This is a genomic window from Pseudoalteromonas sp. BSi20429, assembly GCF_000238895.1.
Classification (GTDB): Bacteria; Pseudomonadota; Gammaproteobacteria; order Enterobacterales; family Alteromonadaceae; genus Pseudoalteromonas; species Pseudoalteromonas arctica.
Genome location: NZ_BADV01000084.1, coordinates 1 through 49,391 on the forward strand (window position 1 = coordinate 1; position 49,391 = coordinate 49,391).

The 49,391-nt window shown below is 37.1% G+C and carries 26 protein-coding genes; 4 read left to right on the forward strand and 22 right to left on the reverse strand.

Annotated elements, in window-relative coordinates; genetic code table 11:
- Positions 1-377: 377 nt before the first annotated feature.
- Entirely contained in the window at positions 378-3,314 is a 2,937-nt protein-coding gene (locus P20429_RS03715) for a TonB-dependent receptor (RefSeq protein ID WP_007585870.1), read from the reverse strand.
- A 492-nt stretch (positions 3,315-3,806) separates the two neighbouring features.
- Here P20429_RS03715 and P20429_RS03710 point away from each other — a divergent pair, with 492 nt between their 5' ends.
- Positions 3,807-6,104 (forward strand): hypothetical protein, encoded by a 2,298-nt coding sequence (locus tag P20429_RS03710; protein ID WP_007585872.1) that lies wholly within the window; start codon positions 3,807-3,809, stop codon positions 6,102-6,104.
- A gap of 350 nt (positions 6,105-6,454) precedes the next feature.
- Here the strand turns inward: P20429_RS03710 and P20429_RS03705 are convergent, their stop codons facing one another.
- Both P20429_RS03705 and P20429_RS19845 read right to left on the reverse strand, forming a co-directional pair.
- The gene (locus tag P20429_RS03705) at positions 6,455-7,156 is read right to left on the reverse strand and encodes a metallophosphoesterase (protein ID WP_007585874.1); all 702 of its coding nucleotides are present in this window, start codon (positions 7,154-7,156) and stop codon (positions 6,455-6,457) included.
- Positions 7,157-7,370: 214 nt separating this feature from the next.
- Complete coding sequence (locus P20429_RS19845; RefSeq protein ID WP_033027073.1) at positions 7,371-7,619, reverse strand: YfhL family 4Fe-4S dicluster ferredoxin; 249 nt, start codon at positions 7,617-7,619, stop codon at positions 7,371-7,373.
- Positions 7,620-7,878: 259 nt separating this feature from the next.
- On the opposite strand from P20429_RS19845, the gene P20429_RS03700 reads away from it, so the two are divergent.
- Both P20429_RS03700 and P20429_RS03695 read left to right on the forward strand, forming a co-directional pair.
- A complete protein-coding gene (locus P20429_RS03700) occupies positions 7,879-9,552 on the forward strand; it encodes a hypothetical protein (RefSeq protein ID WP_007585881.1) in 1,674 nt (557 codons plus the stop codon).
- A 122-nt stretch (positions 9,553-9,674) separates the two neighbouring features.
- Entirely contained in the window at positions 9,675-11,237 is a 1,563-nt protein-coding gene (locus tag P20429_RS03695) for a tyrosine-type recombinase/integrase (protein ID WP_007585887.1), read from the forward strand.
- A gap of 41 nt (positions 11,238-11,278) precedes the next feature.
- Here P20429_RS03695 and P20429_RS03690 read toward each other — a convergent pair whose 3' ends face one another.
- From P20429_RS03690 to P20429_RS03615, 19 genes are all read right to left on the reverse strand, one after another.
- The gene (locus P20429_RS03690; protein ID WP_007585888.1) at positions 11,279-12,367 is read right to left on the reverse strand and encodes a cell division protein FtsZ; all 1,089 of its coding nucleotides are present in this window, start codon (positions 12,365-12,367) and stop codon (positions 11,279-11,281) included.
- A 73-nt stretch (positions 12,368-12,440) separates the two neighbouring features.
- Positions 12,441-13,352, reverse strand: a complete 912-nt coding sequence (locus P20429_RS03685) for a WYL domain-containing protein (protein WP_237715163.1) — start codon at positions 13,350-13,352, stop codon at positions 12,441-12,443.
- Between the two features lie 216 nt (positions 13,353-13,568).
- The gene (locus P20429_RS03680; protein WP_007585890.1) at positions 13,569-15,383 is read right to left on the reverse strand and encodes an EH signature domain-containing protein; all 1,815 of its coding nucleotides are present in this window, start codon (positions 15,381-15,383) and stop codon (positions 13,569-13,571) included.
- Entirely contained in the window at positions 15,373-16,035 is a 663-nt protein-coding gene (locus P20429_RS03675) for an OmpA family protein (RefSeq protein WP_007585891.1), read from the reverse strand. Before P20429_RS03675 ends, P20429_RS03680 begins: the two co-directional genes overlap by 11 nt.
- Position 16,036: 1 nt before the next feature.
- A complete protein-coding gene (locus P20429_RS19850; protein ID WP_033027075.1) occupies positions 16,037-18,313 on the reverse strand; it encodes a hypothetical protein in 2,277 nt (758 codons plus the stop codon).
- A 3-nt stretch (positions 18,314-18,316) separates the two neighbouring features.
- The gene (locus P20429_RS03670) at positions 18,317-18,655 is read right to left on the reverse strand and encodes a hypothetical protein (protein WP_007585896.1); all 339 of its coding nucleotides are present in this window, start codon (positions 18,653-18,655) and stop codon (positions 18,317-18,319) included.
- 67 nt (positions 18,656-18,722) lie between these two features.
- Complete coding sequence (locus P20429_RS20165; protein ID WP_202799307.1) at positions 18,723-22,874, reverse strand: helicase-related protein; 4,152 nt, start codon at positions 22,872-22,874, stop codon at positions 18,723-18,725.
- A 10-nt stretch (positions 22,875-22,884) separates the two neighbouring features.
- Positions 22,885-24,993: a DEAD/DEAH box helicase gene (locus tag P20429_RS20775; RefSeq protein WP_007585900.1), complete on the reverse strand. Its 2,109-nt coding sequence runs from the start codon at positions 24,991-24,993 to the stop codon at positions 22,885-22,887.
- Positions 24,994-24,995: 2 nt separating this feature from the next.
- Positions 24,996-28,244 carry an STY4851/ECs_5259 family protein gene (locus tag P20429_RS03655; RefSeq protein ID WP_007585901.1) on the reverse strand — a complete coding sequence of 1,083 codons (3,249 nt, stop codon included), beginning with the start codon at positions 28,242-28,244 and terminating at the stop codon, positions 24,996-24,998.
- Positions 28,245-28,539: 295 nt separating this feature from the next.
- A complete protein-coding gene (locus P20429_RS03650; RefSeq protein WP_007585903.1) occupies positions 28,540-29,802 on the reverse strand; it encodes a DUF2130 domain-containing protein in 1,263 nt (420 codons plus the stop codon).
- A 176-nt stretch (positions 29,803-29,978) separates the two neighbouring features.
- Positions 29,979-30,995: a hypothetical protein gene (locus P20429_RS03645; RefSeq protein WP_007585904.1), complete on the reverse strand. Its 1,017-nt coding sequence runs from the start codon at positions 30,993-30,995 to the stop codon at positions 29,979-29,981.
- 26 nt (positions 30,996-31,021) lie between these two features.
- Complete coding sequence (locus P20429_RS03640; protein ID WP_007585906.1) at positions 31,022-32,338, reverse strand: McrC family protein; 1,317 nt, start codon at positions 32,336-32,338, stop codon at positions 31,022-31,024.
- Entirely contained in the window at positions 32,338-34,482 is a 2,145-nt protein-coding gene (locus tag P20429_RS20905; protein WP_007585912.1) for an AAA family ATPase, read from the reverse strand. The genes P20429_RS03640 and P20429_RS20905 overlap by 1 nt, the downstream gene beginning before the upstream one ends.
- A 151-nt stretch (positions 34,483-34,633) precedes the next feature.
- The gene (locus P20429_RS03635) at positions 34,634-36,586 is read right to left on the reverse strand and encodes a hypothetical protein (RefSeq protein WP_007585914.1); all 1,953 of its coding nucleotides are present in this window, start codon (positions 36,584-36,586) and stop codon (positions 34,634-34,636) included.
- A 1-nt stretch (position 36,587) separates the two neighbouring features.
- Complete coding sequence (locus P20429_RS03630) at positions 36,588-39,410, reverse strand: ATP-dependent RecD-like DNA helicase (protein ID WP_007585915.1); 2,823 nt, start codon at positions 39,408-39,410, stop codon at positions 36,588-36,590.
- 173 nt (positions 39,411-39,583) lie between these two features.
- Positions 39,584-41,155: a restriction endonuclease subunit S gene (locus P20429_RS20605; RefSeq protein WP_007585918.1), complete on the reverse strand. Its 1,572-nt coding sequence runs from the start codon at positions 41,153-41,155 to the stop codon at positions 39,584-39,586.
- Positions 41,148-42,770, reverse strand: coding sequence for an N-6 DNA methylase (locus tag P20429_RS03625; protein ID WP_007585920.1), 1,623 nt, complete (start codon positions 42,768-42,770; stop codon positions 41,148-41,150). Before P20429_RS03625 ends, P20429_RS20605 begins: the two co-directional genes overlap by 8 nt.
- Before the next feature lie 89 nt (positions 42,771-42,859).
- Positions 42,860-46,396 carry a type I restriction-modification system endonuclease gene (hsdR, locus tag P20429_RS03620; protein WP_007585922.1) on the reverse strand — a complete coding sequence of 1,179 codons (3,537 nt, stop codon included), beginning with the start codon at positions 46,394-46,396 and terminating at the stop codon, positions 42,860-42,862.
- A gap of 62 nt (positions 46,397-46,458) precedes the next feature.
- Positions 46,459-47,979 carry a sigma-54-dependent Fis family transcriptional regulator gene (locus P20429_RS03615; RefSeq protein ID WP_033027078.1) on the reverse strand — a complete coding sequence of 507 codons (1,521 nt, stop codon included), beginning with the start codon at positions 47,977-47,979 and terminating at the stop codon, positions 46,459-46,461.
- A 346-nt stretch (positions 47,980-48,325) separates the two neighbouring features.
- On the opposite strand from P20429_RS03615, the gene P20429_RS03610 reads away from it, so the two are divergent.
- Positions 48,326-48,913: a hypothetical protein gene (locus P20429_RS03610; RefSeq protein ID WP_007585933.1), complete on the forward strand. Its 588-nt coding sequence runs from the start codon at positions 48,326-48,328 to the stop codon at positions 48,911-48,913.
- Positions 48,914-49,391 lie beyond the last annotated feature (478 nt).

Consider the following 49,391-nt stretch of genomic DNA (forward strand, 5'->3'; position numbering starts at 1 on the left):
AGAATAATACACCCTTTATTTTTCGAGTCAACACTTAATTTTAAACTTTCTTTTGGAAGATTTAAAACCGAAGTTTTATTTTACTCTCTGAGTAGTTCGTGCCTCGCTATGCGTTGGCGTTTCCCGTCTCAGTGGGGTCGCATTATAGGGAGATTCGAGCGGGGGTCAATGTTTTATTTCAGCTTTTTGACAATTAAATGAATTTAGTATGAAAGCTATACAAATAAAGGGCTGCAGAGCTTTTTTTGCCTATTAAACAACCAACATATGAGCAGTTAAACTATCTGCATAGATAAAACTACAATATTAGGTGCTGTTAGGCTAAGCCAACTACATTTTTTAGTTGGCGTTTAATAAAGTATTACGTATGCAGTTAATTAAAAACTATAATTAAAGCCTGCGTAATAGCGTCGCCCTGAATAGCTTGAGTTAAGTAATCGTGCATCTGTATCATCACCTAAACGCGTTACCGATTCCGACTTAGTTAAATTAATAACAGCAGCTGTTAAGCTTAGCCCTTCATACAAATTAACCGATGCATTAACATCAACCTGTTCGTATGGATCTTGATATACATTTAAACCACTATTAAGGCCTAATACTGTCTCTCCTCGTTTGTTATATGAAGCGCGCACATTAAAAGCGTCACCTTCATAATAAACAGAGGTGTTGTACTGATACTTTGCACTGCCTATTAATGCCGACTGACCAAACTCTTCACCATTTACTGTTACATCTGCTTTATTGGTTTTGTTATAGGTGTAGTTTGCATAAAAACCAAAGCCATTATCAAACGCATGCTGGACAAATACTTCCGCGCCTTTAGATACGGCATCGGTACCATTACCTACAGTACTGTACGGAGCTATATTAATGGTTCCTGCATCTACTATATTATTTTTACCGGCAAAGTTTTGCTCTACATCAATTACCAGTGGCACAACAAAGTTATCTACTTTCTTATGAAAAAGTGCCAATCCAACCGCAGAACCCTTTGCATAATAATACTCAATAGATAAGTCAGCCTGTACCGATTCAAATGGCTTTAAGTTTTTATTACCACCACTGCCGCTAAAACCTGGCTGTTCATTAAATGCAGCTCTATCATTTGCCCATTCATCCGATACAAACGTAATACGCTGCTGCGCACCTAAATCGCTATAGTCAGGACGAGATATTACTTTTGCTATTGCCCCACGAATAACTAAATCGTCAGTTGCATCCCACGCTATATTAAAGCTTGGTAGTATTTGAGTGTCTTCGTTTTGCTGAGTGACTAATTGATAGTCTTCTACAAAGCGTGCGTCACCAGTTACTGGCTCGCCTGTTTCGTCATTTGTGTGATCTAATTGATAGGTATATAAGTCAGTAGATGAAGTAAGTGTTTTTGTTTGCACAACACGCACGCCCAAATTACCTCTTACTTCACTAAATTCAAAATCGCCTTGTATATAAAAAGCAGATATCTTCTCTTCAATGTCGTAAACAAAGTTATCTTCAATGCGTGTATAAGGTACATAGTTAGCAGTGACCATATCGCGGTATTTGTCCCAGTCGATACTTGGCATTTGGTTTATATCAAAACCCCCTACTATATTATTCTCACTTGTAAATACATTTTGAGCTAATGGCATTCCACCATTCCACTGGTAGCTATCAAAACGCGTAATACCTTGCTCGCTTGCTTCGCCTGCAGCTATATCAAAATTAGGATCTAAAAAGAAGGTATTGCCAGTTTCACGATGAAGCGTGGAGTTACGATATTTGACACCGGTTCTAATTGTTTTTAAAAAGCCCCAATCAACATAAAGATCCACATCAGCTTGGTAATAATCTTCTTCTAACTCACTGCGTACAAAACTTGAGTTTGAAGAGCCCGCATCACGACCGCCTCCAATTCCACTTTGCAAGTTAGCTAGTGTATTAGGGTCAATATTAAGTGATACATTATTTTGGTTGAGTGACCAGCCTGCCGTTTGAGCAGCATTTTGAATAGCAGTGGCGTTTTCGCCCGCGTTTGAACTTTTATATGCAGCTTCCCAGCTTTCTTCCGGCCCCCCTTCTGATTTTGTATTACCCACAACAAAACGCGCTTTAAAATTATCGCCTTCATAAGTTAAATTAAAATCAAAGGTATCGGAGGTGGATTCTTCACGTACATAACTGCCGCGCATCCACGGAAACTGCATATCACTTTCAATACCGCTTGCCATCGCATCGTATTGCATACCTGTAACAATACTTCCCGACTCATCAAGATTTACATCAGTTAAAAAATCAGAATTTAAAGACCACTCAGGTATATCAATCACAGATTCAGTTCTGTCTTGGCCGAGTGTAAAGCCAAAGTAATTAAATCCAAGCTCTAAACGATTTGTTGGTCGCCACTGTGTACTAACTTGAATTCCTTCGCGCTCACGTTTTTCGTTAAGAACTGAGCCTCGCACAACTTGTGGAAACCAAACGCCATCGTAACTGTTGCCGTTTGCATCATTAATAGTATCCCAACCATTATTGTTATTAACTGCGTTACCGTTTATATCTGTAGGTTGTCCACCGCCAGTGTAGCGCCATACATTTGCATCAGTTCCTCCCGAAAGTGTCCTGTTTGTGCGTTCCTGATACGTATAGCCAACTAATACACCAAAGTCTTCGTCGTCGTTTTTCCATGAATATAAACCCGTAAACTGTGGTTCGTACTCTTTTGTAACATCAGCGTAAGTACTCTCTACATTAAATACACCCGAGTTTGCATCCATACTCAAAGGCTTTCGGCTATGCATTAATACAGTACCACCAACCCCTCCTTCATCTAAGCGTGCCTCTGGCGATTTATAAACCTCTACACTTTCAATCATCGAAGACGGTAACAAAGCATAATCAAATGAACGGGAAGGTTCACCCGGGGAAGACGCAATAAAATTACCATTAAGCTGTGTAAAAGTAAGTTCTGACGATAAACCACGAATACTGACTGATGAACCTTCCCCGCCGTCACGCTCAATTACCACACCAGGTACACGTTGAAGAGAGTCCGCAACGTTTTTATCAGGGAATTTTCCAATGTCTTCCGCGGTAATTGCATCAACCACAGAGCCAGACATACGTTTTACATCTAAGTTTTCGGCCATGCTTGAACGGATACCACGTACTTCTATTACTTCTATATCTTTTTTTATTTTTGCTTCCTCGGTTATTTCTGCACTAAATGCATTGGCGCAACCTATCGCCGATAAAATAGAAAGACACAATGTTGATTTTGAAAGTTTAGACGAAGCGTGTACTGAGTTATTATTATAGCTAAGTGCTGTCATAGGAAGTGCTATTCCGTTTAAAGCTGCTTATGTTGATTCAAGCAAGTTAGTTAATCATTCTGCAGCAATCAAATTGACGCAAAGAAAAAAATTTTGCTAATTTTATACAACCAAACTTAATCTTTTATTAACGAGAGCTTAAAATTAGATGAGCTGCTTTCAGGCAACAGTGAATAAAAAGCTCATGTAGACAGCACCTTTAATACCTAAGCTAATATTTATTTTTAAGGTGTATTAGGTAGATTTTCAAAGAATATAGACTAAAGTTATTTAAAGAACTTTATAACTATAAAAAACACTTAACGCAACCCTAAAGAATTAGCTGGTGACAGAGGGAGATATTTACTTTTAATTATCGTATAAATCTAGTCATATGCTAAAACACCACTAAATATAACTGGTTTATATATCGTTGTTTATTCAATATTTTGTATTTTAATACTCGCTTGGATGAATATTCCTAATAAATTAACCTTGAATAGGAGCTTATTTATGAAAAGTAATATTAAATTAATCATTGCTGTATGTTTTATTATTTGGTTTATCAATGACAGCAACGCCCACAGTGCAAAATCTAACTTTGATCTAGATGACAATGGCTTATATGATGACTACGAACGTAAATTGTTACTTGATTTTCTTGGGGGAAAATATCCAGAAATCAACGCTAATTACGACACTAATGATGATGGTAAGGTAACAGTACTAGAGCAAACCACTGGTCGACTTCCATTATCGCTGCGTATTCCCAAACGCGCAATTGATAGCACAACCAAAGTTCCTTGGGCTTTAAACCTTTTTCCTGAGTGGCTTATGTCTGCTTATTTTCAAGAAGACACTGTAATAGGTAATGTAATAAATCATTCTTCTCGCGGAACTATTATAGCTAATGCAACACAAGCAAATCTCTCCCTTCAACCAGCCAAAACAAGAAAAAATAATGGTATTGAATTTACGGAGAATTCTGGGCAATATTTAATAATGCCTGGTCAGCGCGATGCTAGATGGAATTACAGATGGATGCTTTTTACTTTTAGGATCGATGCTAATACAGGTAATAATTCTGAAACGGTTTTATTAGATATTAACCATGGTAAAGGTTCAAATAAGTCATCTCCTAAAATCTGGTATAACAAAACAAACGGTCTAAGTATTCAGTATGTCGGTCTAAATAATAATGGTCTTGATAAACGAATTATGACCACTAAAAATGGCGTGGTCGCAGATGGTAAAACATGGAATGTTATTGTTGCCGGGATCCGCTATGGTCAGATGTTCGCCTCCGTAAATGGTACATTAATATCTAGTGAAACAGTCCAACCAGATCGCTTTTCAGGCGAGTGGATTAGTAATACTTCCTCATACATTGGCGATAAAGATATTGGTAATATGGCTTGGGCATATGATTCATTAGTATTTGGTTTAACTGAACCAACAGAAGCTATGGTTCAAAAAATGACTGGCTGGGCTGCTTATCGTCTTAGTACTAATAAAGCGTTATTTAGTAATGGAATATCTTCAATTGATCTGCCAAACAAGCATCCATATAAAAATATTAGACCTGTAATGGATGCTGAAGACTTCCCTTATCGTTATATTCATAATGAAAAAGAATGGACGGCTTGGGGGAGCTCTATTAATAGCTCTGAAGTACGCATTAATGGTGGTGGGGAACGTGTATCTACAGACGACTTTGAAAGAGTATTTTATGATGACTTTCGTAATAATCGAGTAAAAGCGAGTTTTAGTGGTGAATCTGACCTTTGGTCTGCACCTGGGTTTAATCCGGCAGTTGGCGCGAGTGCTCAGCTGATGCCTCCTAGTGAAACATTTAATGTTTATCCCCATGATGAAGATGAAAAAAAACAATCTCTTTTGCTACGAAAACAAAACGAAAGATGGAAAGCGAGTGCTTTTTATAGCGTGAATGATCTTGGACATGGATATACTTGGACTGGGCCAAAAATTTTTCGAATTCGTAGTATGCTTCCTAAAATAAACAAAAATGATTTGCCTGGGGGGTTATTTCCAGCATTTTGGTCTTATAATCCTGATTTTTTGTTTTGGCGAACAGCAAACCGCATCGAAGTAGATTGGTTTGAATTCGATGGAAAAAATGGAGCTTGGTTGAACGGGCTTTCTTCTCATTACCACTATGCTCATGTACCAAACATATTTGCAAAAGATGACTCTAGTTATAAAAGTTACAAAGCATATTGGGGAGAACTGACGGAGCAAAAAAGTAAAATTGAAGGTGGTCTTGAATTTTGGGATGGGCAATACCACACCTGGGAATTTGTTATTGATAATGACATGACTTATATAAATGTGACTATTAAAGATGAAGCTGGGAATGAAAAGTGGGTTGAAGTTGGTCGTGTACCAACCGCACCAACTTATCTTGAAAGGCTTGATTTGCAACTTGACTATGCGCTCAGATCTTACGATGGCAATCCGACGAGCGATCAAGAAAGCTTCACCATAGACTCTATTGAAGTACTACAAAAAACATCAAACATAATAAAAATCCCAAAATCCTTTATCAGTAAACCAATTATTACAGGAGAAAAAGTAGTTGGTGGCACCATAATCTGCCAAGCTAATTTACAAGATATTACAGATATTCGTTATTATTGGTTTGCTGATGGTTATCCGTTAACATACACCGCAACTAATACCTACGATATTACGAGTGAAGAATCTGGGAAAGAAATTCGCTGTATGGTAAAAGCGGTTGGCGCACTTAACATGCCAGAAGCTTGGACTGAGAAAGTAGCTATAGCAGAATAATGTAGATGGTGTATGGGTTATAACGGAGCTTGTATATTTACTTACACAAAATAAACAGCTATTAACTGCGTAATTTAAAATCTACATAGCTCCTTCAGTAAAATTTAACCATTAAAGAACTGCTATTCTTTAATGGTTAAATTTTTCAAACTGGGGATAATTTAATCTCTGTAAAAAGTAGAAATCGCCCCAAAAAAGTTTATACCGCAGCTATTCAGTATTTATATAGTTATAATTTTCTGATCATTTGTTTAAAGCACATATCCACGCTTAGCATCCTTAGTATTGTGCAAAAAAAGTACTTTACTGGAAATTAACTTATATGAGGTCAACAACCAACGAACTTTATACTACTTCTCTAATTTATTAATAACATCAGAGAGTTCTAAGAGTGTAGGCTTTCCACCATAATAATTGGTATCTATATGATAGCTATTACCCACCCAGAAAGGTGCTTTAGTTGAGTTATGTCCATGTATTGAAAAGTCGACTCCATGACTTTTAACTACCTTATTTTGTTTAACCACTTCGCGATCCCACAATAAAGATTGCACAATCACCGATTTATCATCAGGGTAATTTTCCCAATCCCACGATTGTGCAAATGTATGAGACAACCCAACTTTATAACCGCGATATTCAAGTACTATTGAAAGAGGTTTAGTTAGTAACTCATCGCACATAACATTGAGCTTTTCACTCGATACCGACTTGTGCCAATTGCCACCATTGTCAGTCCATAATTTAAAAGCCGCTTTATCATTACTTAATAATGATTCCAACATTAAATGCTCATGATTACCTAATATCATACATGCCCTAATGGCTTGTAAGTGTGTAAATAAGTCATATGTTTTATCCCCGCGATCAACAAAGTCGCCTAGGCAAAACAAAGTATCTCTTTCAGGGTTAAAATTTACGTTATTAAGTGCGTTTTTTAAGGCAGGTAAATCACCATCAAGATCGCCAATTACAAATACTCGGCACTCATCATTAATAAATATTGCTTGTTTTGAAGATACAGCCTGAATAGCGTTAATACCTATATGCAAAATAGACTCCTATAGAATGCAATCTAAAACTTAGATTAATACTTGAGTTTATAAAGCCTTAAGGTAACACAATATAATTGATAATTAATGAAGGTAATAAAATTTGATTGAAACTAAAAATGCATGACGGCGGACTTTAGCTACAAGCTAAATAAGTAATGTAGATAGTTTTTAGCCGATAGTAAAAAGCGGCTTAGCAAAATACCTGAACAAGTTATAAGTTCGTTAGCAGCACAAACTTATCAGCCAGCTCACCTAAACTTTCACGCTTATTAGGATCGGGCTTTATACAGTCAATAGGGCATACACTTACACAAGTAGGTTTATCATAATGCCCTACACACTCAGTACATTTATTAGCATCTATTTGGTATATCTTCGCGCCCATATAAATAGCCTCATTAGGGCACTCTGGGTCACACATATCGCAGTTAATGCATTTACTATTTATGAGTAGAGCCACTGTTTAGCCTTTTCAATTAATATCATTATAAAACAAAAAGATAGAGTTAAACTAAATGTTTTTTGACTACTTTTGATACAAGTCCAGTTCAATAATAAACCTTTATTTTTCTTTAAATCGTAGCACACATTCGTAACACACCATTTTATTTTTAGGTGTAAATTGCAGCCACGAATTATGCCTATTTTTCTCTGTTGCTTTGTTGATCTCAATCAATAAAAATCGCCGCAAGGCCTTTATTTATATAGGTTATTACAAAGTGAAGCACTCTTTATCAACGCTTACCAAAGTTCAATACACGAAAGCTAAACTAGAATGGAACCAGCTCAAACCTCCATTTTCTATGCAGCACATAAATCGGTGTGCTACGCTGGCTCAAAATATCATATTTTTTGAAGAAAAAAGTGCAGATAAACAAGGCCTTAGACCTAGTCGGACTAAAAGATTATCGAAATACGAAGCACAACACCATATTCGACTAATTTTCACCAAGTCTGGCACCGCTATTTTCTACTCTAACTTCCCAAAATCATCTGGTATAGCGAATACCAAGTTAGGTGAAGCACCTGAATTAACAATAGCAAAAGCGCGTAAGCTCACTGAACAAATGAAATATGGCGTTTTAAATAATCATAATATTAAAACTGTGTTTGATGAATATGAACAAAGCTTAATAGAGCGCCATAATACCGCACCTACCAAATTTGCAGCTTCATCGCTCAGAACATATCAATGCAGAATAAAAAAGCTTAGGCATCACTTTCCGCTTAAGAGAGCGTTCCAATCTCTTACAGCTGGAGAGTTAGAAAAGATTGTTGATATAATTATCAAAGCAGAGTCCAATAACCAAGCAATCGAGCTGTTTGCACAAATTAGAAGAGTATGGCGATTTGCTAAAAACAAATTTAACTCAGGTAAAAACCCAGCTGCTGATATCGATGATTTTTACGTATCTGACCGTGTAGAAAGCCCCCGTCCTTGCCAAGTTTATACAGACTTAGATTCGATAGCTGAATTATGGATAAACCTCGCATCGGCCCCAAATGTACATCAAAAAAATGCTGCGCGATTTATGATTTTGACAGGCATACGCCCTATTAATATTCCACAAATGAAGTGGGAGTGGCTCAATAGTATCGACTTTCCAACCTTAATTACCTTTCCGGCATCTGTTGTTGGGGTTCGTGGAGAAATGAAAAACCAAAAAGAATATAAGCTACCATTAACCAAGGCCATGCGCGCCATTATTTTAGAGCAGAGAGCCTGGATGGAAAATGCATTACCCAACTGTAACCCTGATCATATATTTCTTCAGCCTCGCGATCTTAACAAACCATTTGCTAAAAGGTCGCTGGATAAGATCATTAAAGATTATTCACCTGTTGATGCAGTAAAAGGAGATAAAAGAAATATTGTAATGAAAGGATCTGCAGGTGCATTTTGCACAATGTGCCGAAGCTTTTTTAAATCCAACGCAAAAGCGATTATGGTTGCCAACGGCTATCATTTTAAGCACGCAGAAGAACTCACCAGACTCGCGCTTCATCACCTCAGAAAAGAGGACGATCCAAACGGCTTGAATTATGATAAATCTGAAGAGCTATTTGGCACTTCAACAAAGCTAAAATTTAATGTATTCAAAATTCATGAAGCCAGTATTTTAAAAAGAGCGAAAGAACTCGAAAGCCAACAACTCAGACTTACAGGTATGCAAAGTAAACAAGCTAAAAACCTTAAAGAAAACAACCAAAAGAAAGCCCTTAGAGATAGGATTAAAGATCATCTAGTTTATAAACGAGGTTATGTAAACTTCATTAATCAGCCTCTTGGTGATTCGGGCAGAGTAGCAAAAGATTTGATCTTAACCGAAGAAGGAAGAGCTGTTGTTGAGAGGTATTTAACTGACCAAGAAGCTAAAGCAAAAAATAATTAAAAAAAGTTTAATTTCGACTTACCAAAGTTTTTGTAAAAAAAATTAAATTCATATCATTGCCTTATTAGAGCGATACCTCATCAGTTATTTGATGATTTTAACTTTTTAAGGCTTATATATTAATGGCAACATCAGTATTAAATTCAATAAAACCATGTGAGGTCACGATTAAAAGTCGTGACCTTTACATGGCTGAATTTAATGCATTTAGGCCACCGTATAATGACGAGTCAATGGAAGAGCTAGCAAGCCTTGCGACTATTATATTAGCGCAGGACAAAGGTAGAAGGCTTTCAAAGTACCAGCTCAAAGATCAAATAAGAATTGTATTCCAGCATGATGGCATTATTAAATTTTTTACTCATTTAAAAAAAGAACATGGCATAAAAAACACAAAGATTGGTGATTCTAATAATATGAGTTTTTCAGCAGCAAAATTAAAAGCGGCCGAAATATACAAAAAGAACACCTCTAATTACACATTCGAATTTGTAGTGAGTAAACAAATAGAAAACTTACAGGCAATTAATAAACATAGCCCTAGCAACTTAGCTGAAACCACAGTAACAACATACACCTCTTACCTTAATGCAATTCAAAATGCCTTTGGTAAAAATACGTTATTTCAAACTATTACGCCTAAGATAATAGAAGCAACGCTTGACCAACTGCTAACAGAGAAAAGTGGTCCGCATGTGGCTAAGTTATTCGAGCAGATGAAAAAGCTGTGGGTGTTCGCAAAAAATAAATATAATAACGGCACTAATCCATTCCTAGAGATAGACAATAATTATATATCTTCTCGAACGGCGAAGCCTATTCCTTGTAAGGCATATACTGATATATCTCTAATTTCTCAGCTATACATAGGCCTAAAAGCGGCTAAAAATAATACATTAATAAATGCCGTACTACTGATGATGTTTACTGGGCTAAGGCCCATAAATATTTGTAATCTGCGTCTGTCGTATATAGATGATTTAAATAATCCTAAATTTTTAACGTTTCCTGAAACAACCCATACCACTCGCGGTGCTATGAAAAACCAAAAAGAGTTTAAAATACAACTCACACCCGAGATGAAAAAAGCGATACAACAAGAATTAAAATTAAACCCAGACAGAAACCGCACCTATTTATTCTGCAAGGTTAAAAACGGCTCAAACCCCATAAGTAAAGAGAGTTTAAACCGAGCTCTTAAATATCATGCACCAAAAAACATGGTGGCGGCCCCGCGAGATAACATAAATATAAAAGGCTCAGCCGGCGCATTTCCAACACTGCTTCGCAGCTTCTTAAAATCGCATATGAAAGAAGTGCTAACTAAAAAAATTGGGTCATCAACAATTGCTGAAATTGAGTCTAAAAAAATGCTTCATCACTCTGTTTCAGAGCACGATCCGATGAGTAAACATTATGACCACTCGAATAAAATATATAACACTGATATTAAAGCACTTTATAAAAACTTTTCCCTATTTGAGAAGGAAATACTTAAAGAAGTAAAAATACAGGCTAAGTTAAAAAACAAAACGGCTAAAAAATCATTTTTAAAATTTGATTATTCAAATAAATTTGTCGCTAACGTCAAAAGCACAGTAAGTGCTTATTCCACTATCTGGAGTAATATAGTTCAGCTACCCCAAAAGCTTAAAAAGAGCCGTCCTTTGCAAATATTAGAGTAGCGCTTACATATTGCTATACAGCGTTGTCGTTATTTACAAATCTATAAAGAGCTTTTACTAGGTGGTGCAGATTGATTTCTTATAAAAGCAGGAATATCAAAAATATCAGATGCTTTTGGTTTAGTGGCGACTACTTTAGAGTTTGACTCAATTCTAGTTTCATCAAGTATCATTTTTGAACTCGCGCCCGTAGCAATAACCAGTAGCTCATAATTGGTTGTTAAGTTTTCAATTTTTGAAACACCACAAATAACCAATGCGTTTGGGCTTACCTGCTGACGCACAGTATCAGTAATAAGGTTATAGCTACCCAGTGAGATTTCATCTTTGCAATTTACTTGTATTATCACGCCAGTACTTGATGACATATCTACCTGATTAACCAGTGGGTTATTGAGTGCACTATCAAGTGCAGTAGTGAGCTCGCTCTCATCATTACACTTGCCTACGCCAAGTACAGCATCGCCTTGGCAATCCATAATTTTCGCAAAATCATTTAAATCAACGTTTATTAAGCCTTGATAGCAAAGCATGTCGATGAGTGATTTTATCAGTGAGTGGAGTATTTGGTTTGAATGTTTAAACGCATCGAATAATCCTATATCGTTACCAAGCACCTCAATCAGTTGATCGTTTGGGAGAGTAATAACCGCATTAGCATGCTCTTTAAGCTCATTTAAACCTGCTTGCGCTATATTATTTCTAAACTGCCCTTCACTACTAAATGGTAATGTAGCAACAAATATAATGGGCTTACCTTGCTCACTAGCAAGTTGTGCAATATACGGGCTAGCGCCAGTCCCAGTACCGCCCCCCAACCCTGTTGCACACAGAATTATATCGCAGCCATTAATAAGCGTTAAAAGCTGCTCTTTACTCTCTTCTGCCGCTTGTAGTCCAACTTTAGGGTCGGCTCCTGCACCATAACCATGAGTTAGCTCAGCACCTATTAGTACTGCTTCATCACTCTGTGTATGTTCAAGTACCACTTTGTCGGTATTAACGCTGTACAAGTGCGCCTGCTCAGACTCGCGTTGTTCAAAAATACTGTTAAGCGAATTACAGCCACACCCACCAATGCCAAATACACCGATTGATAAACCATCATTTTGTTGAATTAATTGAAACATAATCACTCCTTAACTTTTAAAGGAGCATAACAAATAGGTGCGTCAATTTTTGACGCACCCAAACTAGTTAGAGTTATTTATAAATATTTGCGGCCAGTTTAAGCTTTGTAGTGATTCTTTGGCGCAGCTTTTCAGGTTTAACAACCTCGAGCCAATGGGCACATTTAAATAGCTCATCGGTCAATTGCTCGCTATCAATAGTTTGGTAGGTAAATAATACGTTTTTATCGTCAATCTGTTGCTTGTCAATCAGCTCGCCAAGCTCAATAAACCCTTGATTAACTGCAGAGTGGCTAGGCACTTTTACAATTAACTCGATCGCTTCTTGCTTCATGTCTTTATTAATCGCACTGCGCAGCGACTTTAACTGCTCATTGCTTGGCTCACGTCGTGTTTTTTGCAAAATGTGTACATTACGAATGCGGTAAACCGGCATCTGGTAGCATTTATCGTGAAACTCCCCCACCATAAACTGCGCCATCAACACTCCGCCTTGCTCAACTAAGTTATAAAAACTCAATTCAGCAAACTTTAACCAATGTGCCTCATCGTAAAGTACTCTATAAAGCTCAGCGCTCACTGCACGCTTATGCTTAATTGCATGCTCAATTTTCTCAACTAACTGAGTATCAATATTCACTTTTAACGACGACTTTGGAAGGGTTGAAAACCACTCAGGCACATGACCATTAAAGCGTTTAAATGCCTGCTCTGCTTTAATATGCACTGAGCATTTAACATCACTGGGGACTGATTGCGGCAGTAACTGCTCCAGCAACAAATAGTGTTCAGCCATTTCACTGCTCATTACTTTTGCGTTACCACCTCGCCACTGTGAATTAATAGACCAACCATATGGTTTACTGCGCGTATCTTTTTCAAGACCAAAGCAACCTTGGTCGTAAAGTGATTGTAGGTCTCGCTGGAGCATACGGCTGGAGAGATCCAACCCACTTTTCGACAAAGCAATTTGTAGTTCACTCACTGAAGTACTTTTAGGACTAGAAGGGATATAATCTAAAATTGAATTATGTCGGGCAGTCTTCATAGTTTACATTTCATGCAGCTTTGATTAAAAGTATAAAGCCTTGGATTAACTTTGATTATTTAGTAATAACAAGACTGTTTGCAGCAATATGAAACCAACTAAGAACAATTACAAGCTCCATAGTTGAAAGCTAAGGCTGTTGAAGTATATTTGTCACAGTTTCCTTTTTCGACTCGAGTTTATAGCTTTAACCAAGTTTTTACCTGGTACCACGCGCGCTTTATATTCCTTTTCCTTAGGCAATGCTAGACCATATTTAGTTGCTAAATTAATAGCTAACTCATAACCACAATCAGCAGACTTAATAACCCAGCCTTCTCCATCACGCTTTAAAGCAGGGGGGTTTTTAGGGTTATTAATAATATTCATTCCTAAGAGGTACATTGCTTCTGGATTTCCTTTATTAGCGGATTTATGTAAATAAGTTTCATATACGTGCTTATTTCCGTCCAATAAAGCATTTTTAGCTATAGCTAAATCACGATAGCTCTTTTTAACTAAAGGTGATACCCCTGAGTACTTTTCAGTTTTCTCCTCTTCATTCCAGAACCTTTCATTCCACTCAATTAAACGACTTTGTCGCTTCATCAAGCTTTCTTCAGATGGTTTTGCCATACCGTATTGATGATCGTATTTACCAATACTCTTTGGTAACCCTAAGAAGTGAGTAATGTTTGAATTAGGAGTAATGTTTAATTTGGTCCTGAGTAACTTTTCAAATGCGAACTGCCATAAGTACTCGTGATCATGTACATACCCATAAGTCATGTTACGAATATCTTTTAAAGATAAGTTCTTATTTTCTAATAGCCTTGCAATATTTCGCTGAGAACGCTCAAAAACTCTAATTTCACTAGCTTGTCCTCGTAAAATTTCTACAATGATGTGCTCACCAATTTCAAAAATGCATGCTTCCGAATTTTCATTCGGCTCATCAGGTAGTATTATTAAATTTCGAGAATTAACAACTAGCCCTTCACTAATTACTTGATATGTATGCTTAGGCAAAAGTATTTTGATTTGATTAAATTTTTGACTATAGTTTTTCCAAAATACAGAACGAGCTCTTAATTGATTACTTTGGGTATCATCAATATTAAGGGCTGAGCTATTGATATCCTTGCTAAGTAACTTAACCAGTAATTCAAACAAGAAATAATTACTTATTTCATATTTTTCCTCTAACACCTTTCGCGAGGCAGGTTCTAATTCATACCAGAGGCTTTGATCTTCACTTGGTAAGCAATTCTCTTTTATCCATGTATCTAATATATTAGAAAACTGAATGTGGCTTTGGACCAGTTCATTGATTACAGATAACAGTTCAAATCGAGTTAATGGCGAAAATGAAGAAATTAACCATTCAGAACTAATAGTATCGAGTGCTTTAGGTAAACTATTAATAAGATTATTAATTAAACCTTTTCTTGTTGCGTTAGGTTTCGCAAGTTTAAGTTTGTTAATAAAACATAACGTTTGACTATTATTAGCCAACGCAAGCTTATTGCACGAAATATAGTCTGCTTTATAAATATTTGTAAGCCACTCAACTCTTCGATGATGTCTTTCATGTAGAAATGGCTTCACGATCGATAAAGTATCAAGTAATAACACAGGGTAAGATTTACGTTCTTTTTCAATGAACTGACTGGCTAAAAAGAAAGCCATATTTGCTACTACATCATAATTATTTATACACTTCCAAAGTAATATGCTTATTTCTTGCTTTTCCAGTTCATCATCAATATAAATATCATTACAAAAAAGCATTAACCATTCACTTAATGTAATAGCATCTGCCATATCGTTTTTGATAACGTTTATTATTTGAGTATATGTTAGAGGGGGAAAGTTAGGCTCTATATTTGATACGTTGCTCTTTTCAAGACTTGAACTAGCGGGTATATTTTTCAAGCTATTTTCATTAGGTATGGTAGGTGCCCTAAATTTAATACCGCTACTCAACATTTTTTAGACCACTCTGCTCAAATGACCCTAATAACTCCTGACCTTTAAACTGGAACCTAAACATTACTTTTCTATCAGCAGCATTATCAGAGTTTTTATCTGCATCAAGCGGCCCTCTACCAGCTAGTAATGTTTTGTCAAAAAACTCCTGCTTCTTATCAAAATCCATATTATAAATATAATATGAAACACTATTAGCTCTCTTTACACTCAACTCCATATTGTAGCTAAATCCACCTTCGCGGCTTGAATGCCCCTCTACAATAATTCGAGAAACTTCCTCAGCTATATCTTCACTTTGAAAAACTACATTACTGTATATAGGAATAAACTTATCTAAAAATGTTTTGCCGCTATCTTTTAACGTATAGTCACCTTGCTCAAAAAGGACGGAGTCTAATATTGAAATATCACCAGTTACAGGATCTGCCTCCACCTCAATATTTGCTTCATTCAGTGCCTTATTAATTCCTTGAATAATTAGGATGCGCTTATTCTTACTGCTCTCTTGAGACTCTGATATTTGCACAAGTGCGCTTATTAATAATAATGCAAATATCATCAACAAAGCAGACATTAAATCACCTATGGATAACCATGCACCACTGTCATCTATTTCATCAATATGTTGAGTACGTACAGAAGAAAGCATATTAAGCCTCACTCTCTGAAACTGATTTCTCTAGAACTTTAGCTTCAATTAAAAAATCTGCGGCTTGAGCTAATCGATTATGTATTTTACTAGCAGCCTCATCAAACCCTTTAAAATAAAGCTCTGTACTTTGGTTTGCTTGCTCATAATACTTATGCATAGCTTTTGGTAAACCTTCAGTTATTTCTTTAAATACAGCACTTGCTTCTGTGTATTGCTTTTTAAGATCTCCTACTTGAATACCCGTGTTTCTTGCTATATCTTCAAGCTGAGAGAATGTAGATGACTCAGTGAGTCCAATAGCTTTTACCAGTCTTTCAATCGTAACAACACTGCTCTGTAAATGTTGATATTGTGCAGTAAGCTCTTGTAGTAAATTGTGACGGGTTTGATACTCTTGCTCAAACACACCTTTAAACCTATCTACCACTTCTATTAAGTTGTTACGTTGCTTACCGAGTGTATCCTCTAGCAGGTTATTTTGTTGATTAAAGAAATCATTTAAATTTTCTTGATACTGAGATCTAAATGACTCAAGTTCACTTTGAACTGTCCTAGACATATTGAGAACTTTTGTATCTATATCACCCAAACCTATTTGTAATTGCTCTCGAGCGTTATTCATTAGTAGGCTAGCACTTTCACCTGTTTGACTAATAACCTTTGTTTGTTCTTCAAACGAAGCATTTGTTTTATCTAATAATGCCCCTAATCTATTTTCAATTTCTAGATATAGTTTAGCTTCCTGTTCTGTCCTAGAGTCTAACGTTGCTTCTAAATTTTCACCCATTTTTTCAAATGCATCTGCCGCTTTTTCAGTACTACTATCAAATGCAGCCCTTTGCTCTTGCATACCAGTAACCGCAATTTGAAGTACTGAATCTATTTGATGGGTAACTTCAGACACTGCTTTTGACTGTGCTGCAAACGAATCACTTGTTTTATCTAATAAACTTTCTAATCTAAGTTCAAAATTTTGGTATAGGCTACTTTCTTTCTCAGCCCTTGTATCCAGTGCGCTTTCTAAATCAATGCTCATCTTCTCAAAAGCCCCTGCTGCTTTCTCACTGCTACTGTTGAAAGCAGCTCTTTGTTCCTCCATACCTTTAACCGCAACAGATAATATTGAATCAACTTGGGTCGTTATTTCTGTCATGGCAACCTGAGTTTCAGATTTAAATGATGACAAAACATCTTTTAGAGACAGTGCAAATTCTTGAAGTTTTTCCATTGTATTTTGATTAAAAGTATCAATTGTGGAAACAGTATTAGCTACTTCTGCCAAGGTTTTTTCAACATTTGTATTTAGTTGCTGATTAATTTCATTACTTTGTTTAACGGTATTTGCTGTATCGCGAAGCTGCTCTGTAACTGGCCTAATAAGCTTCGATTCCATTTCATTTATCAGGGATTCAACCAACTGCTTATGATTTAATTCATTGTCAGTTTTCAAAGTTTTCAATTCTTTAGTTAAATCGTTAAACACCGGCGCTATATTCTCTACCAATGAGTTATTAACTGCAGAAGATATTTTTTCAGAAATGACATTTCCATTAAACGACTCAGCTAATTGGTTAAACTGCGTTAATTGCATGGACATATTTTCATTTAACTTATTAAAAGCGCTACTTAAATCAACTTGTCCGCCAGTATTAGTATTGCTTGCGATCTCATGTAAAACATCTAAAGGAGTGGCTTCCAAGCAATTTTTCGAAAGGAAATGAGCTACATTTTTACGAGCTTTATTTGTACTTGATATGCACCATTTAAGTATTACGATCATGAAAGCTGATGTAACAAGACCAGCTAACGAAGTCGCAAAAGCAGTTTTCATACCTGTAAGTAAAACAGCAGCAGAATGGAGTAAGGCTGTAGAGTCGTTACCTACATTCCCTAAATCAAAATCTGAGAGACCTATGGTAATGCCTAAAAAAGTACCTGCAACACCTATGCTTGTAAGGAGTGCTGGTATTGTTTTATTAGACGAGTCATAGTAATCACCTGCAATATGGTTTAGTGGTACATTCGTAATCAATAAATTATTACGTTCTAATAATCTGCCTTTCTCACTTACAAAGCAGTTTTTCAACCATGATTCATTATCAAAGCCTTTTGAGTTTACTAACCTTCTCAACTCTTCAAGCTTACTATTTTGGTTCTTAATGTAATTATTACTTTTAATCACTTCGGATACGGCTACATAAAGAAAAAGAAAAATTATGCAGGCGCTAAAAATTGCCGTTAGTGGGTCTTGAATAAAGAGCGAAAAAAAGCTCATATTTTATACTTCCTTATTAAAATATTTGTTTAACTCTTGGTTTGTAAATAATGATTCAGCCAACCTTTTAGGAATATGCTCTGCATCACTTTTAAGGCCGATACTTGTTTGAACTGGCTTAATCAGCCTAACACTGTAGAGAGCTTCATCGTGCATATTAGAATCTGTTGCTAAAGCCAAAAAGCTAGCCTCAGGATAAAGCCTGAGTAAATTAGCTTGCCAAGAAGATTTTTGCTCTCTTAGCGATATAGTGATTGGGCTACCTTTACCAAAATCATCCCGAGCCAGTTTCCATGCATGGTTAATAGCAATAATACGCTCAATAATTTGTTCGAACTTCATAGATCAACCCCCTTTTTAAAAGAGGGCTCCTTCTTAAACCAAAATAACTGTCAAAGTAATTCGGTATTTATTTTACTGAACTAACTGTAAACCAGGTTTCCCAATTAGCGCTGTTCACGATACGAGCTTTCCCTAAAACCTGGGCTAGCTTGACTAATTGTTGTTTAGGGTCTAGGTTAAAATCTAACTTATGTAAGCCTCGTTCAGCCACTACTCGCCAATAACCAACGCCTTGATCAAAAGTGATAGTTGATTTATGCCCCCCATCAAACTGTAATGTTAAGCTTCTTCGATGAGGAACTTCATGCTTGTTTACAAGGTTCAGCTTCGCTTTTTCAGAGCAATTGTATTGTAACCACGCGGTGAAAATACCTTTATAGTCATCTTCACAAATCCAATCATGTTGAATAGCATAACCAGGAGGTGCTTTTTTATCCGTGAAACAAGTAATAATATCGATATCAACATGATTACTACCTGGTATTGCAGACAATAATTCTGACAACATCATCATACTTGTTGGACTTTGAATATAGCGATCAGTATAGGTCATTGACTGTAAAGTCTTTGTTGTTAATAGCTTTTCCAAGTCTGAATTGGCAGCCATTAAATGAGTTAATAATCTTTTACCAAACCCAATGAGTGGACCGTTTAATTCAGCAAGCGCTGAAATCTCCGCAACACCAGCTACTTTTTCAACATTAAATGAAACTTGCTGACCGGTAACCTCTGGATACTTTTCTGTTTGTATTGTTATGTCATCACTAACTAACCAACTGTCTCCAGGTAATTGAACTAATTTATCTAAGTTAGCAATCGTAATACATTGCTGGTCACTGATAGCCTGAAATGCTACAGGGTAATTATTTTTTGTCGAAAAGATTTCAACACCAATACCTTCTAATTCAGATAAAAAAGCTGCAACCTCTTTGTTGAAATGTGCATCAGGTACCATAACTTGAACTTTAATATGATCAGCTAAATAACTATGAAATAGAGACTTATATTGACCTACAGAGGTATCCCATTCATCTACATTATCTTCGAAAATAAATTTAATAACGCTAGGTTTGCCCCTAACTAATTCACTAAGTTTTTCTTTTAATGTACCGGCAACATATTTAACTGGAACACCATGACCTAACATTTGTTGGTACTCATCAGGTAAGGCAATGTATTTTTGAATATTGTCTAACCACTCTAATGCAGCTTTGCGGTTTAGTAAGTCTATGTCATGTCGAGAATCTGATTCTAAAAGGCACTTATGGCAAAAACGCTCACAACCTTCATCACAATCTAAAATATTTCTAGTTTTTTGAAGTAGAATTTCAATGCTATCTTTTGCAGATATTGAAAAGCCTGCGCCACCACTTACCATATCAAATAATTGAATTGCATAGCCTTTAGCACTTTTATCAATTAGGGTAGGTCGGCTACCATATCCGACCTCATTAACTGCAATACCTAGCTCATTAACGAGCGCTTTACGTAACGCGACTGCAAGCGTGGTTGCAATAGACGTATTATCGAGATATTCATTCGTTATGGGATTACGCAAAACTAACTCAAACACATCTGTCGTGGTGTTATAACCCAGATGAATTTCCTGTAAAATTTTTCCTGTTGCGGTACACTCTGGCTTCCCTTTTTCATCACGCTGAAATTTAGTTGGCATTGGTGGCCTATGTTCTTTTTCAAGTGAAAGGGTTTTAGGTAATTCAGACGTTGACGTCATCGATTCGGCTTTACCACAGCTTAAACACACACCATACCCTTTTCCATGTAAGCCTGAGCTATGGTGAAATACATTCCCTGATGAATCACTTACCATAAAGCCTATTTCGGGATTAGGTAGTGGAATGTGTGTTCCCTTACCCATTACCCAGGGGGCTTCAACTGGAACATAATGTGTATTCGCAATGTTATTTGTGGGCTCTCGATAAAAGTCCACCACAAACCCTGAGGGCTGAATGACTTTTCGCTGATTTTTTAATTTTATAGGTTGACCACATTTGACGTTAGAGCACAAAATGTCATTCTGTTTACTTAAATCTGCTTCGTAACCTGTTTGCCCGCAACTATCGCAGCGCCACGCCACATCAAACTTTTGAGAGTCTGTTCCGCCTTCCACATGAATATTTTGCCAATTAAGTGAAATACCTGCTGACCTATGAACTCGGCCATCCAAGACTAATTCAGTTCCAGGCGCAAACTCACGAATAGCAACCGCTAAGTTGCGGCTGGGCATGCCACGACTAACCGAAACATTATCTTCTCGTTCCATACCTTTTTCTTGACGATTGTTGGGTTTATCTTCTTCTTTTCGCTTCCAATCTATCCATGAGTCAACTTTGATATTTACAACATCAGTCGGGAACCCATAACCAGGTAAAAAGCCACGAGTTGCTAAATCCCTTAATAAGTATTCCTTTATCAATCTGTTTTTATCATTGTTTAATCTGTATCCATAAGGCCCTTCAGGATCAGTGTTAGTTAATTCATTTTCAATATAGGTATACTCACCAACCCAGCGAGCGGCTAAATCTTCTATTTTGGTAATAGTATCGTTACATAACGATTTCACCGAAGCACTCGTAAGTACAGTCCCTTGAACCAGTAATTTAATTTCATCCAGTAACGTAATCCTCAACCCATTAATCCAATCTACAAACTGTTTAAATACTGGCTTTTCTGACTCACCTTTGAAATAAAACCATTGCAGATTTAAAAATAATTTTTCTTTATTAGTTGTGCCAATTTCTTCTCGCAAGAAAGTACCTAATAAAAATGAATTTACATGACGCTGTACAATTTTTTTAGAACTAAATGTCACTGTGGGAGCGGCTATCTCTGTTGTAAACGGCCACTTAGGATTATTAAATACAGATTGGTCATGAGGATTGCTTTTACATATAGTAAAACCAATTGCCCGTGATTCACTTGATCGTCCAGCACGACCTGCTCTTTGCAAATAATTTGCTGGGTGCGGTGGCACGTTATTCATAACAACCGCACTAATGCCGCCAATATCAACCCCCATCTCCATTGTGGTGGAACAGTTTAAAACATTTTTCTGCCCGTTTTTAAAACGTTCTTCGTAACGCTCTAGATTGTCAGATGATTGCTGCGCAGAGTGCTCTGCCGTTGTATAGTAAAAGCCTCCTTCTACCGCACTATCGTTAATATCTGTCCAAAGGTTCTGCTCTCGTAAAAAGTTAACTTTTTCATCGTTGGCAACGTTTTTACGGATTTCAGCAATATATCTAGAGTTATCTGAGCTAGTATCAAACTCCCAAATTGAAGGCAATGCCACGGGTTTACAAATATATTCGTCAGAACTTTTATTGGCCGGCATGTAGGGCGATAAATCAGCAAACACAGTATCGATAATTTTATTCGTAACAGGGCAAATATATGCATCTTTCAATAAACTAAATTCAACCGTGTTTAAGTTTAATTGATATTGTTTACCTGCATATTCATTAAGGGTGCGAGTTTTGACTAAGTCATGCCAGGCCGACTTTAACCAGATATTTAGTTGGTCTTCTTCTCTTTTACCAACGCTTTTGAACTTAGCGGCTTTTATAAGCAAGTTCACTATACGCTGCTGCCGAGAACTCTTTGCATTAAATAACGGCCAAGACTTAACCCTGGCTTCATTATCATCTTTTGAATCTGGGCTAATTAAAAACTTGGGGTAAAAGTGCATGCCTACCCAGCGTGATATTTCGTCTGGAATGCCCACAAATGTGTTTTCCCGTACATAAAAGTCCATACAAACCTTTAAGTAGTTTTTCCAATCTTGTAGGTTAAAATTATTGTCAACCCAATGTTCAGGAACTTGCTTGATAGTTTCAATACCAGGATAAACTAACTTGACTAAGCCTTGAGTCTCGACGTTATTTCTATTTTTAGGGCGGCGAGCAACTTCACGAGTTAAAATCATCTCTGAAAGCTTAGTTGCATCATTTAAAGCAAAAATTTCACGTGCAAGATAATGATTTTCGTAGGTCATGGAATGCGCAATATTTGCATCCCCTTTTAAAACCTCAATCATTTCCTTCCAAGAAAATGACTTAGGTACAATAAAAGTATTATTCCCGCTATCTAGATCCGACAAATAATTCTTTAGTTTTGTAGCTAACTCTGGTTTTCGATCCTCTATAAACTCGATTTCTTCAACAAGCTCAGCTCTATCCCAAGAACCATATCTTTTCAAAATTTCTGGTTCAACTGATACTTTCTGCTCTATGTGCTTTTTTAAGCTCTCTTACTAACGCACCTCTAAAATACGAACGCTCAGCCTCCTGTTGCATACTCACTGAAATTTTAGCTGTACCTTGGCGGCTATCTGTAAAGGTAATCAATCTGCGGCCACGAGCAGGTAGTTCATTTGGACCAAGTTGTTTAGTGTCGTTATCTTTATCTGGTTCAAAATCTGGGCAATACTCTAAAATTGTAGGCACAACATTTGTTGTATAAAATGGTGACCCAAGCAATGCACGCCTAAAGGCTTTTGCACTTTTACCTCTACCAGTATAACCACAACTTGCACACTCTTGGGTATCTTGGTTTCTTTCAAATAAAGTAATTTCGCCATCATCAAAAACCATTTGGCCAATTTTGTTTAAATCTACTTTATAATAACCATGCTCTTCATTTTCTTTAGCGCTAAATACAACTGCAGGTGACGTTTTATAAATTGAACTCTTAGCCTCGTTTTCACCCTCTAGCGATTCGTCTTCCCTATCACCTTCAGCTAATGAAAATTCATCATTATGGCTATTTATCCACTGTTGAATATGAGAAAGGCTATCATAAGCTCCGAGTAAATGCGGCTCATTACAGTCTTCACAAAACGACAACTCAAGCACGGGCGCTGTGCATTCACAACGCATTCTATGATTAGAGTATACATTGCCAAACGGCCAATTTTCTTTAAGCTCAGAATTTTGTTTGCAGCTACAATTCTTATCTATGCACGCCCATAAACCATTTAAAGTTCTCTGAAAATAATGAGCTCTTAGTTTTAAAAAGGCTTCATCATTTTCATTAGGTTTGGTTGCAGTGCAAACATCAATCCAATGATAAATTTCGTCTTCGTTTAATTTAAAATGACTTAATCTTTGTTGAATTTCTTTAATTGTTTTTGGTGGAGATTTAGGCTCAGTTAACATTGAACGCAAAGCTACAGCAATTTCGCTACCCTCGAGTGCCTCATAGCGTAGCTTTGATACATCAGGGTTCTGTTTACCCTTTTTCTTCTCTGGCGGTTGCCCGTCAGGCTCTATTTGCATTATTTGCTCTAAGGTTAATACCCGCTTGGCTCTTTTTTCTAATGGCGGTACAACACGCTGCCCACCAATAACATCAACTTGATCAACCGAAATATTAGCTAAACTGGCGAGATACGTTTTTAACTTTTCTTCAGCTTCAGCACCAGCTATGGTTGCAGATGTAGCTACAAATCGAATGTTTTCTGGTTTTACCTCAAAAGCTTGCATTACACGTCGTAGTTGCAAAGCTAACTCGGCGGCTTGTGAACCAACATAGGTGTGTGCTTCGTCAAGCACTATCCAGCGAAGTTTGCCCTTAGATTTATTAATAATAGGAGCATCTGTTTGCCTAACCAGCATATACTCAAGCATCGTGCCATTTGTTACTAGAATGGGAGCTGGGCTCTCTCGTAAACCGTTTCGACACATTATCTCTTGCGGCGTTTCTTTTTGCCTTTGTTTTTGTTTGCTATTCAAATGTTCAGGTGTTTTGCCATTAAACAAACAAAAGCGTATATCTCCGTTAAAATGCTGAGTCCATGCATTTAAGCGCTCTTGTTGTGAGTTGATCAATGCATTTAACGGATACAAAAAAATCGCTCTAACGCCCTCTAATTGCTGTTTAGTGTGTGCCAATTCACGATATAAGTCCTCTAGCACCGGCACCATAAAACACTCAGTTTTACCGGAGCCCGTACCGCTGGTAATAATTCGCGACTGTACGTTTTTAGCTAACAGGTCATTCCAAGCTTTATATTGATGAGCAAATGGGTTCCAGGTCTTCTTGAATGCGTACCGTTTGTTTATGTCAGAGTCCAATGCGTCAACAACAAGCTGAGATAACAAATCTTCATTTACTAAATCCTGCATCTGAAATTTAGTATTTCGCTCCCAACTGAACATTTGCTCGAAAACAGGGCCGTGAACAAAAGGCTCATCCGTTTGCATTTTATTATTTAAGTGATTCCTTAAACTTGGGTTATTAATGCCTAATACACTCAACGTAGCTTCTTTAGCTTTAGCATTTGCTTGTTTTTTTAGTGTTGAGAAAAAATCATTCATATTTATTGCTCCGAAATAAAAAAGCACAATGCACATTGATAAACGGCATCAAACCAATTTCTGTCAAACTCTATTAATTGGCGTAGTAAAAAATAATTAACTTCGTTGCATCTAAGTACTTCCTCCCACTCTGTATTCGTCGAAGCAACTGCGGCAGCTGCAATAGGAAAATACATTACTGAATGTTGAAAATCATTAGGTACATCAAAGAGAGCAATCTCTGAATAATTACCGTTAACCCAGTCACTTAACTGATTATTAAAGTGTTGTGGCCAGCGCACTGTTTCGCCTGAATTGTCTCTCAACAGCTCATCACGCCAGATACCAACCAGTGCTGGGTACATCAATTTATTGTGAGCACTTAATGTGAATAAGTCAGGTAATGACACATAATTGCAGATAGCTTCTAATTTTTCTTCGATATATTTAGTAACTAGGAGTTTTGGTAATCCCAGTTTTTCCAAGTTTAATTTGTATAATTTTTTACCTGCTTGCCACATGCTTAAAGGAAGTAACTCCCACACTACGTTAAATTCTGTCTGTAAAACTTGTAAAACATGAGCAACATTTAATTTTGTTGCAAAAGGTAATATAGCAAGACACTTAGGATTTCTCGCTAGGGCTTTAAATGCCTCAAATGTAAGCATTGGTAAGTGTGTGTTATTTTCAAGCAAACTATCAAAATAACGCCACCCTGAGTGCTCAATGTCCATTATCATTAAGCTTAAAACCTCGTCAAACGCAAACTTATTAAACACTGGGTGAAACATTTCAGCTGCTTTACCTAAAGATCTGATCTTATCAGGTGCACTTGCTTGTTTAGTTGGTGGAATAAATACAGGCCTAAATTGCAGGCTTGATTTTTGTGCAGGTACCGCAAGTTTTGGAGTATCGATTAAAATAGGTAACTCAAAGGAGCCAATATGGGCACCACCAGATGCTCTTTGTACTAAAGGAAGTGGTTTTTCTTCTGGATTGGCTAAATTAATTAATTCAACTTTTAAGCTTGAAAAAGCAATATCAGAATTTGCATCGAACGTTAGTATGTTTTGTTCTCGCCTTCCTGTTAATGCAAACCAACCGATAGTATATTGTTTAGTCTTCATCCCAGGCGCGCTAATTAACATTCTTACCACTTCATCAAGCTCTGAAGATTGAGCCGTAGCTAGTAACTCTTTGATTTTCTCTCGCAATTCAAAAAGGTTTACTTCTTCAACAAACTTATCAACCTGATAATTAAATACATAGCTTGCCTTACCATGTGCACTTGTTGGTGCTTTTAACTCAATTTCAAATGTTGTGCTTACGTTGTGCGGCTCTTTATATAAGTTGATTCTCGCACCTAACAAATTATCAACCGAAAAATGGAGAGATAACTCTTTACCATTGCCATCAAATAATAATGCCCCTCTACTTGGGAATGGTATTTTTAAATCTATAGGTTCGGCTAGTAAATTTGCTTGTACAGCAATATTAAAATATGGTGGTGGGGTTTTATTGGCCAATAAGTTGACACGCTTACCATCATTAATCTCTACTGACTTAGCACTTAACTCACCGGTTACTTTATAAATAAACTTGTGTTCACTAGTGATAAAAACACTTCCTTCATTCGAATTCTTACCAGCTTGTAAATTCAAATCAAAGTCTGTGGGCAAAATAGCTAGTTTGCGCCTATAAAGTGTTTTGTTACCATGCTTTACCCTTAAAATTTGGCGACCATAGAAACCAGCGCTATAACTAACTTTTCCTAACTCGTGTTCACCCAGGTATATTTGCGATTGTGGTAAGTCACAGCTTATTTTTGGTAAGCCTTTATATACTGGATAACCTTTTTCTGTTGTAAATTGAATCTCTTCACCAGCAATATTTAATAACTCTTTATGGAAGCTGTCTTCTTTTGTTGATATTTCATAAATATCACTATGTTCATCAAAAGCATACTTTACTGTTAGCTCACCACTAAATGTCAATAACCGATAATCTGATTTTTCAAAATCCTCATGCAATGTGGCATGTTCAAGGTCTATTTGTGCCTTTTTTGAAGTTACTGTAGTAAGTGCATTAGCCTTTTTACTTTTACTACCCATGCTATAAACAAGTTGTTTATCGCCATCCGTAGTTAATATAATGGGCATTTCTTCGTGTTGAATTGCAGACGATGGAATTTCCTCAGTATAACGAACACTCCCCGCTTGCATAATGACTAACTTTAACTCTGCTTCATTTACGCTACGCCTAAATTGAGCGGACAGTTTACGCATACGTAAAACAACATGGTCATTAACAGGCTCGGCGCGAGCCATACCTAAATCAGCTATTTGGTTATGCCCTTCATAAATTAAAACTTCAACCATCGGTGCAGCTAAATCTTGCTTGTTAAGGGCAACCGTAAATTTGTTGCTTACAGTGACAGAAGCCGCAAACGTTAATTCGTCATCAGGCACTAACCACTGTGTCAATTTTAAGCGTTCAATTTGTTTTCTATACTCTTTTCGTTGCTCTGCCGCTGATTTAAGTAAACCAGATAGAAAGTCATCCCCCGTTTTATTGTCAAATGGTATAGGAAAACTTACCCGCCATTGAGGTATAGTTGAGTCTAAAAATTGAGTTGGGTTTGACTGTTTATCAAGCTCGTAAGTATCTATTAACCCGTATAAATTACTTACCATGTCATGCAAGAGTTCTATGGTACTGAGCTCTTTAAAAGCATCTGGCATTCTCATTAATTGTTGTTCAATTAATGGAATAGGAGATTGTCCAAAGGTTTTAGCCTTGTCGTAGTCACTAAGCAAACGTTTAAATAAACTTTGGAAGCGACTTCCCTGCTCAGCTAGCAACCCAAAAGGTAACCCTCCTTCAGAATATACTGAGCCTAAATAATCATTTCTATCGCTGCTATGTTTATTTATTGGGCGCTTCCAAAAAGTTAGCCCTTTTATAACGACAGTTGATCTATGATTAGCATCTAGTTCATAACCAAGTTGCTCAAAAATACCCAACCAAGCCCAACCAGATTTATACTCCCTGCGATACCATTCTGCACTAAACAAACAAAAACAAGCACACCAGTCTCTATCTTTAAAGGTTACTGTTGATGGTTTTCGGTATTTTAAAAATGACTTTAAATTAAAATATTCATTTTCAGATACGTGGAGCGTAAACAAAGGTCCGCCAGTTACTGAGTCTAAATTACGAGAAGAAAGAAACTGAGAAAGCCATTGAGATGGAGTTAAAAAATTATTTTGCACAGGGGATTCCCTCATCAATTGATGCATTAGCTTTATATAAAGCTACGGGTAGAAGGATGATTGGCTCGTTTGATATTTTTATTATCCGAGCAGAGCTACAAATAGAGGGGTAACGCTGGGGTATTATCACTGCAATTCCTTTTTACTGCTTCCCGACCTTGGGATAGTTATATACTACTAGCGTTAATCTACCATTCATTTTACTCAAATCAAGTGGTTAAGTGATTATTTGGATAAATCACTTATATTAGCGACCAGTTGAGAGAAAAATTTGCTCTTAACTGGTTTTTGTTTATTACTCTAGAGCAGCTATCTCATCCAACATAGGCATACCACCATGCGAGAGGCCTTGCAGCTCACCACAAATTGACATCATTTGCGCTGTGATACCTGTAATTTGCCCTTCACGCTTTTTCCAAATCCTTTGCATTGCGTTTCTTTCTTTATCAAGTTCAACTTTCATTTGTTCTTGATGATCTACAACAGCTTTTAAACGATGAACAAATTGAGGACTGCATATGTAATCATAAATAGCTTCCATTTGTTCATTTTTACCCGCACTAACCGTTTTTTGGCGCTGTGACTCTAAAAGTACGATTCTAAGCGCCTCACTAAGCCCTTTTGCTAAAGCAGGTTTAACTAACCAAACTCCATCAACCATTAACATAGGTGCATTTGTATTTGCAGGAAATACGGTTGTTACTAGCACTCCAATATCACCAGCAGCATTTTGTACATCTGTTTTAAGTTTGCTGACCCAGGCGTTTGACCAATTTTCAGCTCGCTTTGTTTCCCAAACTATTTTTCCGCATACAGTACCCGAGCGCATGCAAACCGTTTGTATAACATCTGCGCCTTTAGCTCCTTTTTTTACAGGTTCAATAAAATCTACTGGGTATAACTGAGCCAATGTAGTCTCTAGCTCAAGCTCTAAAACTTCACCTTGTAACTGTTGTGACCCTTGCTCTAGCTTGCGCTTAAGGTCGTTATTAGCTTTGGAAGCATCATCAATTTTTTTACGGTACTCAGCTTCTATCAATTTGAACTCATTTGCAGCATCATCACGAAGTAACTGCTTTTGCTCTTCAACTTTACGTGCTAATTCAAGCTCAAAGTTTTTTTGTTTATCTTCAAGCTCTGTTTTAGCTTTTCTGAGTTTAAGCTCTTCGTTTCTAAATTGATCTAATTGCTCATTTTTAGATTTAATTGACTCTTCTAGGCTTTGTTGTTCTAAACTGACAGCCTCTCTCACGCGCTGCTCTACTTTTGCTTTTTCAGATTCAATCTTAGCATTTAGTATTTCTGCACTTTGCTTACTATCTTCTAACTGCTCTTTTAATTGGGTTAATTGCTGCTGAAATATTTTTGACGCTGATTTTTCTGCCTCTTTTGTGGCTTGGGCTTTAAGGGAAGTTAATTGCTGGTTGAGTAGTTGCTCATACTCGTTTTCATGTTGCTCAATTAAATGCTTTGCTATCGCATCTTTTACATGAAAATCAGTATCACAATGAGGACAGGTTATTGAATCGTTTGCATTAAGGATAATTTTAGAAGTCATGGCTAAGCCTTATAATAGTTAAATACAAATAAACTATTACAAGCTTAATGCCAAAATATAAAACACTGTTTTATAAAGATTTAATTAAATAACTACATTGTGAAATGGTAATTAAATTACTTTTATGTGAATAAAATTACCATCAAATGAGCTATAGATATAAATTTATTTATTCGTTATGTCCTTTCGTAAATTTGTGTTCTGCTTAAAGTTTGAACGGCTTGATAAAGAGCCATATTAAACACACTTAACTCGCCAATTACCCTAGGACCGATATCTGCACTATAAATTGAGAGTGAATTTCTAAAATCAATTAAATTCACTTCAATCTTATTATCAACTACAACCTGAATATATTGGCTTTTATTCACTTCGTTTACACAACTAAGAAACTCACTAGAATCCACCTCAAATAGCACACCTAAATACCTACATAGTTCAAATGTGTGCCTGCCTTCAATAACTATATCGTTATTTAATACTGCATCTATAAAGTCTGGAGCTAACTTATTGTGTGGTTCAAGTGCATGATGATGATTTTTAACCAAGCTAAAAAATACATCACGGAGACAGAGCAAATGCTGGTAAACATAAGCCGACATTTTCACCTGACTTTGAAAAGGTCGCTTAAACATTGCTTGAATGTTTATTTCTTCTGTTAACTCAACGCCTGAATTTAGCTCTAATACTAATTCATGCTTAGCATTTTGCTGTCTAACTTTAACTGCTCTGACGTAAGGCCTAACAAAAGTAAAATTAAGTTCAATAAACTCCTCTGTAATGTCTATTTCTATAAACTTTTTATCATTACTAATAATTGACGCTATATCTAAGCTCTTAAAAAAATCAGCTTCAGATTTAACGTCTATAAGTTTACTTTCTAATTGATGTATTTTGCTTTGTTGATCTTCAAATCTAACTGTTAGTTGACTGATAACATCTTTTAAACTTAGCTCATTAATTAATGTTTTAGCATAAACTTTATCTTTATTATCAAGTAAATCTATTAACCAAGGCTCATTGCTTTGAAGTAATGTATTGTTAGCAACGTTACCAAATTTATTTAATATGCTTAGGTTTCTGACTGTTGGGTTATTTTTGTAATTCCAATATACAGTTCCCACATTGCTGCAACCAACGTTATCTAAGTCATGTACTCTCAACTCTTTGATCATTTCTTCTATTGGTTGCATCGATTGCTCCACTCGCAACGTTAATATTAAATAAGACCGATATTTAAACAGCTCAAATCTATTCTACTCTTACATTCAGCTTTTATATCGAAAGGAACAACCCAGAGCTTTAAAGCACCATCCTCATAGTTAAAGCTATGCGGGAATGCGTCACTAAACGTATCAGTTTTAGGGTAAATCAGGACTAAATCTCCTTTACCATTTAAGTAAGTATGACCATAGCCAAGCATTTGATAAAAATCAGCTTGAGAAAGCCCAAACTTGTCTTTTCGTTTAGAGTTTTTCTCGTTTATTAATTTCCATTTTGTATCAAGCACAATGTCGTTATTTTTATCAATATCACCTTTGTGTGAGATATATAAATCCGGTTTTAGTAAAAAATAAGGCGTATTTCCATAATCAACTAAAGACTTACTGCTCACCTGGGCAGAGACCTCACCCAAACCTGTAATATGCTTTTTTAAATACTGAGCTACATAACTTTCAAACACCGCTTCCATAGGAAACAACAACGAAAATGCATTGCTCTTGCCCTGCAAAGTTAACGGAGAAAACCCATCAATAATTAGCTTTGTCCACGCCAGTGGGGCTTCATAATACTTCATCCCCCTATCTAGCTTAACGCTAGCAAAGTCATTTTTAACATTATTACTTAGTGGTATGTCTGCAAAAGCAAATAACAGCTCTTGCAGTAGCTTTTGGTTATTAGCACTGCGGCTATAGCCTTTCACCTTTACAAGTGCGGTGTGTATTAATCGATTAACCGGCCTGTCTTGTAAATACTCTTCGTACTCAACATAAAACTTATGTTTATTAATAAAGTTATGTTTAACTTGTTTACCTACCAAAAGCTTACCTTTTAAAAAGGCAACGTTATCTTCTTTTAGTACATAGTCACTTTTAAGCCCGCGCTTTATTAAGGTATTTACAGAGGCTAAAAACTGGCTAATAAAAACCTCTAGTAAAGGTATTTTATTTTCAGCTAAATTAGCGTTATTAGTTTGTAAGTGCCTAAACTGCTTAAGTGATTTAAGCATCATGAGTAATGACGCGCGAGAGGCGCTGTCATCACTATTTTTAGCTACTTTAGGTAATACTTCTATTTGGGTTCCATCGGGAGTAAAAATCACACCGGCATAGTTTTTAACTTGTAATACTTCACAGCTATCAACTTGCCTCAATCGCATAAATCGACTTTCTGAGTCATCACATAAACATAAGCTTTTTAAATAGTCATATGCGCTTTGTGGAATAACCTCTACCTTACTGGACATTTGAGCTTTTTTACAAAAGCCCAAATACCCAAACTCAAAAACAGTAGTTTGCTTTTTAACTTCCGACATTACTGAGCACTCGAAGCTGTAACTTCACCTGCATCAGCACTAATGCTCGTAGGGCTTTTAAGCAATGTATCGTCATAAATAGCTTGATAAGCTATTGGGTCATTCCATGCTGAATCTTGAGCATTAAAATCAGCTAAAGTGAAAGTTGTTTTCGTGTCTTCGTAGGTTTCTAAACCATGATTCTCACCAAAAATGTCGTTATATTTTTCGTTTTTCGATTCCACAAAAATATATTGTTCTAATTCACTTTTTTCTTTTCGGTTGTCACCTAATACTAAGCGAATTTTATTCCAGTCTTCAAAAAAGTACTCTTCAAGTAGCGGGATGATTTTATTTTTGAACGTGCTTTTAAGTTCAGTAAATGCGCTTGCCTCTGCATCGTCCTCACCACTATCTAAAGCGTTTAAAACAGGGATTAAAAAAGCATGCCCCAATGTATGCTCTCGGTCGTAAAGCACCTCAATACGCTTGTTCATTGTTTTAAGTAGCAGTTCAAGCTCAATACCTTTAACTTTCTTACCTTTAAACAATTCTGGCTGTGGCATCATTTCTATAAAGTCAAAACGGCGTCGCAATGCTGTATCCATCATTGCCAACGACCTATCAGCCGTATTCATAGTGCCAATAATATAAAGGTTATCAGGGACTGAAAATGGGTTTCCTGAATGAGGTAAAGTTACTTTTAATGTTTCTAGATTATTTTTCCCTTCTCGCTTAGATGGCTCAATAAGCGTAATAAGTTCACCAAATATTTTTGAAATATTACCTCGATTAATCTCATCAATAATTAAGACATAATTATCTTTAGTCTCTGGAACTGGCTTCTGGCCAAATGATATTTCATTTTTTTCCATAAGCTGAAAAAAGTCAGCCTCTGTAAACCTATCAAGCTCGTAAACTGTTTTTTGAACTAGGTTGGTATTACCATTTAAAGAATAAATATCAAGGTCAAGATCCGTTTTCAACCATTCAACAGGCAGAGTATGGCGAAAGTCATTTCTATCTAAAATCCCTTGTTCTTTATATTCGTAATCACCCTTAACAACACCAACAGCCTGAATAGTCTTCGCGCTACTTATACATAATAATAAGTCACCTTCATTAATTGCAGAACAAAACTGAGTAATAGTATTTTTATTTTGGCTAGTTAGCCCTTCAAAGTAAGCATTTTCTTCAGGAGAGCGCTCATCTTGTGCCATATCACCGGTATGCCCCCAACCAATTGCAGCCACTTTATTTTCAAAACAATAGTTTTTAATCGTACTAGGTTTTACACCATCAATAGATATCTTCCAAATTCTCGGATTAGCATTCAGTTCGAGGCTTTTCTTAATATTTGTGTTAGCAGCATCATCACTGATTTTTTTAAATATACCTGGTAGAACTTTATATTCTATTTGCTTTTCTTCATTTGTAAGAGCACGCAACCCCTCTACAAACTCTTCATAACCATAACTTTGGTGGAAAGTTACAAAACGAATACGATCATCATCTACCAGAGATTTGTAGAGCTTTATGAGCTCTTCTCTTTGTGATTTTGCTGTACTCAATGCGGGGTTTCTTTTTAGCGCTTCGTATTTCTCTGGCTCAGCGGCTCTTACTGAGGCTTCAATTGTATGATAAGTCTTACCTGTTCCTGGAGGTCCGTATAGGATTTGGTTTAAAGGAGAAGGTTGCATTTCATTAGTACATTTATCCGTGTCATTTGTAATAACCATATCTGAGCCCTTCTCACTTTTAAAATAATTAATTGGAGTATTTTTACTACCTTCCATTTTATGCCTAAGTTTACTTTTTATACTGTCTAAAAAAGAGCGAAGCTGATCAATGGTTTCTAGATTTAAGACCCTATTTTCATCCTGTACAACACCTTTCTTTAAAGAAACTCTTAAAGCATTTTTAGTAAATTTTATTGTAATTTGTGGAGTCCCATCACTTTCTTTTGAAGCCTTAACGCCGAACCTAAAGGCATATTTGTAGCTATCTTGTTTACTATTAATTGTGTAGCAATCACATTGTGGAAAATACTCACGAATCAAGTTAAAAGAGTCAAAAAAAAGCTTTTTATGTTTATCGCTTTTAGATAATAAAAATTCTTTACTGTTATCATCCATACATATTGCTAAAAATTCTTCAAATTCCATTTTTTTATCCTTTTCTTTTTATAAGTTGTATAAAAAATACCTTTGCAAATAAGTAGCAATGTATGTAATACATCACTACTTTTATAATTTACATTCTATAGTTCGTTTGAGTTTTGCTCGTTTATTAAATGTTAACAGCTCTCATAGTTTGTTAGTCAACACCATCTATTGTTAGCGCCTTCCATCCCCATGTTGAGCGCTTTTTATTAAAGTTTAAAATAGCTTTCCCTCTAACAATAAGCCCATCTTGAATATTAAATTTATCGACAAGATTACGGTCAATAAATACATCTGTATCAGTAAAGCCAAGCCCATTTGAAACTCTCACTGCCTCGCTAAAAGGTTTAAGAATTTTTAAGCTAGGAGCCTCACTAGTACTGTAAATTTCTACAGAGTAATACTTAATCCCATACTTAGTTTTACTTTTAGATAACTTGACCGAGATTGAATCCCCCACCTCATACTTTTGTGGCAACCGAGAAAAAGGAATAACAGTGTCTACATCCCTATCAAATATCACGTGTATTAATTTTTTATCTTCATTAACATTATCTACAACACCAACAACTAAAGAAAAAACATCCCAATGTGAACCATGTCTGTCTTCAAATTGAAATGCAGTAAAGTGATTCGTTGTTGGATCTAACTCGCCTTTAAACTGTATAGGCGTACCTTCACTAAATTTATTAAAAGGAAATCTGCGCTCTGGTAGAGTTATCTCTGTTGGAACTTGGCTGGCGGAATTATAAAGGTATATTTTTCTTCTTTTTTTATTAGGTTTATCAGGTAACGAAAATGCCCCACCGAGGTTTGCTTTTATCCACGGCAAGTTTTGGAAAAGTACTTCTTCAGCTTGACTCGCAAACTTTTTATATAAGTCATCATTATTTTTTGTGGCTACAACGTCATAAAACCAGGATTGATTCAAAAACTCATTAACTTTTTCAGGTATGGCCCACCCCTCTTTATTTCTGCTTTCAACAATAGAGTTCACTTCATATTTAGCAGCAGAAAAATCTCCCTTTTCGGTTAATAACCGCGCCAGCTTCAACCTTAAATTAGCAATAAATTTTTCTTCAGGATTGGATGATAAAGCACGGCAATAACAATTAAACGCCTTATTAATATCTAAGTTTATTTGTATATCACCTAATAACTCCCACACCCAATAGTCGCCAATCTTCTGTTTGGCCACTTTAACCGCAAGCTCAAAGCTACTTTGGTAATCACCTAATAGGTTTAATGCCCTAGCTTTATTTAATTCTAACCAGATTTTCTCTTCTGATGTCTCTAAAACCTTATCAATCAGAGGCAACATCTTAGATAACAAATCAAGTTCACTCTGCTCAACAGCTTGTTTACTCGCATGCTGTATAACTTTAGCCGCTAAACTCGGATATACCTTACCTGTGTTTATATCGTGATATTCTTCAAAGTCCTCATCACGAAGGTTTTCTATACCCCATACTTTAATAAAACCCACTAAACTAAAGTTATTTTCTTTGGTTAATTTATCAGCAACGCCTAGTACTAAAGAGTGTAACAACGAAGGTTTTTCACAATTAAGCTTTAAATAATCATTAAGTAATTTTTTAACAGCAAATACATTAAGGTTTTCAGAGTTAAATTGAAGCTTAGCTAACCTATAAAGCTCCCAACCGATGCTAAGCATTATTTCTTGGTTATCAGGCTGCTCATGAAGAACTTGCCTGTAGATGTTTATAGCTAGCTGATGTTCCCCGTCTTTACTGGCTTTTTTGGCTTTTTGTAATTCTTTATTCGCTGGATTTGATAAGTTATTAACAAAAGCAATTTGGTCATTTATTATTTTATCGCTTGGATCAAACGAAAGATTATTTAGCTGAGTAAGGTAAACATTTACCGCTTCAAAATTGTTGGCTTGTGATTCTCTTTTTACTAAATCAATCAAGCACCACCCTAAAGCTTTAACGTTCCATTCATCATTTGGTAAAGATTGAACCAATTTAAACCCTATTTGATATGCCTCATCTAAATCGCCAGCTTTTCGTTTGGCAAATACATCTTTACTTGTGAATGATGCTGAGTGGTTTAAGGTACTACTCTCATGATTAATTATGGCCATGTTATTTCAACGTCTCTTCAATTAAGCTTTCAACAGAGGCTAAAAACTCTGCTGAATTAGAAAGGTTCTTCTGGCCCATAAATTTAGTAAATTGGCTTTTGCTATTATAAAAAACATCAACCACAGCAATTTCATTTAATTTTTGAAAATAATACCGTTGCGTAAAGCTTCTGGCTCTCACCTCAGGAATAGAAATATCATTAAGCATAAATACTTCAGATAATTTTGCATGAAATTCCTTCAAAAACTCTTCAGGTAATTCTAACTGCGAAGGCTTGGTATCCGCATACCCATTTATCAACACCCCCTCTAAATGGTTAAGGCGTGCCTTTATTAACTCATCCAACGGGTTAGCTTGATTAAATGCGATTGAGCTAATTTTTTGTCTTGAATTATAAGCAATACGTGCAGTAGCAAACTCTTCAGCAAGCTGAAATAAATACACTTCCTGATACTGGTTATGAGTTATATTTTGTATCTCTACATTTGTGTCAATCAAAGCACTTTTAATCTCTGCAAATAACTGCGCTAAAAACACATTACCTTCAGGTATATTAACGGTAGTCGCTAACTTTTGCTTGTTTCCTACTAGACTATCATTTGCTGTAGTGCTCATTGTGTTAACTTGTTTAGATGCTAACGAGCTTCCTCCAACCCTTTTAATTGTTGAGCCAAGCTTAACCATTGGCGGGTCAATAACATAAAGCTGAGACGAGGTACGAGTTATTGCAGTGTAAAGCCAGCGAAAGTAGTCTGAGCTCAGTGTTTTAAGGTGAGAACTGCATTTCACAAATACATTTTGCCATTCACTACCTTGTGCTTTATGACACGTAATTGCGTAACCAAATTTAACTTTAAATGCGTTAAAATAAGGGTCAGATAACAAAGCCATACGAAACTCATTGCGCTTAGCTTTTGTGCGCAAATCAGCATGGCGATTGCAAAAATCAACGTATAACGCTTTGTACTCGTCAGAACTCAAGGCTGGTTCATCGCTATAAAGTAAGTTTTCTACAATTTTAGATTTAAAAAAGCTCGCGTTCCCATATTCATCCCTAAAACCAAGTTCAACATCTCTAAATTGCAGTTCGACACTAATGGTAATGGTTTCGCCGTCTTCTCCTTTTTTACTCAATACAACGTTTCGTATTTCAGGCGCAGACAAAACTTGCCTTACCATGCCAAATTCACCATTGGCAATGACCTTCTGATTTATATAATGATTGGCAACCGAAATAATTTTATCGCCTGAAACCACTTGCAGCTGAGATGGGAAAAAGTGTTCCCTCACCACCCTATTATATTGGCTTACTTGAGCATTAGAAGACGCAATTAAAATAGCGTTTTTAGTATTTGATATCTTATTGTTACAAACTTTCAAAAAGGTATTGAGCAAAACATCCGATGTTAGCGCCTTTACATCTAGGTTATTAACTTGAAACTCAAGTTTATTAAATAAGTTCTTGTGCATAGCTTCACGTAAGATTCGCGCATTATTCATTACGCCGCTTTCAGCTTTTTGCCTAACCACCTCCGACAATTCACACTCTTTTGATGCTAACTGGTATTTGTCAAATAGGTATTGCTTACTCAATGCAGGTGAAAAACCCATACCTACTGGCGGCAACTGTGCATTATCACCAATAAATATGACTTTTTTCTGGTGATCGTTATGATCAAGGTTAATGTAGTTAAGTAAATCTTTTAATAAATAACCTGAGCCAAAACGGAAGAACTCTGAATCAGAATAGGTATCAGACAACATCGATGACTCATCAATAATGTATACAGCCTCAGATGTATTCTGATTAACTTTTATTTCGGCATAGCACCGAAACGTTTCAGACCCTTCTATCCCCTCTAACTTATATTCTTTAACGTTTTCATAGTTATAAATAACACGGTGAATAGTGGACGCAGCTTGGCCAGTTTTATCACTAATTACCTTTGCTGCTTTGCCAGTAGGAGCCATTAATTCAAATTGTCGCCCAATCGCATTCAGGTATTGCGTTAGTCCTTCAGTGATGAAAGTTTTACCAGTACCTGCATAACCTTTTAACAAAAAAACTGACTCATGACTTTGATTCAAAAACTCATTTAACTGCTCAACTAAGTTACGCTGCCCTGCAGTTAGCGAGTGTTGTTTATAGCAGTCAAATATGTTGATATTTTTGCGAGTTACATTCATTTGCAAATCAAAACTAGACGCTGACTCGCTACTCGCAGCTTTAAACGCTGCTAACTCATCATCGTTATGCCTAGCAACAACATTCTTTTGAACCGTTTCAAGCTCTGTACGCAATGCTTCTAATTCTGTTTCAGCCTCAGCTAATGCCGCTGAGTTATTAATAAGTTTTACTTGTAAGGCTTCATTTTTAGCAAACACCTCATTGTGATCGCTTTCAATAGGCTTTGGCTCAACATAATCAGGTAATTCAACTGGGCTATTAAGCATGGTTCGTACAAACCACTTGCCCACTAAAAAAGCTTCTTTAACTAGCCACAGCACCTGTTCAGTAGAGTGTTCTATATTGTCATGCGCCGCTTTATTACCGTGCATTCTTAAAGCGTGTAATTTAGCGATAATAGATTGGTCTACAACATCTTTAAAATCATAATGATTTAAGCGTTTATACAAATCTGCTTGCGGTTCAATCTCAATCGACAAAATTGAATATATATGCCCAACTAATGACTCTGTAAAACATCTTAGTTTAACCAGTGCAGCCTGAGGGTCACTGTAAACGTAACCTTCTGCCGAATCCCCTAACCTTGCTAGCCTTGTATAATCTTTTTCTAAAAATTTAAAGTTTGAACCTGACATATCAACGTCCTTATTTCTTGGCCGAACTACTTTAAAACACATTCAGCTATATTCATCACAGCTATTTTTTTGCAGCACTTTCTAGCTTTTCGCGTAGTAGGTCGCTTTGTGCCCATCAATGGTTGTTTATTCGCAACCATGTCGGCAACAATGCCGACCTACAAAATAGCGTGTTACTTCTTGCTAGCTTTTGCTGCTTTTTTAGCGGCTTTTTCTAGATTTTCGGCTTCAAGTCGGGCTGCTTTTATACGAGCTAATAACTTATCGGCGGGTTCGTCGCTTGGGTCTTGTGGTACAAGTTCACCACGAAACGCTTTGGCTAATATCGATTGCGTTAAGCTATCAACCCGCTGTTTGGCATTCGCGAGGTTCTTTTCTAAGGTATCGGCTAAAGCGAAGTATTGCTCGACTAAACGGACGATTTCGGTTTGTTCATTATACGATGGAAATGGAAGTGGGAACCCTCTAAACTTGGCTGCTTTTATTCCTTTTGCCGCGGAGCCTGTGGCGTTTGTTTCAATTAACCGTTGAAATGAATTTGTTAAAATATAGTAATAATGAAATTTTGTTAACAAAGTTCCATATGGTTGTAATGTAATGGTTCTTTGAGCTAATGCGAATTCGTCCGTTCTAGTATTTAAAGCAACGCACCCCATAGTATGACCCTCTGTGACAAAGAAGAGATCATTTAATTTAGGGAACCCCCTAGTCATCCAATTTATATAATCCTCATCACTTAGGTACTCAACAGGTTCATCAGATAAGAAACCCATTTTAATATTTTTTGCTGTAATCAATCGCTTACCTTGCTCTGATTTTTTAGGCGTTCTACCACGGTAATCAATAAATCGATACATCGAATCAAACGAAGAAATACCCCAGCAACTAGGAAATTGATCGGTAACAATTTCATGATTTGACGTAGGTTCTATCTTTTTGGGGTTTTGATCTTTTTTAGCTAGTTCAATTTTTAAATCAGCTAATGCATCACAATCATTGTCCCCACGCCATTGTTCGGTGAGTTTGCCGGAGAAGGCGGCGGCGAGGACGGATTGGCGGAAGCGTTTGATGATATCCGGTAAGTTGTTGAGGCGTTGTTGTATAGTGTCGACCTGCGCCAATAAGCTATCAAGCTTTTCAACAATGCGCTTTTGTTCTGGGAGTGGTGGTAATGGAATTTTATACCTTCTAACATTATCAACATTTAAGTTTTTCAAACCTACGCCAATTGCACCTTGCGAAGCTTGCATAACCCCAAAGTGACTATTCAAAAAAGCAGTTAAATAATCAGAGTATAAAAATAGATTGTTTGGTTTTATTAAAGTTAAACTTACATAAACACCAAAATCGAAATCATACGGAACAGTTGCAGCTTCGCCACAATTTCCAACACGGGTATATAAAATATCTCCTTTCTCTGGTTTTCCACCAACAGTAATTTTTTTAAATGTATTTTCGTCTATATATCTAATCTTATTTAAATTGGTTTTAAACGGCCTAGCGTTCTGTGCCGACAAAAAAGGAATTCCCTCTTCAACATATTCTGGACGTTTTGCGACACCACAAGTAATCAAATTAGTTACGTCAAATAGATCTGCTATATACCATCCAGATGTAATTTGGTCGCTAAAGTCCCATAAAATACCTTTTTTAAATACTTTTTCTTTTTGCTTTTTTCTCTTTAAGCTTTCAGAGTTAGCATATTCTTCTACGCATTTTTGTATTGTGATTGCTTCGTTATTCATTTACATCTCCAATCACTTTCCGCTCTAATCCAAATTCTTCTGCTAATAAAGCAACTTGCCCCTCAGCTTGATCAATTGCGCCAAGGTCTATCATTAGCTGGTTCATCTCTCGTAGTGCTTCGGTAAGCTCTGTCATGGCTAGAGTTGCTAATACATCTGGCTCAGGCAAATTTGCTGCATCGGTTACTGAGTTATCTTTAAGCCACGTAATGTCTAAGCTGTCGTTTTTAGCTTTAATAAACTCACGTGAGAATTTGCGCCAGCGAGCATTTTCTATTAGCTCTGAGCTGTCAGTGTTTTTAATATCTTCATCGTTAACAGGTGTGGTACAGCCTAAAATGTTGTAAACGCCTTCTTTTCGCTCAGCTTGGCCGTTAGCATCATCGCCGTAAACCGCCTCAAAGTTTTCAAGGTATTTATGTGTAAATGGGCTGCGTTTACCAAAGGTTTGCATGTTAGTGCGTAAGTCGTACACCCAGGTGTTGGTTGTACAGTCTTTATCTTGATGTGGATTCTCTGGTGTGCCTTTTTGAAAAAACAATACATTGGTTTTAACGCCTGCGGCGTAAAATATACCGGTAGGTAGGCGTAAAATAGTGTGTAGATTACATTTATGCATTAAGTCGGTGCGTATTTCAGCCCCTCTGCCGCCTTCAAATAATACGTTATCGGGTATGACCACGGCAGCACGGCCACCTGGCTCAAGACTATTATATATGTGCTGCATAAAACACAGTTGCTTGTTTGATGTTGGGTATACAAAAGTACGGGTAATATTAGTGCTGCTTGCGGAGCCAAACGGTGGGTTGGTAAGTATTACGTTGGCTTTAGGTAGGTTTTCGCCATCGTTACCTAAGCTGTTACCAAGGCGTATTGCACCGCCTAGTTCGTCGTTGCCTTCAATGTCGTGTAATAAACAGTTCATTAATGCAAGGCGGCGGGTTTCGGGTACTAGCTCAAGCCCAACAAAGGCACGCTTCATTTGGAATTCTTGCGTGTCGTCGTCTAGGTTGTCTAAATCGTTGGTTTTGCTTTTAATGTATTTGTCGGCCTCAATTAAAAAGCCTGCGGTACCTGCTGCGGGATCTTGAATAATTTCGCGCGGCTGTGGTTGTAATAAACGGACCATTGTTTCTATTAGTGGCCTTGGCGTAAAGTATTGGCCGGCGCCCGATTTAGTTTCGTTGGCGTTTTTTTGTAATAAGCCTTCGTACATGTCACCAAAGTCGTCACGGGTTTTAACTATGTTTTCGTCATCGCCGCTTTGGTACCAATCTAGGCTATCCATTGTGGTTACAAGCTCTGTCAGCTGCCCTGCATTGGTAATAGTGGTATTTACGTTTTGAAATATAGCACGCACAATAGCGTGGTTGTCGTCCCCTAGTTGTACTAACATATTGCGGTAAAACTGTAGTTGGTCGAGCCCAATTTTGCCTTTTAGGTCGTTCCAACGCATACCTTGTGGCAGTAGGTCGGTTTCGGTGCCTGTTTGCTCGGTCATTTTTAAAAACAGCAATGTGGCCAGTTCGTTTACGTAGTTTTGATAAGACACGCCGCCATCGCGTAGGGTGTCACACATTTTCCAAAGTTTGGCTACTAAATCATTGTTGTTCATAGTGTCTCTTCATTTGTAGGTTGGCATTAAGGCCAACGCTTCACAGTATTTGGTATTGTAATATAAGGGTTAAGGCAAACCTGCATTAATTAAGCAGGTTGCTCCCACATATAGTTATTAAATTGTTCTAGCACTTGGTTAAGCTCGTTATTAAAAATAGCATCGAGCTTGCGCTTACCACCACGGCGGCGGTAATTACCGGTTTTAAAGGTGTCGTCGTCAATGGCTACTTGCTCTTTTAAACTATTGGCTAAGCGTTCTAACCATTGTAATTGCTCGTTGCTCCACGGTTTTTGCTGCTTTATTTTAGCCAGTGCGTTATTTACACGCTCATCAAACGGGAGTAATGCATCGCCGAGTGCTGCGCGGCGAATATGCCCTATTAACCGTGCGGCAATATCTTGGTTGGTGGTTTTTTTCCATGCAACCCTAAGTGTTGACTCGTCAAACGATTGCGCATCAAACCATTCTTGCAGCTCTATTAATGCTTTACGGGTTAAATCTTTAGGTTTGGTGATAACGGTTTGTAGTGCAGCTTGACTGTTTTCGCTTTGCTCTACGAGTTTGTCGAATGCGTCTAAAAAGTCTTCAGCGTTGTCGTAATCGCCATAGCCTTCTTTAAATTCTATTAGCTCGTCTTCTATGTCGGTAAAAATAGGCTCGTGGCGTAGCTCGTTTATTTGCTTTTTAAGGTGCTCTAGGTTTTCGACCAGCTTTGGAAGTTGAGTAAAAATTTCAGCGCTTTGCTCTGGCCCTTTAGTTTTTAGGGTTTGAGCAAGGCTTGCAAAGTCGCAACCAGCAGCACCTGCTAATACGGTATCTAAGCGTTTTATTGATTGGTCTATTTGGGCTGATTTATCTTGATTAAATACACCATGACCGACAATGCGCTGTACTTTAGCCACGAGTTGCTCGTGGCTATGATGTGCAAACGAGCGGCCATCGGCTTCCAGTGTTTTATAAGTTTGTGAGTCAGTTATTTCGTTTACTAAGGTGTTTAGCTCAACGTTTGGACGCACAACGACTGGGCGCATTGTATCTACCGATTCGAGCGAGTCGTATAAATCGACGGCATCGTAAATAGTAAAGTTAACTTTGCCAACCTCTGGGCATAAACGTGTGGCGCGCCCTTTCATTTGCTCGTACAAAATACGGCTTTTTACTTTACGTAAAAATACGAGGTTACAAATGCTGGGTACGTCTATCCCTGTAGTGAGTAGGTCGACTGTTACCACAATATTAGGTAAACGCTCTTTGTTGTAGCGGGTGATCATACTTTGTATTTTTTTAGGATCTTTGTCGCTTTCGCCGGTTATTTTAATAATGGCGTCGTGCTCAAGTTTTGGGTAATGCTTTTTAAAAGCCTCACGCAGCTCTATCACCATGTTATCGGCATGGGTGTTGTTTACACAAAATATGAGTGTTTTTTGTTTACCTGTTGGGTCGAGCTTTGTAGCCAGTGATTCGGCAACTATTTTATTAAAGTTTGATGCAATAATATCACGGTTAAAGCTAGCTACTTCAAAGTCGCGCTCGTCCTCAAGGGTATCTTGAATTAGCTCCCCTTGAGAGGTTAAGCGTGTTACCTCTGAGCCTTTATCGATATAAATACCGTTTTGGTTAAGCTTAGTAATTATTTTTATAGGGGGTGCTTGGTCTATTAAGTAGCCGTCTATCACCGCTTTGCGGTAGCTATAACGGTACACAGGTAAACCAAAAATGTCGGTTGTGTGTAATGCAGGTGTTGCAGTAAGCCCTATTTTTACTGCATCAAAATGGTCAAGTATTCTGCGGTACGTTGATACGTAGTCGAGCTGGTTTCTAAATTCCATTTCGCCATCGGTTTGTTCTTTATCAAGAATATAACCACGGTGTGCTTCGTCTACTATTATGCAATCGTAGCGTTCTACTGGCATAAATTCATCGCTTTGTAGCGTGCGCTTAACTAGCGATTGAATAGTTGATACATGTATTTTAGTTGCGTCTGACGGAAACTTATCGGTCAGGCCCTTTATATTAAATATGGTATTAAAAGGCACATCGTTTATGCGTGTGTCATCAAACGAGTTTAATGCTTGCTCACCCAATGAGCGCCTATCAACCAAAAACAAAATACGATTAAATCGGCGTGACTGAATTAACCTGTACATAAGCGCAATAGCGGTACGGGTTTTACCTGTACCGGTTGCCATAGCAAGTAGTATATTTTGCTGGCCTTTTTTAATGGCTTGCTCGGTGGCTGTTATGGCTTCTTTTTGAAAATAACGAAGACCTAAGCCAGTTGGTTCGTTAGTTTCGAGCCATTGCTGCGCGGCATCTATGTTACCATCGAGCTTAGCTTTTAGTTCGCCTGGTGTATGCCATGCAGGTAATGCTTTAGCTTGGTTACTCACTTTACGAACATCGCGATACCAAATACCGCTTTTACTTAATAACTGGCGGCGGTACTCTCGCCCGTTTGTTGAAAATACAAACGGTATTTTATAGCTTCGTGCGTTTGGCTCTTTGGATTCTTTCCACGTAATTTGGTAGCTGTTTTGAGTTTGTAGTTGCTCTGCTACTTTTTGATGCTCTGCATCGTTTGCAGCTCGCGCTTGGATTTCTGCGTTTAAATGTTCAAGGTTAAAGTAAATACTGTACCGCTGCGCCTCTGCTAATTTGCCGCATACGTCGGTATTTATTTTTTTAGCCTCAACAACCCCTACCGGTTGTAAACCCACAAACAATACATAGTCGGCAAAGCCTGTTTTACCTGTTTCGTCGGTATCGGTTGGCCACTCTGCTATAGCTAGGTTTTTACCTATTTGTGGGCGCGTACCGTTTGCATAATTTAAAACAGGCGTGTCGGCAGCCCAGCCTGCATCACGCAATTGCTGATCGATAAGAAAGCGCGTTTCTTTTTCTGATAGGTCTAAGCGGCGTGCTGCTGCACGTTGCGTGATTTCTTGCTTGTATGCTTTGCGCTCTGCTTGTGTTTTTTGTGCAAGCTCTGCTTCTTTGGCTTGTAGCTGTGCTTCAAGCGCGTTTACTCGGTCTTGTGTTTGCTGCTCGGTTTCTTGCTGCTTGCCTTCTAAAATAGCAATATAGCCACTTAGCGCGGTAAGTTGATTTTTGTTTTGGGCAAGTTCGCTATCGGTTTGCGCGTTACTATTTAATGCTTGTTGTAGTGCTTGCTTTAGCTCTGTTACTTGGTGCTGATATTCGTTTTCTTGTTGGCCGTCTGGTAGTACAAATATAGGCGCTGCAAAATCAACGTCTTTTTTAATTAGCCGGTAATACCAAATGCTTAAACGAAATGCTAAACGCAGTGCCATTTCGGCATCGTCTAAATCGTTGTGATAGTCGTGAACAGCTTGATTGCCTACTTTACGCAGCATATGGAAAATATTGATTATGGAGTCATCAACCCACGATATTTTTGCAAGCTCTCTGATAAGGTCAACTTGCGTAGGGGGGAGTTCTAAATCAAGAAGTTTAGCAATGTGCTTGGCTGAGGCTTCTCCAAACATACGCAGTTTTACTAATGTGGTATTAGGATCGTCAGGAAAATTCTTTTCCGCAGCAAACGCTATGCGATAAAGAATATCGTTCACACCTTTTAAGAATTCAAAGTTTGATTTTTTCACTGGCTACTTCTCCTTTTACTCAATAGGTATTGGCAACTTATATACCAACACTATTGTCCTTTTTATTTTTCGTGTTTGATCTTTAGGCGCTTCATCCAATTGCTAAGCGTTTGGTGATCTTTTAAATTAAGCATTTGGGCCGCGTGGCTTTTAACATTCCCACTTGCTTTTAAAGCAGCTAAAACATAAGCTTTTTTATATTTATCAACTAATTGTGTAATATCTATTTTGTCGTCGTATGACAGTGTAACATCTGTAAAGCTTTCATTTTTAGCGCGGTTAATCATGGCATTTGCTAAGTCATTTTCAGTTATTGTTTGTGAGTCAGACCATAAAAAAGCACGGTTTAGTGTACTCCACAGCTCTCTAATATTCCCTTGCCACGGCTGAGATAAAATAAACTTTATTCCCTTTTCGGAAATATTTTTACTTATGTAGTCGGGATGCTTGCTACCTGCTTTATTTATTTGCTCTACAAGTTGATTAACAATAACAGTGATGTCTTCAATCCGCTCTCGCAGTGCTGGCATTTGAATTATGCCCACTGCTAAGCGGTAAAATAAGTCTTCACGGAACTTACCTTCTTCTACTAGCTTTGATAAATCTTTATGTGTGGCTGCAATAACACGCACATCAACATTAGTGGTTTGGGTGTCACCTAAGCGGTTAATCTCGCCTTGTTGTAATGCCCTTAAAAGCTTTACTTGAATTTCGGGGGTTAATTCACCCACCTCATCTAAAAATAAAGTACCGCCATCGGCCTGTTCAAAAAGCCCTGGGTGATCTTTTTCAGCTCCAGTGAAGGCCCCTTTTTTATGACCAAACAAGGTTGAGTCAACAAGGTTTTCTGCAAATGCTCCGCAGTTAATTACTTTTAATGGCTTATTTGCTCGCAAGCTTCCTTTATGAATGGCTGTGGCCATTAGCTCTTTACCGGTTCCGGTTTCACCTAGGATAAGTGCGGGTACTTCCGAAGCTGCAATTTTTTTAGCTTTGTTGACTACATTTTGCATTTGCACTGATTTTGCAGTGAGTTTTGAAAAAGCTTGCTCAATTTTAGGCTCAGAGGTTGCCGTATTCGCTATGTTTTTAGATGCGGACTTTACATATTCTTGGCCAAAATCAATGGGGATATCAACGTGTAGCAACTCATTTTTTGGAGATGCTTGAAGGAATTGAACGTTCGATTTACCTTTACCGATAAGCACAGATAAAGTGGTCATTGCAGGCGTGCCAGAGGTCAGATTTATTGATAAGGAATCTGCCTCTTCACTTAATTTATTGATCCAAAGCGCTGTTACTTGGTGAATAGACTCATAATCAATTGGGCTAACAATATTAGCTTTATGTACCTGAATATCATGATATGGTTTTCCAATTGTAGCCATTCGCTTTTTTACAAAGTCTTCAAACTTTTCCCAATACTTATGCTGATGATTAGAGAGTATTACAATTTTATCAAAAGGAGTTTGAGAGTTAGTAGCGAGAGTTGAAATTGAAGCATTTTTTTCACCATCGAGCATATTATCAATGTCTTTGGTGCCCAGCCAAGAAAGAAGTATATTCACAGTCCGTTTGCTCATATTGTTACTTTGTAAAGTATATTACATTAAATAATATAATTTACCCATAAAAAATAGCTACTTAACATTCTTTTTTATACAAAGATTAATACAAATGGATTGGTAAATTGTTTAAAAGCTTAGCTGGCTTGTTTTATGCCAATACAGCCTTTTTATGCGTTTTAATAAAAGAGGTTGCGATCCTATTTAATTTATTTAATAACCTTTTCAGAGCTTTACTGATGAGCTCGTTTCGCCCACTTTAAGCGCAGTCCTGTCGGATAATCATACTCTCAAATAAAAATAGTTAAACATTTAACATGCGTAATGTTAGTGGGCGGACGTAAGCATATTTAAGGTTTACACTATGAATCAGTTAGAACAATACTTTCCTTCTGGCCTGTCTATTTCTCGCGCCAAAAAAGATGCAAAAAAACTAAAAAAAGCAAAGGCAATCCCTTTAAACCAAGCACTAGATGAAATTGCTCAAAGTGAAATGAATTTAACTTGGGAGCAAGCATTAAAGGCTTTGTCGTCCAACGATTATGGACAAAATGAGCCCCTGAACGAGGAAATGTTAACGTTGCCAGAAGCAGTATTAAGTGCAGAACAAACATCGTCTGAAACAATGTCCGAAGAAAGTTGTGGACAGGCAGATACATTTATTTATCCTGCAAACGAAGTTTTCATTCAGGGTAATGGAAATGGTACTAAGCTGTGGCCGTCACCATTGGCTGCAACCGAAAGCAATGCAGACCTCTTCTGCGATATGCTTAATAAGTTCAGCCTACGTATTTTTGAGTATGACCTAATAGATACAATCTATGAATCTAGTGACTGTGAGCGCGAAATTACCGCAGACCCAGACTACATACATGTTAAATCACAGCGTTCACTATATTTCGTAATAAATATGGTTCGCTCCACCCTGATAAGCTGGGAATTAGAAATGTAGCTAGCGTAAATTTGCTGGCTTTACTTTCTCTATATTTTAATAAAGTAAAGCCATACGAATCGTATTACTGATATCTGGGAGCGAGATGATGCTCCCTTTATAAAAAAACACTTAAAAAAACAAAAACACAGTGTAATTTTGCTTTTAATGTTAATAAAACGACTGGACTAAATTTAAACATTGCAATTAAAAACGCCTATCTACTTCGAAAAAACCATTAAAAACCTACAAATATTGCCGTTCGTGTTATTTTTAAATTAAAAACAACTAAAGGCTTGCATTATAAAACAGGAGCATTTAAAGTTCGAAACATAAGAGGTTAGCAATGTTATTCCTCTGCAGTCTCCGTGGTAAATGGAGAATAATAAAAATATACAATTAGTTCATAAAAAATTAGTTAGCCTGTTGTGCTACTAAGTTGGGTTCCCCGCTTTGGCGGGGGTGAACGGCAAAACGCTGTAGCAAAAAAAATTTAGTT

Bases quoted from the DNA above. Each gene is read 5' to 3' on its own strand.
- P20429_RS03715 (WP_007585870.1), bottom strand. From the start codon at position 3,314: ATGACAGCACTTAGCTATAATAATAACTCAGTACACGCTTCGTCTAAA.
- P20429_RS03710 (WP_007585872.1), top strand. From the start codon at position 3,807: ATGAAAAGTAATATTAAATTAATCATTGCTGTATGTTTTATTATTTGG.
- P20429_RS03695 (WP_007585887.1), top strand. From the start codon at position 9,675: ATGGCAACATCAGTATTAAATTCAATAAAACCATGTGAGGTCACGATT.
- P20429_RS03690 (WP_007585888.1), bottom strand. From the start codon at position 12,367: ATGTTTCAATTAATTCAACAAAATGATGGTTTATCAATCGGTGTATTT.
- P20429_RS03680 (WP_007585890.1), bottom strand. From the start codon at position 15,383: ATGTTGAGTAGCGGTATTAAATTTAGGGCACCTACCATACCTAATGAA.
- P20429_RS03675 (WP_007585891.1), bottom strand. From the start codon at position 16,035: ATGCTTTCTTCTGTACGTACTCAACATATTGATGAAATAGATGACAGT.
- P20429_RS19850 (WP_033027075.1), bottom strand. From the start codon at position 18,313: ATGAGCTTTTTTTCGCTCTTTATTCAAGACCCACTAACGGCAATTTTT.
- P20429_RS03670 (WP_007585896.1), bottom strand. From the start codon at position 18,655: ATGAAGTTCGAACAAATTATTGAGCGTATTATTGCTATTAACCATGCA.
- P20429_RS20775 (WP_007585900.1), bottom strand. From the start codon at position 24,993: ATGAATGATTTTTTCTCAACACTAAAAAAACAAGCAAATGCTAAAGCT.
- P20429_RS03650 (WP_007585903.1), bottom strand. From the start codon at position 29,802: ATGACTTCTAAAATTATCCTTAATGCAAACGATTCAATAACCTGTCCT.
- P20429_RS03645 (WP_007585904.1), bottom strand. From the start codon at position 30,995: ATGCAACCAATAGAAGAAATGATCAAAGAGTTGAGAGTACATGACTTA.
- P20429_RS03640 (WP_007585906.1), bottom strand. From the start codon at position 32,338: ATGTCGGAAGTTAAAAAGCAAACTACTGTTTTTGAGTTTGGGTATTTG.
- P20429_RS20905 (WP_007585912.1), bottom strand. From the start codon at position 34,482: ATGGAATTTGAAGAATTTTTAGCAATATGTATGGATGATAACAGTAAA.
- P20429_RS03635 (WP_007585914.1), bottom strand. From the start codon at position 36,586: ATGGCCATAATTAATCATGAGAGTAGTACCTTAAACCACTCAGCATCA.
- P20429_RS03630 (WP_007585915.1), bottom strand. From the start codon at position 39,410: ATGTCAGGTTCAAACTTTAAATTTTTAGAAAAAGATTATACAAGGCTA.
- P20429_RS20605 (WP_007585918.1), bottom strand. From the start codon at position 41,155: ATGAATAACGAAGCAATCACAATACAAAAATGCGTAGAAGAATATGCT.
- P20429_RS03625 (WP_007585920.1), bottom strand. From the start codon at position 42,770: ATGAACAACAATGATTTAGTAGCCAAACTTTGGAAAATGTGTGACACC.
- P20429_RS03615 (WP_033027078.1), bottom strand. From the start codon at position 47,979: ATGAGCAAACGGACTGTGAATATACTTCTTTCTTGGCTGGGCACCAAA.
- P20429_RS03610 (WP_007585933.1), top strand. From the start codon at position 48,326: ATGAATCAGTTAGAACAATACTTTCCTTCTGGCCTGTCTATTTCTCGC.